The organism is Mesorhizobium sp. B3-1-9, from assembly GCF_006439595.1.
In the GTDB taxonomy this organism is placed as follows: Bacteria; Pseudomonadota; Alphaproteobacteria; order Rhizobiales; family Rhizobiaceae; genus Mesorhizobium.
The window spans coordinates 1-56136 of record NZ_VFTJ01000006.1; the positions used below are offsets into that span (position 1 = coordinate 1).

The 56136-nt window shown below is 63.7% G+C and carries 55 protein-coding genes (1 of these 55 only partly in view); 32 read left to right on the top strand and 23 right to left on the bottom strand.

Annotation, left to right across the window (positions count from 1 at the left end):
- The first annotated feature begins 572 nt into the window (after window positions 1–572).
- On the top strand, window positions 573–1256 hold the full coding sequence (locus FJW07_RS12520; protein ID WP_140642978.1) for a Crp/Fnr family transcriptional regulator: 684 nt from the start codon (window positions 573–575) through the stop codon (window positions 1254–1256).
- Window positions 1257–1376: 120 nt separating this feature from the next.
- On the opposite strand, the gene FJW07_RS12525 is transcribed toward FJW07_RS12520, so the two are convergent.
- Together FJW07_RS12525 and FJW07_RS12530 are read right to left on the bottom strand one after the other, a co-directional pair.
- Window positions 1377–5603: a cytochrome P450 gene (locus tag FJW07_RS12525; protein ID WP_140856724.1), complete on the bottom strand. Its 4227-nt coding sequence runs from the start codon at window positions 5601–5603 to the stop codon at window positions 1377–1379.
- A gap of 117 nt (window positions 5604–5720) precedes the next feature.
- The gene (locus FJW07_RS12530; RefSeq protein ID WP_140856725.1) at window positions 5721–7502 is read right to left on the bottom strand and encodes an adenylate/guanylate cyclase domain-containing protein; all 1782 of its coding nucleotides are present in this window, start codon (window positions 7500–7502) and stop codon (window positions 5721–5723) included.
- 416 nt (window positions 7503–7918) lie between these two features.
- Here FJW07_RS12530 and FJW07_RS12535 point away from each other — a divergent pair, with 416 nt between their 5' ends.
- The 3 genes from FJW07_RS12535 (at window position 7919) to FJW07_RS12545 (ending at window position 9580) form a co-directional block, all read left to right on the top strand.
- Window positions 7919–8176, top strand: coding sequence for a PepSY domain-containing protein (locus tag FJW07_RS12535; RefSeq protein WP_140657845.1), 258 nt, complete (start codon window positions 7919–7921; stop codon window positions 8174–8176).
- A gap of 233 nt (window positions 8177–8409) precedes the next feature.
- Window positions 8410–8994, top strand: a complete 585-nt coding sequence (locus FJW07_RS12540) for a hypothetical protein (protein ID WP_246680745.1) — start codon at window positions 8410–8412, stop codon at window positions 8992–8994.
- 100 nt (window positions 8995–9094) lie between these two features.
- Window positions 9095–9580, top strand: a complete 486-nt coding sequence (locus tag FJW07_RS12545; RefSeq protein ID WP_140782768.1) for a hypothetical protein — start codon at window positions 9095–9097, stop codon at window positions 9578–9580.
- 64 nt (window positions 9581–9644) lie between these two features.
- On the opposite strand, the gene FJW07_RS12550 is transcribed toward FJW07_RS12545, so the two are convergent.
- Complete coding sequence (locus FJW07_RS12550) at window positions 9645–11531, bottom strand: murein L,D-transpeptidase (protein WP_140782769.1); 1887 nt, start codon at window positions 11529–11531, stop codon at window positions 9645–9647.
- A gap of 282 nt (window positions 11532–11813) precedes the next feature.
- Here FJW07_RS12550 and FJW07_RS12555 point away from each other — a divergent pair, with 282 nt between their 5' ends.
- Complete coding sequence (locus tag FJW07_RS12555; protein WP_140642578.1) at window positions 11814–12215, top strand: rhodanese-like domain-containing protein; 402 nt, start codon at window positions 11814–11816, stop codon at window positions 12213–12215.
- A 37-nt stretch (window positions 12216–12252) separates the two neighbouring features.
- Window positions 12253–12948 (top strand): glycerol-3-phosphate 1-O-acyltransferase PlsY, encoded by a 696-nt coding sequence (gene plsY / locus FJW07_RS12560; RefSeq protein WP_140856727.1) that lies wholly within the window; start codon window positions 12253–12255, stop codon window positions 12946–12948.
- A 90-nt stretch (window positions 12949–13038) separates the two neighbouring features.
- On the opposite strand, the gene FJW07_RS12565 is transcribed toward plsY, so the two are convergent.
- Window positions 13039–13947, bottom strand: a complete 909-nt coding sequence (locus tag FJW07_RS12565; protein WP_140856729.1) for an alpha/beta hydrolase — start codon at window positions 13945–13947, stop codon at window positions 13039–13041.
- A 47-nt stretch (window positions 13948–13994) separates the two neighbouring features.
- On the opposite strand from FJW07_RS12565, the gene FJW07_RS12570 reads away from it, so the two are divergent.
- Window positions 13995–14447, top strand: coding sequence for a MarR family transcriptional regulator (locus FJW07_RS12570; protein ID WP_140856731.1), 453 nt, complete (start codon window positions 13995–13997; stop codon window positions 14445–14447).
- A 9-nt stretch (window positions 14448–14456) separates the two neighbouring features.
- Here the strand turns inward: FJW07_RS12570 and FJW07_RS12575 are convergent, their stop codons facing one another.
- Together FJW07_RS12575 and FJW07_RS12580 are read right to left on the bottom strand one after the other, a co-directional pair.
- The gene (locus FJW07_RS12575; RefSeq protein WP_140856733.1) at window positions 14457–15068 is read right to left on the bottom strand and encodes a pyridoxamine 5'-phosphate oxidase family protein; all 612 of its coding nucleotides are present in this window, start codon (window positions 15066–15068) and stop codon (window positions 14457–14459) included.
- Window positions 15069–15160: 92 nt separating this feature from the next.
- Complete coding sequence (locus FJW07_RS12580) at window positions 15161–15514, bottom strand: DUF971 domain-containing protein (protein ID WP_140856734.1); 354 nt, start codon at window positions 15512–15514, stop codon at window positions 15161–15163.
- 196 nt (window positions 15515–15710) lie between these two features.
- On the opposite strand from FJW07_RS12580, the gene moaA reads away from it, so the two are divergent.
- From moaA to FJW07_RS12645, 13 genes are all read left to right on the top strand, one after another.
- Window positions 15711–16706, top strand: a complete 996-nt coding sequence (moaA, locus tag FJW07_RS12585; RefSeq protein ID WP_140856736.1) for a GTP 3',8-cyclase MoaA — start codon at window positions 15711–15713, stop codon at window positions 16704–16706.
- A gap of 55 nt (window positions 16707–16761) precedes the next feature.
- The gene (locus FJW07_RS12590; RefSeq protein WP_181182620.1) at window positions 16762–17256 is read left to right on the top strand and encodes a hypothetical protein; all 495 of its coding nucleotides are present in this window, start codon (window positions 16762–16764) and stop codon (window positions 17254–17256) included.
- A gap of 115 nt (window positions 17257–17371) precedes the next feature.
- The gene (locus FJW07_RS12595; protein ID WP_140642592.1) at window positions 17372–17728 is read left to right on the top strand and encodes a hypothetical protein; all 357 of its coding nucleotides are present in this window, start codon (window positions 17372–17374) and stop codon (window positions 17726–17728) included.
- Window positions 17729–17852: 124 nt separating this feature from the next.
- Entirely contained in the window at window positions 17853–18773 is a 921-nt protein-coding gene (locus FJW07_RS12600; protein WP_140856738.1) for a DMT family transporter, read from the top strand.
- Window positions 18774–18777: 4 nt separating this feature from the next.
- Window positions 18778–19410 carry a molybdenum cofactor guanylyltransferase MobA gene (gene mobA / locus FJW07_RS12605; protein WP_140856739.1) on the top strand — a complete coding sequence of 211 codons (633 nt, stop codon included), beginning with the start codon at window positions 18778–18780 and terminating at the stop codon, window positions 19408–19410.
- Complete coding sequence (mobB, locus tag FJW07_RS12610; RefSeq protein ID WP_140856741.1) at window positions 19407–19922, top strand: molybdopterin-guanine dinucleotide biosynthesis protein B; 516 nt, start codon at window positions 19407–19409, stop codon at window positions 19920–19922. Before mobA ends, mobB begins: the two co-directional genes overlap by 4 nt.
- A 151-nt stretch (window positions 19923–20073) precedes the next feature.
- Entirely contained in the window at window positions 20074–20859 is a 786-nt protein-coding gene (locus FJW07_RS12615) for an ABC transporter substrate-binding protein (RefSeq protein ID WP_140657866.1), read from the top strand.
- A gap of 78 nt (window positions 20860–20937) precedes the next feature.
- A complete protein-coding gene (locus FJW07_RS12620; RefSeq protein WP_140642603.1) occupies window positions 20938–21654 on the top strand; it encodes an ABC transporter permease in 717 nt (238 codons plus the stop codon).
- Complete coding sequence (locus tag FJW07_RS12625) at window positions 21651–22475, top strand: ABC transporter permease (protein ID WP_140856742.1); 825 nt, start codon at window positions 21651–21653, stop codon at window positions 22473–22475. Before FJW07_RS12620 ends, FJW07_RS12625 begins: the two co-directional genes overlap by 4 nt.
- 115 nt (window positions 22476–22590) lie before the next feature.
- The gene (locus tag FJW07_RS12630; RefSeq protein ID WP_140856744.1) at window positions 22591–23460 is read left to right on the top strand and encodes an NAD(P)-dependent oxidoreductase; all 870 of its coding nucleotides are present in this window, start codon (window positions 22591–22593) and stop codon (window positions 23458–23460) included.
- Between the two features lie 8 nt (window positions 23461–23468).
- Window positions 23469–24173, top strand: a complete 705-nt coding sequence (locus tag FJW07_RS12635; protein WP_140856745.1) for a DNA alkylation repair protein — start codon at window positions 23469–23471, stop codon at window positions 24171–24173.
- The gene (locus FJW07_RS12640) at window positions 24133–24711 is read left to right on the top strand and encodes a GNAT family N-acetyltransferase (protein WP_140856747.1); all 579 of its coding nucleotides are present in this window, start codon (window positions 24133–24135) and stop codon (window positions 24709–24711) included. Before FJW07_RS12635 ends, FJW07_RS12640 begins: the two co-directional genes overlap by 41 nt.
- A gap of 62 nt (window positions 24712–24773) precedes the next feature.
- On the top strand, window positions 24774–25346 hold the full coding sequence (locus FJW07_RS12645; protein ID WP_140856749.1) for a DUF3299 domain-containing protein: 573 nt from the start codon (window positions 24774–24776) through the stop codon (window positions 25344–25346).
- 43 nt (window positions 25347–25389) lie between these two features.
- Here FJW07_RS12645 and FJW07_RS12650 read toward each other — a convergent pair whose 3' ends face one another.
- The 4 genes from FJW07_RS12650 to FJW07_RS12665 form a co-directional block, all read right to left on the bottom strand.
- Window positions 25390–25881, bottom strand: a complete 492-nt coding sequence (locus FJW07_RS12650; protein ID WP_140642616.1) for an Lrp/AsnC family transcriptional regulator — start codon at window positions 25879–25881, stop codon at window positions 25390–25392.
- Window positions 25882–25988: 107 nt separating this feature from the next.
- Window positions 25989–26624, bottom strand: coding sequence for a uracil-DNA glycosylase family protein (locus FJW07_RS12655; protein WP_246680746.1), 636 nt, complete (start codon window positions 26622–26624; stop codon window positions 25989–25991).
- A 10-nt stretch (window positions 26625–26634) separates the two neighbouring features.
- The gene (locus FJW07_RS12660) at window positions 26635–27246 is read right to left on the bottom strand and encodes a glutathione S-transferase (protein WP_140856752.1); all 612 of its coding nucleotides are present in this window, start codon (window positions 27244–27246) and stop codon (window positions 26635–26637) included.
- 44 nt (window positions 27247–27290) lie between these two features.
- Window positions 27291–27914, bottom strand: a complete 624-nt coding sequence (locus FJW07_RS12665) for a thermonuclease family protein (protein ID WP_140856753.1) — start codon at window positions 27912–27914, stop codon at window positions 27291–27293.
- Between the two features lie 76 nt (window positions 27915–27990).
- Between FJW07_RS12665 and FJW07_RS12670 the strand changes: the two genes are divergently transcribed.
- Window positions 27991–29514, top strand: a complete 1524-nt coding sequence (locus tag FJW07_RS12670; protein WP_140709894.1) for a HAMP domain-containing sensor histidine kinase — start codon at window positions 27991–27993, stop codon at window positions 29512–29514.
- A gap of 17 nt (window positions 29515–29531) precedes the next feature.
- On the opposite strand, the gene FJW07_RS12675 is transcribed toward FJW07_RS12670, so the two are convergent.
- Window positions 29532–30527, bottom strand: coding sequence for a nicotinate-nucleotide--dimethylbenzimidazole phosphoribosyltransferase (locus FJW07_RS12675; RefSeq protein ID WP_140856755.1), 996 nt, complete (start codon window positions 30525–30527; stop codon window positions 29532–29534).
- 165 nt (window positions 30528–30692) lie between these two features.
- Here FJW07_RS12675 and FJW07_RS12680 point away from each other — a divergent pair, with 165 nt between their 5' ends.
- Entirely contained in the window at window positions 30693–30923 is a 231-nt protein-coding gene (locus FJW07_RS12680) for a DUF1289 domain-containing protein (RefSeq protein ID WP_140642628.1), read from the top strand.
- A gap of 10 nt (window positions 30924–30933) precedes the next feature.
- A complete protein-coding gene (locus tag FJW07_RS12685) occupies window positions 30934–31638 on the top strand; it encodes a TIGR02281 family clan AA aspartic protease (protein ID WP_140642630.1) in 705 nt (234 codons plus the stop codon).
- Window positions 31639–31720: 82 nt separating this feature from the next.
- On the opposite strand, the gene dusA is transcribed toward FJW07_RS12685, so the two are convergent.
- Together dusA and FJW07_RS12695 are read right to left on the bottom strand one after the other, a co-directional pair.
- Window positions 31721–32728: a tRNA dihydrouridine(20/20a) synthase DusA gene (gene dusA, locus FJW07_RS12690; protein ID WP_140856757.1), complete on the bottom strand. Its 1008-nt coding sequence runs from the start codon at window positions 32726–32728 to the stop codon at window positions 31721–31723.
- A gap of 204 nt (window positions 32729–32932) precedes the next feature.
- The gene (locus FJW07_RS12695) at window positions 32933–33235 is read right to left on the bottom strand and encodes a DUF982 domain-containing protein (RefSeq protein ID WP_073986813.1); all 303 of its coding nucleotides are present in this window, start codon (window positions 33233–33235) and stop codon (window positions 32933–32935) included.
- A gap of 296 nt (window positions 33236–33531) precedes the next feature.
- Between FJW07_RS12695 and FJW07_RS12700 the strand changes: the two genes are divergently transcribed.
- Window positions 33532–34989 (top strand): NCS1 family nucleobase:cation symporter-1, encoded by a 1458-nt coding sequence (locus FJW07_RS12700; protein ID WP_140856759.1) that lies wholly within the window; start codon window positions 33532–33534, stop codon window positions 34987–34989.
- Between the two features lie 81 nt (window positions 34990–35070).
- On the opposite strand, the gene FJW07_RS12705 is transcribed toward FJW07_RS12700, so the two are convergent.
- The 5 genes from FJW07_RS12705 to tpiA form a co-directional block, all read right to left on the bottom strand.
- On the bottom strand, window positions 35071–35616 hold the full coding sequence (locus FJW07_RS12705) for a DUF1697 domain-containing protein (RefSeq protein ID WP_140856760.1): 546 nt from the start codon (window positions 35614–35616) through the stop codon (window positions 35071–35073).
- A gap of 23 nt (window positions 35617–35639) precedes the next feature.
- Complete coding sequence (locus tag FJW07_RS12710; RefSeq protein WP_140642644.1) at window positions 35640–37277, bottom strand: CTP synthase; 1638 nt, start codon at window positions 37275–37277, stop codon at window positions 35640–35642.
- Window positions 37278–37483: 206 nt separating this feature from the next.
- Window positions 37484–38611, bottom strand: a complete 1128-nt coding sequence (locus tag FJW07_RS12715; RefSeq protein ID WP_140856762.1) for a L,D-transpeptidase — start codon at window positions 38609–38611, stop codon at window positions 37484–37486.
- 212 nt (window positions 38612–38823) lie between these two features.
- A complete protein-coding gene (gene secG / locus FJW07_RS12720) occupies window positions 38824–39336 on the bottom strand; it encodes a preprotein translocase subunit SecG (protein ID WP_140856763.1) in 513 nt (170 codons plus the stop codon).
- A 147-nt stretch (window positions 39337–39483) separates the two neighbouring features.
- The gene (gene tpiA, locus FJW07_RS12725; protein WP_140709754.1) at window positions 39484–40251 is read right to left on the bottom strand and encodes a triose-phosphate isomerase; all 768 of its coding nucleotides are present in this window, start codon (window positions 40249–40251) and stop codon (window positions 39484–39486) included.
- Window positions 40252–40394: 143 nt separating this feature from the next.
- On the opposite strand from tpiA, the gene FJW07_RS12730 reads away from it, so the two are divergent.
- The 5 genes from FJW07_RS12730 to glp are packed head-to-tail and all read left to right on the top strand — an operon-like array spanning window position 40395 to window position 45797.
- Window positions 40395–42290, top strand: coding sequence for a peptidyl-prolyl cis-trans isomerase (locus FJW07_RS12730; RefSeq protein ID WP_140856765.1), 1896 nt, complete (start codon window positions 40395–40397; stop codon window positions 42288–42290).
- Window positions 42287–43297 carry an anthranilate phosphoribosyltransferase gene (gene trpD, locus FJW07_RS12735; RefSeq protein ID WP_140782795.1) on the top strand — a complete coding sequence of 337 codons (1011 nt, stop codon included), beginning with the start codon at window positions 42287–42289 and terminating at the stop codon, window positions 43295–43297. The genes FJW07_RS12730 and trpD overlap by 4 nt, the downstream gene beginning before the upstream one ends.
- A 4-nt stretch (window positions 43298–43301) precedes the next feature.
- Window positions 43302–44114, top strand: a complete 813-nt coding sequence (gene trpC / locus FJW07_RS12740) for an indole-3-glycerol phosphate synthase TrpC (protein WP_140856766.1) — start codon at window positions 43302–43304, stop codon at window positions 44112–44114.
- Window position 44115: 1 nt separating this feature from the next.
- Window positions 44116–44592 (top strand): cyclic pyranopterin monophosphate synthase MoaC, encoded by a 477-nt coding sequence (gene moaC / locus FJW07_RS12745; protein ID WP_140856768.1) that lies wholly within the window; start codon window positions 44116–44118, stop codon window positions 44590–44592.
- On the top strand, window positions 44592–45797 hold the full coding sequence (gene glp / locus FJW07_RS12750; protein WP_140856770.1) for a gephyrin-like molybdotransferase Glp: 1206 nt from the start codon (window positions 44592–44594) through the stop codon (window positions 45795–45797). The genes moaC and glp overlap by 1 nt, the downstream gene beginning before the upstream one ends.
- Window positions 45798–45860: 63 nt before the next feature.
- Here the strand turns inward: glp and FJW07_RS12755 are convergent, their stop codons facing one another.
- Both FJW07_RS12755 and kynU read right to left on the bottom strand, forming a co-directional pair.
- Window positions 45861–46691 (bottom strand): alpha/beta hydrolase, encoded by an 831-nt coding sequence (locus tag FJW07_RS12755; RefSeq protein WP_140856773.1) that lies wholly within the window; start codon window positions 46689–46691, stop codon window positions 45861–45863.
- Between the two features lie 54 nt (window positions 46692–46745).
- Window positions 46746–47993: a kynureninase gene (kynU, locus tag FJW07_RS12760; RefSeq protein ID WP_140857153.1), complete on the bottom strand. Its 1248-nt coding sequence runs from the start codon at window positions 47991–47993 to the stop codon at window positions 46746–46748.
- 449 nt (window positions 47994–48442) lie between these two features.
- Here kynU and lexA point away from each other — a divergent pair, with 449 nt between their 5' ends.
- Entirely contained in the window at window positions 48443–49177 is a 735-nt protein-coding gene (lexA, locus tag FJW07_RS12765; RefSeq protein WP_140642666.1) for a transcriptional repressor LexA, read from the top strand.
- A gap of 40 nt (window positions 49178–49217) precedes the next feature.
- On the opposite strand, the gene FJW07_RS12770 is transcribed toward lexA, so the two are convergent.
- On the bottom strand, window positions 49218–51659 hold the full coding sequence (locus FJW07_RS12770) for a ComEC/Rec2 family competence protein (RefSeq protein ID WP_140856775.1): 2442 nt from the start codon (window positions 51657–51659) through the stop codon (window positions 49218–49220).
- Between the two features lie 103 nt (window positions 51660–51762).
- Between FJW07_RS12770 and gltX the strand changes: the two genes are divergently transcribed.
- Window positions 51763–53187: a glutamate--tRNA ligase gene (gene gltX, locus FJW07_RS12775; RefSeq protein WP_140856777.1), complete on the top strand. Its 1425-nt coding sequence runs from the start codon at window positions 51763–51765 to the stop codon at window positions 53185–53187.
- A 179-nt stretch (window positions 53188–53366) separates the two neighbouring features.
- Window positions 53367–54695 carry a citrate synthase gene (gltA, locus tag FJW07_RS12780; protein ID WP_140653109.1) on the top strand — a complete coding sequence of 443 codons (1329 nt, stop codon included), beginning with the start codon at window positions 53367–53369 and terminating at the stop codon, window positions 54693–54695.
- 46 nt (window positions 54696–54741) lie between these two features.
- On the opposite strand, the gene lpxB is transcribed toward gltA, so the two are convergent.
- Window positions 54742–55908, bottom strand: a complete 1167-nt coding sequence (lpxB, locus tag FJW07_RS12785) for a lipid-A-disaccharide synthase (protein WP_140856779.1) — start codon at window positions 55906–55908, stop codon at window positions 54742–54744.
- Window positions 55898–56136, bottom strand: the final stretch of a protein-coding gene (lpxI, locus tag FJW07_RS12790; RefSeq protein ID WP_140642675.1) for a UDP-2,3-diacylglucosamine diphosphatase LpxI. It continues 679 nt past the right edge of the window; only the last 239 of its 918 coding nucleotides appear in the window; its start codon lies beyond the right edge, outside the window; the stop codon is at window positions 55898–55900. Before lpxI ends, lpxB begins: the two co-directional genes overlap by 11 nt.

Genomic DNA, 56136 nt, shown 5'->3' on the forward strand with positions numbered 1-56136 from the left:
TCAGCACGAATCGTTCCATCAAAAGCTTGAATCACGACCAAGCCAAGATGGGAATCCTGAATATCAACAAACCTTAGCCAATCATGACGGCCGCATGGCGAAGATCGATCGAGGCGTGAACCATGCATTTCCAAAATAACCATCGGTCCGGCCGGCGCGCATATCTGTGAGCACCTTCACATACTTCGGACAGGGCTTGCGCTCGGATGTTGCAACGGCGGCATCGACGACCCTAGCTGACTGCGGCGTCCGCAGTTGCTGCCGGACTGCGATTTGGATGCGGTTATCGAGGAGAAATTTCGATCACCTAGCCATTTTCAGGTTTGCTGTCTGCGCGCATGGGCACCTCCCACCCAAGCGCGCGGACGGCGTTCCAAGGATCGGCCCGCAACCGCCAGTGCGCCCGGTCTCCTTACGTTTGCCGGCTTATCCGATTTCGGCGTGTCAGGCGTGACTTTGGTCTTCCGTCCGTCACCCCGAGAATTCGGCGAGCCACCACAGAAGGAGACGACGCTTTGATCGAGCACGCACTTATCCTACAATTTCCGTCTAACGAGAGGCGGAATCGTATGATGGCTACAAACGGCGCGGACGACAGGAACCTGCCGCGCCTGGCGCGCATCGACCCGCGCCAGTTCGACCTGCTGTTCGGCGGCTGCAAGCTGGAGCGCTATGCGGCCGGCCAGCATTTGTTCGTCCAGGAGGATGCGTCCGACCGCATCTATGGCGTGATGAGCGGCACCGTCGAGATTTCGATCTATTCGCCCGGCGGGCAAAAGCTGGTGGCCAATATCGAGCTGTCGCGCAGCCTCGTAGGAGAGATCGGGGCGCTGGACGGGCGCCCGCGCACGGCAACCGCCATCTGCCTCACCCCCTGCGAGCTGGTTTCGCTGAGCCGGACGCAACTCTTTGACCGCATTGAGAAAAACCCGCCCCTTGCCCGCGCGATGATCGAATTGCTGTGCACGCGGCTGCGCTGGGTCAGCGGCGAGCTGGGCGACCAGGCCTTTTTCGGCATCGAGGCCAGGCTGGCAAAGCGGCTGGTGTTCCTGAGCGGCGTCATGGCGGACAGCGCCGGCTGGATTCCGATTTCGCAGTCGGAGCTCGGCGAATTCCTCGGCGCGACGCGCGAATCCGTCAACAAGACGCTGAACGACTGGCGCAGCCGGCAGATGATCGCCATCAAGCGCGGTGGCTTGCGCATCACCAACGCCGCCGCGCTGAACCACATCGCCGATTCCCAGGACGACGACTGAGCAATCAGGCTCGGCGGTTTCGCCGTAGCTGGCTCGGCCACTTCGCCGTAGCCCGCTCGCCGACTCCGCCATGGCCTGCTCGGCGACTTCGCCACAGCTCCGTCGATTCGCCGCACCCGGTCAGAGCCGCGAGATCAGATAGCGCATTGCCGAGCGGCTTGGCATGAAGAAATAGCCGCCGCCCTTGGTGGTGACGAACTGCGGCACATCCTTCAAGACGGTGACCTTTTCCCAGGAAGGGATCGAAAACCGGCCGCCGCCGCCCCGTGCGCCGATCGTCGGATCCGTCTCGCCGACAAGGCCCTGGAACGAGTTCGACGAGACCCAGGTCTGCTGGATGAACTCGTATTGACGTTCGATATCCGCGTTGAGGCACATGAAGAGCAGACCCTTCTCGGTCTTTCCGCCCCTGTCCTTCTTCTCGTAGGTGCGGCCGACGCGCAGGATGCGGTGGCGCTTGCCGATCCTGATCTGCGTCTCGCGGTCCTCGCCGAGCGAATCGCGCGGGTTGGACCGACGTATGTGCGAGCCGAGCGGACAGGCATGTCCTTGCGGGTCCTCGGCGCCGAGCGCGAAATCATTGTCGATGCCGCGGCCCGGGCGCCCGTTCGGATTGCGCACCAGCGAGCTGCCGTCCTGCCAGCGGCCGAGCATCTTTGCCGCCACCCAGCGCTGATCGATGGCGGGGTCGCCGGTCTCATCGGCAGCCTGCGTCGCGGCTTTCCTGCAATAATCGTCGAACAATTCGACATGCTGCTCGAATTGGCGCACGACGAGGAAGGTGCCGTTGCGGCCGAAATCGCGCGGTGGAGGCGGTTGCCCCGGTATCTGACGGTTGCGCCGCACCTGCGACAGGATGCCGGTGCGATCCAGCGCCGCCTCCACCGACGGCGAAGCCGGATAGAAGCCATGCTCGTCGCGATAGCCGAACAGGAACTCGCCGGGCGCCAGCAGATGCATGGGCGCCGCTCCTTTGGCGGCGCGCTGCGTGCCCCGGACGATCGGTTGCGAGACGCCGTCGACGAAGCCGAAATGCTCGACCGCCCGCTTGCCGTCGCGCCGCACCATCAGCGGCAGTTCGGCGGCCACGGACATCCCTGCGCCTGTCGTCTGTCGCTTCATGGCCGCGATTTCTGCCTTCAACGCCGCCGGCGTCCCGGCATAGCAGACGATGACGACGTCGACGGGCTTGGCGGACGACCCCCACTGCCATTTGTCGGGTGCGTCGGGACCGGTGTCGTTGAGAATGCGGCTGCGCTCGGGCGTTCCCATGCCTTGCCGGAAGGCGACAGGAAACGTGTCCAGCGGCTCGTCGTCGACGCCACCTTCCAGTCCGAGCCGGCGCAGCCCGTTGGGGCCGAACGCCACGGTCATGGCGCGGCCGGCCGGCACGCCGTCGCCGAAACTGGTTCTGTCGATGACGGAATCGAGCCACGCCTTGCGCTTGGTTGCCGGCAACCCTTCCGGCACCTGGATCGCAAGCATATGCGCGTGGCCGAGCGCGCCGAAGGGTCCAAAGAAGATGGATTGGATTTCCCCGGATTCCAGCTCTTCGAGCGGCGCGGACGGCGGTTCAGGCAGGCTGGTCGCGTCCGCCGGCCGTGCTTGCGGGCGCGGCAGCGAACCGAACAGGCTCAGCCAGTCGCGCGCCTCGTTGCCGGTGGCCGATGCGATGCCGCGCCTGATCCTGGAGTTGATGCGGATGCGCGGTGTGTTGAGGTGCGGATAGGCGCTGTACCAGAACAGCGTCGGCACCTGCTGGCGCCGCGCCCAGCGCTTGAAACGATCGCCGTCGCGCGCGCCGTCCAGGAACAGCCAGCGCGTGCGCGGATAGCCTTCGGTGTTGCTCCAAACGCCGGTCAGACCGGCTGAGGCCTTGGCAATGAAATCCTCCAGATAACTTTCCCAGCTGCCACCGTAATTGGAGAAGAACATCAGCCTGTCGGTGCCGGGCAAAAGCACCCAGCGGGCGAAATGAATGGTGTTGATGGTGGCGAGGAAGCCCGGCCTGAACACTTTCTGCGCCGATATCGAGATCAGATAGAAGGAGAGCCGCAGCGCCAGCCGCCGCAGGATGCCCGGCTTCATCGTCGAGATCGCCGTCAGGTTGTTCTGCGCGCAGTGGTCCTCATTGGCGAGGATCTTTTCCAGCGCGCCGATGTCGACGGGCGTGTTCGCCGGCCGGTCCTTGTCCTCCAGCCGCCGCAACGCCAGGAAGCAAAGGACCATGAACAGAGCCAGAATAGCCAGCAGACCGAGCACCGTAAGCAGAAGCGCGGCGCCGGCGATCGCGATGTTGGCAAAGGTGACGCCATGCGGGTTTCCGAACACCAGCACATAGGTCATGCGCCAAAAGGCTAGAACGACGATCGCGACAGTGACGAACATCGCCGGCGTCAGCAGCGTCGTCGTCAGCGCGCGCGCCCAGTGACCCGGCGGTCTTTCCAGCAGGCTTTCGGCGGGCTCGAACGCCCAGCCGAATTGCCCGAGGCAGCGGACATGCCGGCGCGCCTCGGCGAGCACATCCATCGCATTGCCGGCGCCCGCGCGTGGCTTTTCGGCGATCTCGCGCACGCTGTCGGCGAGCCGTGCCTCGGCAAGAATGCGGCGTACGGAATGGCCGGGCGTGCCGGAGAAGACGAGCCCCGCGGCGCTGCCGAAGGACGGCGATATCTCTATGTGGTTCCTCTTCAGGAAATCCTCCAGCGAGCCGCCGTCCGGCAAGCCGCAGACATCCCTGAAGATCGGCCGCAGCCGGTGCCCGATCGATTGCGCGATGGCGGTTATGACATCGTCGGTGCTGCCGTCGCCGGAGATTTCGAACACCAGCGCGCCGGCCTCCATCCCCGTCTTTTCATCCTTGCCGGTGGGAGCGACCGCCAGGCTGGTGAAATGTATGGTGCCGACCTTGTCGAGCGCGTCGCTAAGCTCGCCGATCGCGGGATTGCCGAGGTCGGCGACCTTGTCGCGCACCGCATCGAGCGGCATGGAGCGGGTGATCGGGCAAACAACCGTCACCATCGACTGGTCGGCGGTACGGCAAAGCGGCGAGCGCTCGAAGTCGACCTTGAGGCTTGCCGGATAGGCGCCGACATTGGCCATCTTTCCGGCCCTGCCCCGCGCGCGGGCGAGCTTCGGTTTGCTGAACAGGGCGCGGATGCATTCGCCGATCTGGATGCGGGCGATTTCGGCGCCGATGCACAAATGGATGCCGTAGCCGAAAACCATGTAATCGCGATGCGGGCGCGACGTATCGAACTCGTTCGGCCGCTGCACGATCTCCGGATCGAACATCGCCGAAAGCGTCGCCGGCATGACCACCGTTCCGGCCTTGACCAGCCGCTCGCGGCGCGTGCCCTTGCCGATGATTGCGTCACGTCTGGTATAGCGCCATGGCCCGATCCAGATCGGTTTGAACCGCATGGCTTCCATGATCGCCCGGTCGAGTTTGCCGGTATCGCCGGCCGCGATGGCCTCATCCACGGCCCGCCGCGCATCGGATCGCGACAGGATCACATCCAGGCAATTGCTGCCGGCAAGCACATTGGTCGGCACAAAGCCTGCGACCATGCCGAGCATGATGGAATGGATGTCGGGCAACGACAGGCGCCCTTGGTCCATCAGCGCGACGAGGCGGGCAAGCGGCCGGTCGTCCTTGCCCGCTCTTTCCCTGACCGCGGCAATCGAGCGGTCTATGATTTTGATCAGCCGATCGCCGCCGACCACGGCAAGCTGGCGCGTGGCGGGATTTGCCGTCGGGTCGGAAAAGAACAGCGCGCTGAGCGCGATCGACCAGTCGGCGAACTCGGTTTCGTCGTCGATCTCAAGGCCGAAATAATCGCGGCAGATACGCACCGGCAAGATCTTCATCAATCCGGCGATGGCATCGAAGCCGGGACTGGCGCGGGTCATGATGTCGCGCGAATGGCGCTCGGCGATCGGCCTGACGGCGGCTTCGACCTCCGCCGGCGGGAAAGCGCTCAGCACCGCCGATTTCATCTGCCGGTACGCGGCGCCGTCCTGCATGCCTAGAATGAAATTCGAGCCGCGGGCGAGTTCGGCCATTTCCGGGCCGTAAGGCGTTTCGAACTCGTCGCCCCGCTCCAATATGTCGCGAACATCCGCGCCCTTGGTAACGAGCAGGAAATTGCCGAAGCCGAGATTCGGCCAGAAACGGCGCAGCAGCGCCAGCAGCCAGCGCGGATCGCCAAGAAGAAAACCGACGATGCGGGAAGCAAAGCCGCTCTTGGAACGCAGCCGATTGATGTCGAACGGTGGCATTTCGGCGAGCGGACGCTGGCTCTTCTGAGCGGCGCGGACGGCGGCGAAGTACTTCAAAGTGATCATCGCGTTCAAGCCCCCCGGCCATCCACGTCAATGCGATGCCGGCATTGTCTGGCCTAGGTTTGCATCGGTCCGGCGTATGTGAATTCGATCACAGTCATTTGTTGTCGGCCCCGGCGATCATGCGGCGGACTTGGCCCGATCGAAATTGCCGATCAGGAAATTGTTCTTGGCCGGATCCACGAACGGTATCCAGCGTATCCTCTGCTCGGAAAAATCGGGATGCCTGGTCATGAAAATCGCAAGCTCATGCGCCGCCTCGTCGCGCCGCCCGCTTCTCATCAGGGCGCCTGTCTTCAGGAACCTCGCGTAGAAGTAACTTGGCGACAGGTTGAGCGAGCGCTCGGCGTTGGCGATCGCGGCCTCCCAGTCCTCGACGAAGCAATAGGCCGCGGCCAGTTCCCCCAGATTGTGGAAGCGATAGAGGTCGAACGGGCTCAACCGCTCGGTATCGAGGAAGAACGGTATCGCGCCGGTCGCATCGCCAAGCAGAAGATACGCGCTGCCCATGGCCGAGCGGGCGAAGGCGAAGCTCGGATTGATGTGGATCGCTTCGGCAAGATGCTCGGCCGCCAACGCCGGAAGGCCGCGCATGATGTCGGCCGCGCCGAGATAGGCATGCGGGCGCGCATCGAGGCTGTCCATCAGAAGCGCCTTGCGCGCAAGCGTCTCGACTTTCTCCAGATCGTCGCTGTCGCCGAAACGCAGCCAGGCCCGCCAGAAATACCACCATGCGAGCTCATTGAGCACGGCGCTCGAGTTCGGATCTTCCTGGTAGGCCTTGTCGAAGAAGTCGAGCGCGATTTCGGTATCGCGACGTGTCCGCCTGTTCATGTGCCAACGGCCGCGCCTGACCAGTTGCCAGGTTTCGAGGCTTTCCCACGGCACCTGGAACGTGCGAGCCTGCTCGGCGCGGTCGACCTCCTTGTCGAGGATGGAAACGATCTCGCTGCCGATCTGGTCGCGCAGGCTGAAGATATCGACGAGGTCGCGGTCGAAGCGTTGCGACCAGACCAGGCGCCCGTTCGAGGTGTCGGTGAGCGACGCGTTGAGACGAATCTGCCTGTCGGAGCGCGCCAGCGTACCGCTGACGATGTAGCGAGCGCCCAGCGCGTTGCCGATGAGCCTCGTGCCGAGGCTGTCGTCGCGAAACTGGAAGCTCGAGCCCTTGGCGATGACAGAGAGCCAGCGCGTGTTGGAGAGACCGTAGATGATGTCCTCGGCGATACCGTCGGCCATATAGCCGACATCGGGTTCGCTTCCGTTGCCCTGCAACGGCAGCACGGCGATTGCCGGGGGCCCCTTGGCGATCGGCCTGGAACGACTGGGCGTGGTGGGAATGGAAGCGAAGGACGCCGTCGCGACAGGGCCGTTGCCGCCGCGACCGGCGATCAGGACCTGCACCGGCAGGGCGATGTTCTTCAGGCTGAACTCGCCGAGATCGGTGAAGACCGCCGCCGTCTTGTCCTTCACGTGATGCCACGTCGTCGCCGAGATGGCGACGCCGTCATGCGGCGCGAATTCCTGAAGGCGGGCTGCGATATTGACGTCGTCGCCGTAAAGACGGCCCTCCCGGACGATGACGTCGCCGGTGTTGATCCCGGCGCGAAACGGCATGCGCATGTCCTCGGCGACTGCCGTATTCAGCGCCACGATCCGGGCCTGGAAATCGAAGGCCGCGCGCAAGGCTTCGATCGGGTTGCCGAATTCGGCCATGATGCTGTCGCCGGCATCGCCGAACGTGCGCCCGCCAAATGCGCCGCAACTGCCAGCGATGATGTCGCGCCTTTCCTCGAAGGCGGCGACAGCCGACTCGTCGTCGATGCCCATAAGCCTCGAGAATCCCACGGCGTCGATCGAAATGATTGTCGCAAGCTGACGGGTATAATTCCGTTCAGCCATGATCGAGCCCCCAGTCCCCGTTTCAGTCCAGAACAGGTGACCTGCGCTCAAAAAAACGCGTCGCCGTCTGCCGACGGAAATCCTCGGCAGGCCCGGCGCACTGTTGCCACCCTGTTATGACCGGAATTCTATCAGGGTCTTGCCGAAAGCTCTACCACGAACGGCTAATATGACGAATTCATCGTCCGGGGCATGGTTAGTCGTTCGTTACGTCAGGAGACACATCCGAACCGCGACTTTACCATTTGAAATTATTATATTTTCTCCGCCGAACAATACTGACCCTGTTTCCGCCGGCAAGGATCGGTCACATCGAGGCATGCGCTGCAAAAACCCGCTATTGCGGCGCTGCGGAACCAACCCGCCTGCGTGCGAGTTTCTGACGGCACTTACGCCGACGAGATTTGAGGGCTCTCATGCGCACTGTTGTTTTAGCAACCTGTATCGCTTTCCTGCTTGTCAGTGGACAAGCCTTCGCAGCAGACGACCAGCCGCTGCCGCCGCAAAATGCAAAGAAATTGTCCGAGATTGTCGCCAAGGTCGAGCACCGCACCGACTTCCGCTATGTGAAGGAGGTCGATTGGGATAGCGACGGCTACACCGTCACCTACTACACCACGGACAAGGCCAAGGTCCAAATCACCTACGATCCCGTGACCGGCGAACCCAAATAGGCCTCGTTCGGTTGCCTGCCTCCGCCATTCCGCAAGGCCTGCGTTCGGCATAGATTGCTTGTCGAAACAGGCCGGACCAGAGGACAGACATGCGGCTTCACATCTGCGCTCACGTCCTGCTGGTAGCCGCATCGATGCTTGGGACATCGGGCCAGGCGCTCGCGGATGGCCCCTCTTTCGACTGCCGAAAGGCGCAGTTGCCAGCCGAGATAGCGATCTGCGCCGACCCACAAATGTCGGCCATCGATGCTTTGGTCACCAAGGCCTATGCCGGTTTCGAACCCGCCTTCGGCGGCGACAAACGCGGGATCGCCAGGAAACTGGTCGCCGATCGGAATGCCTGCAAGACGGACGCAGCCTGCATCGTCAGCGCGCAGAACAATGCGCTGCAGACTTACGGCAATGCACCGCAATGGGTGCAGGACTACAATATCGCGCTCATCGGCAAGAAGGCGCTCGACCTTGCGGTAAGAACGCGGCAGCCGACCGATCAGCCCCTGGCCGTATCGATCGGAAAATGCGGCTTCACCCATATATCGGTGCTGACGACGAGGCTGGGTGACGACCCGCTGGAAACCGCCAGCCCGGAAGCCGGCAGCGCGGCGAGATTTACCAACGGCGGCACGGCGGTCTCCTATGACCGCGAACCGGGACTGGCGAGTTCCAAGGTCGGCGATCCGGTCGTCATATGCCTGATCGCTATCCCGCGCGACTGTCCGAAAGACGATCTGCGCGGCAGGGTCTACTACGCCGTCGACCTCGCCGCCAAAGGCGCATGGGCCCTGCCCGACTCCCAGCATCTGTGCGGCGGCGCCTGAGAACCCTGACGCCGCGTTGCGGAACCAGCGCTATGGACGCCCTTGCATCGTCACAACTTTGGTGGCTGACTGCCCGCCATGATTGCGGGCACGGGGGTGCATGGCAATGATCGGCTACGTCCTGAAGCGCATCCTGATGGTGCTTGTCGGCTATCTGGTCGCGGTGCTTGTCGGGTTGATCGCAGTGGTGGTGATCTACGCGATACTGAGTTCGCTGCCCAACGCGCCGGGCTACTTCGAGCTTATGGAGTTCACGCCAGTCGCCGTGTTGGTGGTGCCGCCTCTCGGCATGTTCGTCTACTTCCTGGCGATCATCCTGACCGGAATGCAGACGCTGGTCTTCGCCCTGATCGCCGAGTTCCTTTCGTTGCGAAGCCTTTGGCTGCACATGCTGTTCGGCGCTGCCGCAGCGGCGGCCGGTTTCATGTTGATCTGGCCGGACGCCGCCGATGATCCGGAACGCTGGGCCGACATGGGTATCATCGCCGCCGCCGGCGTCGTGGCCGGGCTGGTCTACTGGCTTATCGCGGGGCGCGACGCCGGCTTCCGCCGGCCGCTCATCAAGGCACTTCCAAGAAACGTGTGAAGCAGTCGGGTTCGGCGGCTTCGCCGTGGCCTTCCGTCCGGAATTGCTTGAAAGTAGACAGCGCTCAGCTTGACGGCGTGCGCACCGCTTCGGTCGCGTCGAGCGCCTGCATCAGCTTGGAATCGCGGTCATAGACGTCGTCGAAATACTCGACCTTGCCGGACATGTCTGGCCATGCGGTGAAATAGGCGACATAGACCGGGATGACACGCGTGACATTCTCGGTCGAATGCCCATGCTTCAGCTTCTCGGCGATATCGTCGACGGAGGTGCCGAGCACGGCGGCGGCCATGCCGCGCGGATCCTGCAACCGCACGCAGCCATGGCTGAGCGCGCGCATGTCGCGTGCGAAGAACGACTTCTGCGGCGTGTCGTGCATGTAGATGGCATGCTTGTTGGGGAACAGGATCTTCAATTCGCCCAAGGCATTCGCTTCGCTCGGCTGCTGCCGCACGTTGAAGGGGATGTTGGCGCCATAGGCACCCCAATTGACCGCCGAGGACGGGATGCGCTTGCCGCGCGAATCCGTCACCTCATAACCGGCGCGGTCGAGATAGCCCGGGTCGCTGCGCAGCCTCGGCAGCATCTCGTTGACGATGATCGACTGCGGCACACCCCAATAGGGGTGGAAGTCGACCTGCTTGATCTGGTTGTAAAAGAAGGCGGTCTGGTTGGTGACCCGGCCGATGACCGCGCGGGTCTTCAGCTTCTCCTCGCCATTGTCGATATAGCTGGCGGTAAAGGCCGGCTGGTTGATGAAGACGCGCGGGCTGCCGAGATCCGACGGCATCCAGCGCAGTTCCTCGAGCGCCACCTTGACCTTCTCGATCTTGTCGGCCTTCGAGGCGCCGGCCAGTGAGGCCACGGTGCGCGGGCCGATGACGCCGTCGCCCTTCATGCCGGCGCGCTGCTGCACGGCCTTGATCACCGGCACCAGTTCGGGATCGTAGAGCTCGCTCTTGCCCAGCCTGGCGAGCACCTCGCCATAGTTGCCACCCATCTCATCATCGAGATTGCGGGAAATAAGCGTCAGCAACTTCGGCAGTTCCGGGCTGCTCTCGCCGGGCTTGAGCAACAGCTTCGGATCGACGACGATCTCGTTTTCCTCGCTCGCCTCGAGCGCTTCCAATTCGACGCGCAGCGCCTGGTACTCGGCATTCTGCGGGTGGCGCGATTCGAGATAGGTGCGGACTTCCTGGGTATGCGCCAGCGTCTTCAGCGCGCCTTCGAGATCGAACGGCTTGGCCGGAAAATCGTAGTAACCGGTCATCCGGTTGGGGTAGATGCGGCCACTCTGGGCATCTTGCGCATAGCGCAGCACGCGCGCCGACAGCGCCATCTCGAAGCGGACCAGTTCCTTGGTCCGCTCTTCAGGCGTAGCGGAAGTCGCGGCAGCCGGAACATCGACGGAATAGTCGGCCGGCGTCAGGCCGTAACTTGCCGCCTCGCCCAGGACGCGCACCGCATCCTGCGCTCGGCTGTTGGGGACGTTGTCGCTCACCCAGATGAAATCCGGATTGGCCGAATAATAGGCGATCAGTGCCTTGGCGATATCCGGCTCGGCGAACAGCTCGTACTCGCTCAAGCCAGCCGCGGCGTCGCGGAAGCTGTTGCCCGTCACGGACGGCACATAGGCGGCATCCTGCGCGGTCGCCGGCTGCGGCGTCGGCAGCAGCGACTTGAAATCGACGCGAACGAGCTTGTCGGCCCTGTAGGTGTTATAGGTCGGGCTGCTGATCCTGACACTGCCACCACCGCCTCCGTCGGGCTCTGCCGGCCGTATCTTGCGTGGCTTCGGCGGCGGCGGAAATTCACCTTGCGGGTTATGCCGGATACCGCCGCCGAACAGCATGTCGAACAGCCCTTGCGCGCTTGCCGGCTGTTGTCCGAAGGCCAGCGTTGCCGCGATCGCGATCGGCAGGAGGGTTTTCTTGTTCCCGAGGACTTTCATGCTTCACCCGCACCGGTTGCAACCGGTTCCCGTTCCGCGCCGCTGGACGGTCCCGCCCTCCGCATGGCGGATGTATGACGTGACTATACCGATTCATACCGATTTCGTTAAGCTTTCATAAATTTTCGCAGCCGTGTTGCAGAACAGTTTCACATCATTGTGAGACGGTGTGACCTGCCTCGGTTCGCGCCATGCTTGCGGCGTTGCGCCAGACATCGGCGGAAACTGGCCCGGACGTGATAAGCTCCGGCCGTTATGCTGGAAATCCGGGGAGGATTTGCCGTGAAGAAAGGTTATCGCCAGCTGCTCGACGAGGCGAATGCCGAGATCGAGGTTGTGTCGCCCGAGGAAGCGGCCGGATTGCTGGAGGACGAAGACACCATCTTCGTCGATCTGCGCGATCCGCGCGAGGTCGAGCGCGATGGCAAGATCCCCGGCGCCAAGCACGTGACGCGCGGCATGCTGGAATTCTGGATCGATCCCGAAAGCCCCTATCACAAGCCGTTCTTCGCCAGCGGAAAGACCTTCGTCTTCTTCTGCGCCGGCGGCTGGCGCTCGGCTTTGGCCACCAAGACGGCGCAGGACATGGGCCTGACACCGGTCAAGCACATCCTCGGCGGCTACACCGCCTGGAAAGCGGCCGGCCTGCCGATCGAGCCCGGCCAGAAGAAAAAAGCCGACTGATCACAGTTTTCCGCAACGTCTGGGATCAATCGACCCAATGGTTTTCTGGATAGCAAGCGCGGTTGGATTGGCGGTCGCCTATCTCCTCGGTTCCACGCCCACCGGCTACCTGGCCGGCAAACTTCTCAAGGGCATCGATATACGCGAGCACGGCTCCAGATCCACCGGCGCGACCAACGTGCTCAGAACCTTGGGCAAATGGCCGGCATTGGCGGTTCTGCTTGTCGATGTGCTGAAAGGCGTGGCGGCGATCGTCTTTGTTCGCTGGTTTTATCCCTGGTACTACGCGATATCGTCCGCCACGCCACCGACGGCGCTAGAACTGCAGACCTTGGCTCCCTGGCTCGTTTGCCTGGCCGGACTTGCCGTGCTGCTGGGACACGGCCGGTCGATCTGGCTGAATTTCACCGGCGGAAAATCCGCCGCGACGGGACTTGGCGTGCTGCTGGCGATGTCATGGCCTGTAGGATTGGGTGCCGCCACGGCATTTGCGGCCACACTCGCTCTTTTCCGGTTCGTTTCCCTGAGCTCGATGCTGGCGGCGCTGACGGCGGTCGCGCTTGTCTGCGGCTTGGAGCAACCATTGCCCTATCGGTTGCTGGTGATCGCGGGCAGCCTCTACGTGATCCTGCGCCACCGCGCCAACATTCAGCGGCTGCTGGCGGGAACGGAGCCACGCCTTGGCCGCGGTGGCCGGGACCGAACGCAGGCCCGCAAATCTCCTAGAGCATGACCCCGAAAAGTGGGAACCGGTTTTCGGAGAAAGATATGCTCCAACAAAGAGTTAGATCGTGACGGCGATTCAACGAAACGCCATCACGATCTAGTGCAGGGTCGTTTCGCGTTGCCCGGTCACGAAACCGACCGCGCGCGCAACGACATCCCTGTCGGCGAGGATGCGGCGATGGCCAAGCCCATTGGCCCAATGCAGGTGGACATGCTCGCCGGCGCCCGCATAACGCTTCGCATGGTCGGCATGGACTTCGCGGTCGTCCGGCGCGTGGACGATCAGCGTCGGTACCGGCGCCTCCGCAAGTTGGCGGTCGCCGGTGAATTCGCTGAGCGGCCGGCCCGACAGATGTTTTACCCGATCCGCCATGGCGAGGCGGGAGCGCGGCCCGACATTCATCATGTCGCTGAAATCGTCGAAGATTGCCGGCAGCGAGCTCGGCGCGGCAATCAGCACCAGTTTCTGCGCCTTGAGCGGCGGCATGCCCCTGACCGATGCCGCAACGGCATTGGCGGCAATGGCGCCGCCGAAGGAATGGCCGACGACGACGGCAAAGGGGCCGAACCATTCGCCGGCGACCCGCGCCGCGTCCACGGCGGTCACCATGTTGAGATGGCGGCCGAGCGAATGGCCATGCCCGGGCAGGTCGAGCGAGACGACCTTGTAGCCGGCGCCGCGAAACCCTTCGATCAGGGCGCGCATATATTCGGTGCGCGAACGCCAGCCATGGATGACGAGCACCGTTCCGCGAGACTCCCTGCCCGGCTCCGGGCGGAATTCATGCACCGCCACGCAGTCCGTTCTGGTCTTCAGCCGGTGGTGGCGCGCCTCGGCCATGAAGTCCGAGGCGCGATCGACAGCGCGACGCTCACCGTCGCTCAAGGATCTGGCATTGGGTGTGCGGCAAAACAATTCGAATGCGGCGCGGCCGCCGAGACGTGGCATGACATGCTCGGCCGCGCCAAAGACGCCGCGGATGACCTTCAATCCAAATGATGCCATATTGGCGATCCATCCATTCGTTCAAGCATGAACATAATAGTTCAAACATGAACATTAAACAAGAGCTGCCCTGGGACAATCCTCGCTTTCACAACTGGGTTGCGGTGGCGCGCGCCTGCCATGTGCTGGAGCGCACGCTGGCGGTGAAGCTCGCCCCGCTCGACCTCAAGCCGGCGCAGCTCGACGTGCTGATGAACCTCTATCGCCACCCGGGCATGTCGCAGCACGATCTTGCCCGCAAGCTGCTGGTCGGCCGCTCCAACATCACCATGCTGTTGCCGCAACTCGAGGCGCGCGGCCTGCTTCGCCGCGAGGGCGACGAAAAGGACAAGCGGGTGCTGCGGCTGAACCTGACCGAGGCGGGCGAAGCCCTGCTGATGAAGGCTCTGAAGGTTCACATGGCGCTGATCGAGAAGGCGATGAGCCAATCGACGCCGGAGCAGTGCGACATGATCGGCGAGCAGATGCGCAAGATCGCCGACGTGCTGAAGGAAGCCTGAGCCGCCCAACTACCACATGGTTTTCTTCGCCCGCTCCGGCCATTCCCTGTCATAGGCCTCGGCATCGATGTTCTTGCGGCTGGTGACCTCGAGGATCTGGCCGGGCGTCGGCAGCGACTTCGGGTCGACATGCCTGGCCGGGTTCCACAGTTCGGAGCGCACGATGGCGCGGGCGCATTGGAAATAGACCGTGTCGACATCGATGACGGTGACCGAGCGAGCCGGCTTGCCGTCGACCATGAAGGACGCGCAAAGCCCGGCATCGGTTGTGATATGAGCGCGGCCGTTGACGCGCAGCGTGGTGCCCGAGCCCGGCACCAGAAAGAGCAGCCCGACGCGCGGATCGCGAATGATGTTCTTCAGCGAATCGGCGCGGTTGTTGCCGCGCCTGTCCGGCATCATCAGCGTCTTGTCGTCGACGATGCGTACGAAGCCCCCGAGATCGCCGCGTGGCGAGCAGTCGAGCCCCTCCGGTCCGCTGGTCGCCAGCGCCACGAAGGGCGACGCCTCGATGAAGGCGGCATATTCGGGAATCACATGGTCGAGCTCCTTGACGACCGAAGCCTCGCCCGGCAACCCGTAAAGGGCCTCGAGCTGTTCGACGGATGTGATGAGCGACATCTTTTTCGTCTCCTGACCTTTTGCCGGCGCTACTCCATTCCCATGACGCCTTGACGACAGCCGGCTGCCGACATTGGATGCCATGCGCCAGGCTAGCGATCTCGGCTCAGTCCCTTCTCGGCCAGCTCGGCAAGGTAAACGTTCCAGCGCTCGTCCTTTTCGTGGCCGAGCGTATGCAGATAGTTCCAGGTGAAGATGCCGGTGTCGTGGAAATCGTCGAAGGTGATGCGCACAGCATAATTGCCGACCGGGTCGATCTTGAGGATCGCGACATTGCGCTTGCCGGGCACCGTCACCCGCTGCTCCGGCGAATGGCCCTGCACCTCCGCCGATGGCGAGGCCACCCGCAGGAATTCCGCCGGCAATTCGAACGGTTGGTGGCCGGGGAAGGTCACGGTCAAGAGCTTGCGGTCCTTCGAGACCCTGAGTTCCTTTGGCGCGGTCATGGCTGTCCTGTCTGGGTTGCGCCCTTCCCTACGCCGCTTCGCACGATCCGAAAAGGATCATTAGGAAGCAGCCGACACGCGATGTCGGTCGGGGAATGTTACCAAAGATCGAGACATTCTATCTTGAATGCGGCATTGGATCGTATCACATAGCCATATATAACGACGCCGCTCAGGCCATGGGAAACGCTTGCAAATGGACATGATCGACCCCTTCGGTCGCACGATCAGCTATCTGCGCGTGTCGGTCACCGACCGCTGCGATTTCCGCTGCACCTATTGCATGGCCGAGGACATGACCTTCCTACCGAAGAAGGATCTGCTGTCGTTGGAAGAGCTTGACCGGCTCTGCACCGTTTTCATCGAAAAGGGCGTGAAGAAGCTGCGGCTGACCGGCGGCGAGCCGCTGGTGCGCAAGAACATCATGCATCTGGTGCGCCAGCTGTCGCGGCATCTCGCGAGCGGCGCCCTGGAAGAGCTGACGCTGACCACCAATGGCTCGCAGCTTTCGCGCTTCGCCGCAGAGCTCGCCGATTGCGGCGTCAAGCGCATCAACGTCTCGCTCGATACGCTCGATGCCGGGAAATTCCACCAGATCACGCGCTGGGGCAATCTCGGCAAGGTGATGGAAGGCATCGACGCCGCGCAGAAGGCCGGGCTGAAGATCAAGCTCAACGCGGTTGCGCTGCGCGACTTCAACGACGCCGAGGTCCCCGAGCTGATGCGCTGGGCGCATGGCCGCGGCATGGACCTCACCCTCATCGAGACGATGCCGATGGGCGAGATCGAGGCCGACCGCACCGATCAGTATCTGCCGCTTTCGATGCTGCGCGCGTCGCTGGAACGCCAGTTCACGCTCTCCGATATTCCTTACAAGACCGGCGGCCCCGCCCGCTATGTCCATGTCGCCGAGACCGGCGGCCGGCTCGGCTTCATCACGCCGATGACGCACAATTTCTGCGAAAGCTGCAACCGCGTGCGGCTGACCTGCACCGGCACGCTCTATATGTGCCTCGGCCAGGAGGACGCCGCCGATCTCAGGGCGCCGCTGCGCGCCTCCGAAGGCAACGAACTGCTCGGCGAGGCCATCGACGAGGCCATCGGCCGCAAGCCCAAGGGCCATGATTTCATCATCGACCGCCGCACCAGCCGCCCTTCGGTGTCGCGGCATATGAGCGTCACCGGCGGCTGATTTTTTCCACTGATTGATGCATGATCTCTTCTGGTCATCGACCGAAGGGGGGATCATGCAACGTCCGCAGCGCTTCGGCTTGTCGTCACTGGCGGCTGTCGTATCCCTATCGATAATCACGACGACCGAGGCGACGGCCAAGCCGTTCACTTACGTGAATGCGCGGTTCGGCCAGTCATGCACATTCCCCGACGAAATCTTCGACAAGCCGATGCCCGAGCCGGAAAATGGCGACGGGCAGCAATGGCTTAGCGCCGACGGCGCCAGCCTGACCTGTTCCGGCATCTACAATGTCGACAACGACACGCCGCAAGGTTTTGTCGCCCAGGAGAAAGCCAGCACCGAACCGGGTTACAAGGTCACCTACAGCAAGACCGGCAAGGATTGGGCGGTGCTTTCCGGCACCAGGGATGGCAAGATCTTCTACGAGCGGCGCCTCTTCGGGAAGGACGACGTCATACGTACCGTCTGGATCGAGTATCCCGCCGCGCTCAAGGCCAAATACGACCCGCTGGTCGGCGCCATCGCCAACAGCCTGCGCGGCCCCTGAGGCCAGCCGGCTCCCCTGAAAATAAAGCGCCCGCGTTACCTTCCCCGCCGATTTACCGCCAAGCTTTTCCGGCCTAGCCTTCGAGGCGCGGTTTTCGCGCTAGGGGGGAGTGCACATGCGCACATTCATGCTTTCACTTGCAATGCTTGGGGTTGCTTCCGTATCGGCTGCGGCTCAGTCGATCGGCGGCACCTACAACGTCGCCGGCACCAATTTCGACGGCTCGAAATATGGCGGCGAGGCAACCATCACGCTGACCAGCGACACGACCTGCACGATCCACTGGGAAACCGGCGGCTCGACCTCGGACGGCATCTGCATGCGCAACGACAATGCATTTTCCGCCGGCTATGCGATGGGCAAGGAGATCGGTCTCGTCGTTTACAAGATCGAGAAGGACGGCTCCCTGCACGGGCTGTGGACCATTGCCGGCCAGAACGGCAACGGCACCGAAGTTCTGACGCCGAAGTAAGCCTTCCAAAGCTCGGCAGATCGACCTCATGGGCCACGCAGAAATTCGTGGCCCATTTCTTTGCCGTTGCTGTTTTCCGGCTGCCTGCTAGACGGCTGAATTAAAATAGAATCCGGAAACGCCTTTGCCTCTCTCGCCAAACCTGCGCGGCGCGCTGTTCATGATCGTGGCCATGGTCGGCTTCACCTTGAACGACGCGATCACCAAATTCTCTTCCGAATCGATGAACATGGCGCAGGTCATGCTGGTGCGCGGCGCCTTCGCATCCTTCTTCGTCGGTCTGCTGGCCTGGCGGCGCGGCGCGCTTGCCAATCCGGTGGCCATGCTGCAGCCGATGGTGGCCATGCGCGTCGCCGGCGAAGCGGGCGCCACCGTGTCGTTCCTCATCGCGCTTGCGCATCTGCCGATCGGCAATGTCTCGGCCGTCATGCAGGCCTTGCCGCTGGCGGTCACGATGGGCGCGGCATTGGTCTTCGGCGAAAGGGTCGGCTGGCGACGTTGGACCGCCATTGCCGCCGGTTTCGTCGGCGTGCTCATCATCGTGCGGCCGGGTTTCGAAGGGTTCAGTGTCTATTCGCTGGTGGCATTGGCCAGCGTCGCCTGCTGCGCTGTGCGCGACCTCTCCACCAAGCGCATCCCCGAGGCGATCCCGACCATGCTGGTGTCGACGGCGACCGCGCTTGCCATGACGGTCCTTGGTGCGCTGCTTTTGTCACCGATGGGCGGCTGGACGCCGATGAGCGGCAAGGCGACAGCTCTGTTGGCATTGGCGGCGGTGCTGGTGCTCATCGGCTATCAGTTCATCATAATGGCGATGCGCTCGGGCGACATCTCCTTCATCGCATCCTACCGCTATACCGCCCTGCTCTGGTCGATCCTGCTCGGCCTCGTCATCTTCGGCGACGTCCCAGACCTGCCCATGATCGTCGGCGCAGTCATCATCATCGGCTCCGGCCTCTATGCGCTCTACCGCGAGCGCGTCGTCGGCAAGCAGCAACCCGCCGCTGAAAGCGCTGGACCCGACATGGCGCCGGACGGCATATAGGCCGATGGACCGACATGTCGCAGGGATCATTCTGGCGGGAGGCCAGGCGCGCCGGATGGGCGGCGGCGACAAGCCGTTGCTTTCGCTTGGTGATGACAGACTGATCGATCATGTCGCCCGCCGATTGAAGTCGCAGGTCGCGACCCTGGGGCTCAACACGAACGGCGATCCGGCGCGGTTTGCCGCCCTGGACCTGCCGGTGCTGGAGGATACGGTGCCGGGCCATGCCGGACCGCTGGCTGGCATTCTCACCGGCCTCGAATGGGCGACGACGCAAACGAGCTGCCGGTGGCTGATGAGCGCCGCCGGCGACACGCCGTTCTTCCCCGGCGACCTCGTCGAGCGCCTAGTCGCGGCAGTTCACGACCGGCCTGGCGCGATCGCCGTCGCCAGCTCGGGCGGCAGATGGCATCCGACCTTCGCGCTTTGGCCGCTCGGCCTGCGCGACGCCTTGCGTCATTACATGGTCGACGAGGACAACCGGCGGGTTTCGGACTTCATGCAGCGCCAAGGCTATGTCGAGGTCGAATTCCCCATGATCGAGGCCGGCAACCAGAAGATCGATCCGTTCTTCAACGTCAATACGCCGGACGACCTTGCGGCGGCGGAGCGTCTGTTGCAAAGCCTCGGGCCATGAGACGCGTATTCGGCATCACCGGCTGGAAGAACTCCGGCAAGACGACCCTGACGGAAAAGCTGGTCACCGAACTGGTGGCGCGCGGCTGGACGGTTTCGACCGTGAAGCACGCCCACCATGACTTTGACATCGACAAGCCGGGCGCCGACAGCTTCCGCCATCGGCAGGCGGGCGCCACCGAGGTCGCGATCGTCTCCGGCCGGCGCTGGGCGCTGATGCACGAATTGCGCGGAGAGAACGAACCGACGCTGGACGACATCCTGGCGCGCCTGGCGCCTTCGGATATCGTGCTGGTCGAAGGCTATAAGCGCCAAGCGCATAAGAAGATCGAGGCAAGGCGGCTCGAGGCCAAGGACCGGACGCCGCTTTCGGCCAACGATCCCAACATTGTCGCCATTGCCGCCGACTTTACAGTCGAAGGCGAAACGTCGCCGGTTTTCGATCTCAATGACACGAAATCGATAGCCGACTTTGTCGAGCGCAGCACAGGTCTCGTGGCTCAAACCAAGTAACGCAGCGGCACATCCTGATTGTCGTTTGGCGTTGATTTGCAGTTGCTTTTTTCTTGGAAAGAGTGGGAGTATCCGCCTCAGCGGGCGGTAAAGAAGCTCCGCCCACAAGAGCCGCACGGGACAGCGGCCATGACAATATGAGAGGATTACCATGCGTATTGCACTGCGTATCGCGCTTGCCGCTTCGGCCGCGCTGCTGACACTTGGCGTCGCCCAGGCTCAGGAAAAGACCCTGAGGATCGGCACCGAAGGCGCGTATCCGCCCTTCAACAACCTGACCTCGGACGGCCAGTTGGTCGGCTTCGACATCGATATCGCCAAGGCGCTCTGCGACGAGATGAAGGTGAAGTGCACCTTCGTCGCGCAGGATTGGGACGGCATCATCCCGGCGCTCCAGGCCGGCAAGTTCGACGCCATCGTCGCCTCGATGTCGATCACGCCCGAGCGCGCCGAGAAGGTCGACTTCACCCACAAATACTACAATACCCCGTCGGCCATCGCCGTGCCGAAGGATTCGCCGCTCAAGGGCGTGACCAAGGAAGACCTCGCCGGCAAGAACATCGGCGTCGCCACCACGACCACGCATTACAACTATGCTTCGAAGACCTACACCGACAGCACCATCAAGGGCTATCCGAGCAGCCCCGAGGAACAGGCCGACCTCGCCAATGGCCGTCTCGACGCCATCGAGGACGACATCGTCGTGTTGCAGCAGTGGCTGGATTCGCCGGACGGCGCCTGCTGCAAGATCCTCGGTCAGCCTTCGCCGCAGCCGGTCGATATCTTCGGACCGGGCGCCGGCATCGCCGTGCGCAAGGGCGAGACCGATCTGGTCAACAAGCTGAATGCCGCGATCGACGCCATCCGCAAGAACGGAAAGTACAAGGAAATCAACGACAAATACTTCAAGTTCGACGTCTACGGCGCCGAATCCTGATCGACAAGCCAAGGGCGGTGAGGCATCCCTTGCCGCCCTTAAATTCTTCCGGGATCGCCACGGAGACACGACCCGTCAATGCCGGCCCAAAGCATTTGGACACTTCTCAGCTGGGGACCGGATGGCTGGAGTGACGACATTGCGTCTGGCGTTCTGGTCACCATTGCGCTGGCGCTTGCCACACTGCCGATTGGCCTGGTGATCGGCTTTTTCGTCGCCTTCGCCAAGCAGCATGAAGAGCCGTCGCTGCGCCTGGCCGGCAATATCTACACCACCGTCTTTCGCGGTCTGCCCGAACTGGTGACACTGTTCCTGTTCTTCTTTGGCATGCCGCTTCTCCTGCAACATGTCGTGCGGCTGTTCAATCCCGACGCGACGATCGACGTCAACAGCTTCATCGCCGGCATGATCGTGCTGTCGCTGATCTTCTCCTCCTACGCCAGCGAGGTCTTTCTCTCCGCGTTTCGTGCCATTCCGAAAGGCCAGTATGAGGGTGGTTACGCCATTGGCCTGTCGAAATGGCAGACGATGCGGCTCATCGTCCTGCCGCAGCTGATACGCATCGCTTTTCCGGGCCTGGAGAATTGCTGGCTGAGCCTGCTCAAGGACACCTCGCTGGTCTCGGTGGTCAATCTGGCCGAAACCTTGCGCCAATCCGGCGTCGCGGCGCGCGTCACCAAACATTCCTTCCTGTTCTACAGCGTTGCGGCGCTGATCTTCCTGGCGCTGGCCGTCCTGTCGTCGATCGCCACGAGCTACATCCTGCGCCACCTCGGACGGAGGGAGGCGCGATGAGCGTCAGCCAGGCTATCGCCATCGACAAGCCGCCGCCGCAAGCGCGCGGCTGGCCGCGAGCCCGCATCGTTGGCTCCGCGCTGGTCGGCATCTGGATTCTGTTCGGCGTCGGCATTGTTGCCTATCTGGTCTACGCATGGAACGCCGCGTTCTTCGCCAGATACGCGCCAGCCTATCTGCAGGGCCTGGGCACCACGCTGTCGCTGGTCGCCATCTCGATGGTCCTTGGCGCAATCCTGTCGCTTCCCGTCGCCTACGGCCGCATGTCGAAGAACAGGATCCTGTCCGGGCTTGCCTATTGCTATGTCTACTTCTTCCGCGGCACGCCGCTGCTCGTGCAGACCTATCTGGTCTATTACGGCGTCGGCTCGTTCCGGCCGGAGCTTGAGACGGTCGGGCTGTGGTGGTTCTTCCGCGAAGCTTTCTATTGCGGTGTCTTTGCCTTCTCGCTCAACACCGCCGCCTACCAGGCCGAAATCCTGCGTGGCGCCATCGAAAGCGTGCCGCGCGGCCAATGGGAAGGTGCAGCCTCGCTCGGCCTGCACAAATTGCAGACGCTGCGCAAAGTCGTCCTGCCCCAGGCGATCATCGTCGCGCTGAGACCCTACGGCAACGAACTCATCCTGATGATCAAGGCTTCGGCAATCGTCGCCATCATCACGGTCTACGACCTGATGGGCAACGCCAAGCTTGCCTACGCAAAATCCTTCGACATCCAAGCCTATATCTGGGTGGCGATGGTCTATCTGGTGATGGTCGAGATCCTGCGCCACGGCGTCGAATGGATCGAGCGCCGCATCACTGTCCACCTGCACCGCTAGGCCGAAATAGCGTGGGCCTGGGCCAGTCGATGCGGCTCCCCGCGCCTTGACGAATCCGCTGCAGGGCATAGAGCTTCCGCAGCAAGATTTCTCTGTTTCTTCGGAAGGTCGACCTATGGCATCGGTGGCATTTCTCGGTCTTGGCGTCATGGGCTATCCGATGGCCGGGCACCTCAGGAACAAGGGCGGCCATGACGTCACCGTCTACAACCGCACCAAGGCAAAGGCCGAGCAGTGGGTGGCCCAGCATGGCGGCAAACTGGCGCTGACGCCGGCCGAAGCGGCCGAAGACAAGGACTTCGTCTTCTCCTGCGTCGGCAATGACGATGATCTGCGTTCGGTCACCACAGGTGCGAACGGCGCCTTCGCCGCGATGAAGAAAGGCGCCATCTTCATCGACAACACCACTGCCTCGGCCGAGGTCGCGCGCGAGCTTGACGAAGCCGCGCGCAAGGCGGGTTTCTCCTTCCTCGACGCGCCGGTGTCCGGCGGCCAGGCCGGCGCCGAGAACGGCGTGCTGACCGTCATGGTCGGCGGCGATGAGGCCGCCTTCGACAAGGCGCGGCCCGTCATCGACGCCTACGCCCGCATGGTCGGCCTGATGGGATCGGCGGGTGCCGGCCAGCTGACGAAAATGATCAACCAGATCGCCATCGCCGGCCTCGTCCAGGGGCTGGCCGAAGGCATCCATTTCGGCAAGAAGGCGGGGCTCGACATCGAGAAGGTGATCGAGGTGATCTCCAAAGGCGCGGCCGGCTCCTGGCAGATGGAAAACCGCCACAAGACGATGAATGCCGGCAAATATGATTTCGGCTTCGCCGTCGACTGGATGCGCAAGGATCTCGGCATCTGCCTGGCGGAGGCCAACCGCAACGGCTCCAAGCTGCCGGTGACGGCGCTTGTCGACCAGTTCTACAAGGATGTGCAGGACATGGGCGGCAAGCGCTGGGACACGTCCTCGCTGCTTGCACGCCTCGAAAAATAGGCAACGCAATGCCCCTGCCCGATCCGAGCTGGAGCGCCGACGACATCGTCGCTCATTTGCGCGCGATCGGCACCGAGGCGAACCGGGCAGGCATGGCGCGCTTCGGCATCAACACCGCGAGCGCGCTCGGCGTCGGCAATTCCGAATTGCGGCCGCTGGCGCGCAAGTTGAAGAAGAACCACGAGCGATCGCTTCTGCTGTGGGACAGCGGTGTCCGCGAAGCGCGGCTGATGGCGGCCTTCACCGGCGAGCCGAAGAAGGTCGGCATCGATCAATGCCGGCGCTGGGCGGCGGATTTCGACAGCTGGGAAATCGTCGACACCGTCGCGGACCTGTTCGCCGAAACGCCATTCTGGCGCGAACTGATCGACGAGTTCGCCGAAGACGAGCGCGAATTCGTCCGCCGCACCGCCTTCGCCATGCTGGCCTGGAGCGCGGTGCATCTCAAGAAAGAGCCGGACGCGACTTTTCTTGCCTATCTGCCGCTGATCGAGAAACATGCCGGCGACCCGCGCAATTTCGTCCGCAAGGCAGTCAATTGGGCGTTGCGGCAGATCGGCAAGCGGTCGATGAGCCTGCACGCCCCTGCCCTTGCGCTGGCGAAAAAACTGGCGGCATCGCCCGACAAGACGGCACGCTGGATCGGCAAGGATGCAGTGAAGGAACTGACCGATGCCAGACAGATCGAAAGGCTTGCAGCCGCAAAGACCTGACCTTGCCGGGATTCGCTTCGTCGAGGTGACGCCGGAGACGCGCGCCGGCTTCGAGAACCTGTTCGAGCAGCCGGGCGCGCCGAAATATTGCTGGTGCATGGCCTGGCGCCATTCCAGCCGCGAGCACGGTGAGAACGATGAGAAGAAGCGCATGATGATGGCGCTCATCGATGCCGGCACCCCGGTCGGCATCATCGCCGAGTTGGACGGCAGACCAGTCGGCTGGTGCTCGGTCGCGCCGCGCGAGACCTACCGGAAACTTTCGAAGCAGCAGGACGACACCGAAACAGGCATATGGTCGATCGTCTGCTTCTATGTGCCGAGGGCCTTGCGCGGCGACGGGCTGGCTTCCGCCCTGCTCGATGCGGCTATCGACCATGCCTTCCGCAAAGGCGCACGTATCATCGAGGCCTATCCCGTCGACAAGGCAGCGCCCAGCTATCGCTTCATGGGCTTTCGCGACATGTTCGTCGCGCGAGGCTTCCATGAAATCGGCACCGCCGGCACGCGCCGGCATGTGATGCAACTGAGCCGTTGAGCCCGACCGGTCACGACGCTTTTACTCGATTCCGCCAATGGACGGGCGGAGGATGGAGCACCATGAACAAGCGTTTCAGATCGTGCGCGATGTTGGCGGCCGTGCTGCTCTTCGCTGCCTCGGGAGCCGATGCCGCGGCCGATGTCGCGCATATCCTGTGGAAGGATCTGCGCCCGGCCACGCAAGCCGTTGCCGAGGACGCGAACCTGCCGATGATCGCCGCAAAACTGCCAGACCACGGTGAGACCTTGTCGCTGAATCTGCAGGACAAGACGATACAATTAGCCGGCTATGCATTGCCGGTCGATCGCGATGGCGACCTCGTCTACCAGCTCCTGCTGGTGCCGTGGACCGGCGCCTGCAGCCACATGCCGACGCCGCCGCCGAACCAGATCGTGCTGGTGACGCCGGCGCATCCCTATAAGATGAAAGAGACCTACGAGCCGGTCGCCGTCACCGGCGTGCTGAAACCCGGCATGGAGAAGAGCCAGCTCTTCATCCTCGACGGCGTCTCGATCGTCCAGTCGGGCTACACGGTGCGCAGGGCCGAGGTAGAAAGCGTCGACAGCGTGCCGGACACGGTCACGCTGCCGGTCAACTCGCCGTGGAATTTCCTCAACAAAAAGAAGAACTAAGCTCGCCGCGCCACTCGAGTGCGGGAATCGGCGAGCAACCCTATCACGCGGCGTTCGCGCCCGATTCCTTGTCCAGAACCATGTAGTCGAGCGGGATTTCGGTCGTGTATTTGATCTGCTCCATGGCGAAGGACGAGGAGACGTCGCGGATCTCGATCTTGGCAATCAACCGCTTGTAGAAAGCGTCATAGGCGGCAATATCCGGAACCACCACGCGCAGCAGGTAATCGACATCGCCGCTCATGCGATAGAACTCGACCACTTCCGGGAATTCCTGGATGACCTCGGAGAAGCGCCGCAGCCATTCATGGCTGTGCGAATTGGTGCGGATCGACACGAAGACGGTGACGCGCACATTGACCTTCACATGGTCGAGAATGGCAACGCGCCGCTGGATGACGCCCTCCTCCTCGAGCTTCTGGATGCGCCGCCAGCATGGCGTGGTCGACAGGCCGACTTTCTTGGCGACATCGGCGACCGCGAGCGTCGCGTCCTCCTGCAGGAGGCGGAGAATTTTTCTGTCGAGACGATCCATAGGAAGCTCCAGGGGAATAGTTTGGCTATAATCCCTTTTATCCAAGCCTTTCACAAGAAAGAAATTCTGCCGATGGCGGCAAAAGCGAGTGATTTCTTGCAAGATGCCTAATCGATGCGATAGCGGATTTCCGACCTCAGGAAGGGCAGCAAATCCATTTCAAACCAGGGATTCTTCTTCAGCCAGCCGGTGTTTCGCCAGGATGGATGCGGCAGCGGCAGCACTTTCGGGACGGCCGGTCCATCCCATATGGCGCGCCAGTTCCTGACTGTCTCGGTCAGCGACGGCAGGCGTGTCGTGTGCATATGCCAGGCCTGCGCATAGCCGCCGATGGTCAGAACCAGGTCGATCTGCGGCATCAGCGCCATCAATTGAGCGCGCCAGGCTGGCGCGCATTCGCGGCGCGGCGGCAGGTCGCCACCCTTGGCGTCCTGTCCGGGAAAACAAAAGCCCATCGGAACGATGGCGAATTTTTCGGTGTCGTAGAACTCATCGCTGCTCACACCGAGCCAGCTTCTCAGCCGGTCTCCGGAGGCGTCGGTGAACGGCACGCCCGACAAATGCACTTTTGTGCCCGGCGCCTGGCCGGCAAGCAGGACCCGCGCGGTTGAGGACGGCTGCAGCACCGGCCGCGGCTCATGCGGTAAAGGCCGCCCAAGCGGCTCCTCGACGCAGATGCGGCAGGTCCGCACCCTGGCGGTGAGGCGCTCCAGCGCTTCTCTCCTATCAGGCTGACTATCCAATTGTTGTCGCTCAGGCCGCTGCGCTCGGCCGGCTTGTAAGCGCCGCGTACCAGCGCAGCACATTCGTACACTCCTCCGGCACCCTGATGCGTGCCGGCTTCATGAAATCGATAGCGATCATGCCGGTGATGTCGGCGACCGAGTAGCTATCGCCGGCGGCGAATTCGCGTTCCGCCAATTCGTGGTCGAGGAGATGCAGGAATTCGATCGCCTTCGGTTTGTTGGCCTCGCCCCATTCCGGGATTTGCGGCACTTCCCATTCCTTCATCGCAGGATGGATGTGCCGGAACGCGGCGGCGACACTGGCCATCAGATTCAGTTCCATGCGTCGCTGCCACATCTCCACCATCGCCTTGCCGAGCGCGCCCGTGCCGAACAGCGCGGGCTTGGGATGCAACTCCTCGAAATAGCGGCAAATGGCGATCGATTCGGTGATGATGGTGCCGTCGTCGAGCTCGAGCACAGGCAGGCGCCGCAGCGGATTGCGCTGCGCCACCTGCTCGCCGCGATGCTCCATCGCGCCCATGTCGACGGGCACCAGCGGCACCGTCAGTCCCTTCTCGGCAAGGAAGACGCGCACGCGCCGGGGGTTGGGCGCTCGGCCGCCATCGAACAACTTCATTCCATCCTCCAGCTTCTCCATCGGATCATAGGCGGCTCCGCCCATCACCAGAAGCGAACAAATTCGCGCAGCACGTCGCCGAACGAGGCCAGCAGGCCGTGCTTTCTCTCGACCGGCGCACTGTGATGGCTGTCACGCCATCGCTGCGGCTCCTCGAAGGCGCCTGCCCAGATGCCGGCCTTGGCCGCTCTCGCCACCGCTTCCTCGGTCTCGAAGTCGCCGAAGGCAACCGCCCATCCGGCCTGCACCTGGGTCCGGTTCAGGTCGGCGTCACCTGCCCTGCAGTCGCCGAGCAGGCGGCCGTAGCGGTCGCGCTGCCAGCCGCTGCAGGAAACAGGCCTGCCGGCGATCAGGCGTACCAGCGCCTGCCGCGCCAGCTTGCCGCAGGGATAGTCGGCGCCGGCCTTCTGGCAGGTCTGCTGATACTCCGGAGCGTCGATGCCGCGCATGCGAATGCGCTCGGTCCCGAGCGTGATCGAATCGCCGTCATTGACGATCGCCGTGCCTTGCTCCCTGCGTGTTTCGAAGCGGTCGAGGCGGGCCGCCACCAGGATAAGCAATCCGAGCAAGAGGAAGGCCAGCCCATAGTCCAGCAGCTTGCGCCAGAGGCTTCGCGGCGAGCTTGCCGCGTAGCGTCGGCGCGGTCCTCGCGGCCCGAAACGGCTCATATGGCAAACAGTCTCTTAATCATTCGAACGTAGCTTAACGAACTGACAGTCGCTGCGCGCAGAAATTGAAGTCTGTATGCCTTTGCAACGCTCGAACACAGCGGATAAATTTATTGTGGACCGCCGTAAACCGCACCGCAACAGCGATGTGGCGCGCGCGGTGCGCAAGACGCGCGACCGCCTCTCGCAGCAGGCGGGCAGCCTCGACTTCGACCGTGAACTGCTGAAACTGCATGCGCGCGCCATGGTGGTCGGCGCGGTCGCGATCCCGCTGCTCGTGCTCGCCGTGGCGGCCGTTGGTCGGCTGGCGGGCCTGGACAGCCAGGTCACCATCTGGGCCTTGTCGATGCTGCTTTGCTACGCGATCGTCGCTTTCATGGCGCGTCGCGTGGAGCGAACCGAGGCAGCCGAACTCGACCCGGCGCAGACGCGCCGCGACTTCTTGATCGGCCACTTCCTGTGCGGCCTTGGCTGGGCGTGGTTCGCCTGGATCGGCTGCGACACCTGCCAGATCGACCAGTTCCATGTGGCCAAGGCCATGGTGCTGCTGGTCGCCATGGCGACGACCGCCGTGATGGCCTCCTCGCTTGGCGGTGCGCTGTTGGCCACCTTTACAATTCCCGTTGCCGTTTACGTCTACACCATCCTGCGCTTGTGGACGCCGATCGAAGCCACGATGGCGGCGTTGCTTATCGCCGCGCTTCCCTTTTTCGGCTACGTCGCGCGTCATCTCAACCGGGCGTCGTTGATGCTGCTCTCCTTCCGCTCGGAGAAGGACGCGCTGATCGCCGAGGTGGAGACGGCCAAATCGATGTCGGACGAGGCAAGGCGGCGCGCCGAGGACGCCAATCTGGCGAAATCGCGTTTTCTCGCCTCCATGAGCCACGAACTCAGGACGCCGCTCAACGCCATCCTTGGCTTCTCCGAAGTGATGGCCAATGAAGTGCTGGGGCCGATGAACAATCCGACCTACCGCGACTATGCCCATGACGTGCACGAGTCCGGACAGCACCTGCTCGACCTGATCAACGAGATCCTCGATTTGTCGCGCATCGAGGCCGGCCGCTACCAGCTCAACGAGGAGCCGGTCGTGCTGGTGACCATAGTCGAGGATTGCTGCCACATGATGGAGCTGCGTGCCCGCAACAAGGACATCCGCGTCATCCAGGAATTCGAGGAGACCTTGCCGCGGCTCTTCGCCGATGAGCGCGCAGTCAGGCAGATCACGCTCAACCTCCTGTCCAATTCGATCAAGTTCACTCCGTCCGGCGGCGAAGTGCGCGTACGCGTCGGCTGGACCGCCGGCGGCGGCCAGTACATCTCGGTCAAGGACAACGGACCGGGCATACCGGAGGAGGAAATCCCGGTGGTGCTTTCCGCTTTCGGCCAGGGCTCCATCGCCATCAAAAGCGCCGAACAGGGAACCGGCCTCGGCCTGCCGATCGTGCAGGGCCTGCTCGCCATGCATGGCGGCGAGTTCGAGCTGCATTCCAAGCTGCGTGAGGGCACCGAGGCGATCGCCATTTTCCCGTTGAGCCGGGTGATGGAAGAACTGCCGGCTTTGCCGACCAAGACCGTTGCGGCGCGGGGGCGCCGCTGAGGCAATCCCTGTCGGCTCTAAAGCCGGATAGCCATCGCCATGCCGGAACTGGTCAACGCCGCGGCCTCGACGATTCCGGCGGCGAGAGCGGCCCCTACCCCTTCGCCATGGCTGATGCCGAAATCGAGCAGTGGCCGCAGTCCGAGCCGTTCGGCCGCCTTGGCGTGGCCGGGCTCCGGCGACAGGCTGGCAAGCAGGCAGTGATCGAGCGCGCCAGGATTGGCCGCGTAAAGGGCAGCGGCCGCCGCGATCGCCGCGAACCCGTCGAGCAGGACAGGAATCTTCTCCATGCGCGCCGCCAGAATGGCGCCGCAGATCGCCGCGAACTCGCGCCCGCCGACCCTGCGCAAGGCCTCGAGCGGATCGTCCAGGCCGGAACCGTGGAATGCCAGCGCCCGATCGACGACCTCGGCCTTGCGCGCGGTCATCGCAGCGTCGGCGCCCGACCCCGGCCCGACCCAATCGGCCCCGCTGCCGCCGAACAGCGCGGCGCAAAGCGCGGCGGCGATCGTCGAATTGCCGACTCCGAGATCGCCAAGGCACAGAAGATCGGCGCCGCCCGCCACCGCCTCCATGCCGAAGGCCATGGTCGCGGCGCAGCCGCGTTCGTCGAGCGCGGCTTCCTCGGTAACGTCGCCCGTGGGAATGTCCAAGGCGAGGTCGAAGACTTTCAGGCCGAGATCGTTGGCGACGCAGACCTGGTTGATCGCGGCGCCGCCTGCGGCGCAGAGTTCGACCTCGTTGGCGGTCGCCGCCACCGGACGCGGCGAAATGCCGTGCCTGACGGCGCCGTGATTGCCGGCGAAGATCGCCATCAGCGGCCGGTTGATCGCCGGTGGCGCGCGTCCGCTCCAGGCGGCAATCCAGGCCGCGATGTCCTCGATGCGGCCGAGCGATTCCTTCGGTTTGTCCGCTTTGGCGAACAGCGCGCGGACACGGGCCGCCGCCGCGTCATCGGCAGGCGGCAACGCCGCCAGGAGGCTTCGGAAATCGTCGAAAGGCGTTGCGGTCATTTATGTCGGTCGCGGTTCGTTGCGGAAATCGCAAGCGGCATAGCCGCCTTCTCCAGCCGGCACAACCGCCTGACGATGCCGCGAACGCGTTGCCTTGTGGCGCATTGCGGAGGGCTTGCATTGCTCCGGCGGTTGCACCATGTGGAATAAAGGCAAGAGAACAGCATGTCCGCCATCGAATCCCCCTGCATCCTGGTCTGTTCGATCGATATGAAAACCGGCTTCTGCTTCGGTTGCGGCCGCACGCGCGACGAGATTTCCGGCTGGCTGACGATGACCCCCGAAACGCGCCGGGCGGTGATGTCCGAATTGCCGGCGCGGCTCGAAACGGTCGAGCGGCGGCCGCGTCGTGAAACCCGGCGCAGCCGCATGGCGCGCGAGCGCGGCGTCTTGTGAGAAGAAACCGATGAACCGGCTGTTCTGGATCGTCATGGCGGTGATCGGCGTCGGGCTGGTGCTGCTGATGCTCAACAATTCAGCCGGCCACACCTTCGGCATGGCCAACAACGATTTCGGCCGGCTGATCTGGGTCGGCGTGCTGGTCATGGTGATCGGCGCGAGCCTGCTCCGCTCCGGCCGGCCGATGGGCGACATGGCGCGCAATCTCGGCGTCTGGGCCGCGTTCGTGCTCGTGCTGATCGCCGGCTACCAGTATCGCTACGAATTGCAGGACGTCGCGAGCCGCGTGACCGCCGGCCTCGTCCCGGGCAGCCCGCTGGCGCTCGGCGTGGAGAACGGCCGCCCGACCGTCACGCTCGACAAGGCCGACAACGGTCATTTCGAGGCCCGCATCCTGGTCAACGGCACGCCGGTGCGCGCCGTGGTCGACACGGGTGCGACGAGCACGGTGCTGACGTCCGAAGATGCGCAAGCCGCGGGGTTCAACCCGGCGGCGCTCAGCTACAGCGTGGACGTCTCCACCGCCAACGGCATGGCGCGCGCAGCGACGGTCAAGACCGACGAGGTGGCGATCGGCGGCATCGTGCGCAAGGACATGTCGGTGATGGTCGCTGCGCCCGGCATGTTGGACCAAAGCCTGCTCGGCATGAACTTCATCGGTTCATTGTCGGGCTTCGACGTGCGCGGCGACCGCATGATCCTGCGGGACTAATGCATGTCGCCCAGAAGGGCGTAGCGGTTCTGGGACCACGACATGCATAAGAAAATGACTTAAAACGCGACGCAACCGAAGGTCAGGCTGCCTCGGCTTCCGCCGCCGCGAAATCGATTGCGGAAAACGCGGTCTTCAACACCTCCGCCCCGGCGCCAGGCCTGTTCGCATCCGTCGACAGGATTTGCCGGAAGCGGCGCGCGCCAGGCAAGCCGTGGAACAGTCCGACCATGTGGCGCGTAATGTGGCCGAGCCGCCCGCCCCGCTCGATATGGCGCGCCGCGTAGCCGGCCATGGCGTCGATCAGCGCCGCGTGGTCGAAGGTGGTCGCCGCCTCGCCGTAGAAGGCGGCATCGACGCCGGCAAGGATGCCGGGCGTGTGATAGGCCGCGCGGCCGAGCATCGCGCCGTCGACATGCCCGAGATGAGCCGACGCCTCGGCGAGCGATTGAATGCCGCCATTGATACCGATGAATTCGTTCGGCTTTCTGGCCTTCAGCCGGTAGACGCGCGGATAGTCGAGCGGTGGAATTTCCCGGTTCTCCTTGGGGCTCAGCCCCTCCAGCCAGGCCTTGCGGGCATGCACCCAGAGCGCGTCGGCGCCCGCGGCGAGAACGCTGTCGGCAAGCATATCGAGAGCAGGCTCCGGGTCCTGGTCGTCGACGCCGATGCGGCATTTGACCGTGACGGGGATTTTCACCGAAGCCTTCATCGCGGCGACGCATTCGGCGACCAGAACCGGCGTCTTCATCAGGCAGGCGCCGAACGTCCCCGACTGAACGCGGTCGGACGGGCAGCCGACATTGAGGTTGACCTCGTCATAGCCGAAGGCCTCGCCGATCCGCGCCGCCTCGGCGAGTTTTGCCGGATCCGATCCGCCAAGCTGCAGGGCAACCGGATGCTCGACAGCGTCGAACCCGAGCAATCGTTCGCGAGCGCCATGGATGACGGCATCGGCTACAACCATCTCGGTGTAGAGCAGAGCCCGGCGCGTCAACTGGCGGTGGAAGAACCGGCAATGCCGATCCGTCCAGTCCATCATTGGGGCTATGGCAAGCCGCACCTTTTTGTAATCGCTGCTCTTTTCCATCACGTCCGGCGGATTCTCTGATCCTCGATCAACGAGGCATCGCGCTCACATAAGCGATTTCGCGACGATTTCCTACCGGGTGCCCCAGAACTGCGCGGAACGGACAAAGGGGAAGACATCTCGGCCGTGTCGGGACCGATGCAAAACGACAAACTGGCCGCCGCGCCGAGTAAGCGCGGCGTTCTCTATTTGCCAAATTCCGGCTTAGCGCCTCAGGGCGTAGACATTGTCCATCGACGCACCGCCCAGCGGCAGCGCCATGTCGTCGTCTAGCAACCGGGTGATGCGGGCAAAGCCGACAAAGGCTTTGCGCGCTTCCTCGGCCGACATCTTGCCCGACACAGCCGCCGCGCAGCAATTCAGGGCGCATTGATAAACCGGGCCGCGTCTGCCCGTTGGCCACTTCCGCAGGAACACCATCGCCTCGGAGACGCTATCGACTTCCTCCACAGGGTATCCCTGCCCACGCGCAATTCGCACTGGGGTAAAGAAATGCAAGCGATCCATAGTTATCCTCCCGGTCGGCCGCAGAGCAGCCGAACTTTATTAAACGCACGTCTTATGGATCGGTTCCAAACAAATTTGGTTGCTGTCGGAAAAAATTCGGAACCGGCCAGCCTGCGCGAAAACCGCTTGGCGACTCAGCTCGGTTCAAGTCCGAAGCCGTCGGATAACGGCGATTCTCATTGAATATCTTTAAGGCGAAAGCCGGCAAATGGATTGCTTGCCGGTTCCCCAGCGTCAGGCTTAACCTCTACGGTCAAACGCGTGACGGCGCGTTTGCAACAAGGGGAACACTTGCAATGACCATTCAAGGCGCATCGCCTGACCTCTACAACGAGGATCTGGCTCCGGCAACGGTCAGGAACTGGGGACCGTTTTCGATCTTCAACGTCTGGACCTCGGACGTCCACAGCCTCTGGGGCTACTACCTGGCGGCCAGCCTGTTTCTGTTCTGCGGCGGCTTCGTCAACTTCATCATCGCCATCGGCATCGGCTCGCTGATCATCTACGCGCTGATGAACATGGTCGGCTATGCCGGCGTGAAGACCGGCGTGCCCTACCCCGTGCTTGCCCGCGCCTCCTTCGGCATCTGGGGCGCCAACATCCCGGCTCTGGTGCGCGCGATCGTCGCCTGCTTCTGGTACGGCGCCCAGACGGCCGCGGCTTCGGGCGCCATCGTGGCGCTGCTGACGCGCCTGCAATGGTTCGACGAGTTCAACAAGAGCTCGCACTTTCTGGGACATTCGACCCTGGAGGTGATCTGCTTCGTCATCATCTGGGCGCTGCAGCTGCTGATCATCCAGAAGGGCATGGAAACCGTCCGCCGCTTCCAGGACTGGGCCGGCCCGGCCGTGTGGATCATGATGCTGATCCTGGCCATCTATCTTTGCGTCAAGTCGGGCACTTTCGCCTTCACCAGCGACATCCCGATGGATGTGCTGCTGGACAAGACCAAGGACGCCGGCGTTCCGGGCGAGCCCGGTTCCTGGACCGCGCTGTTCGCGGTGGCGGCGATCTGGGTGACCTATTTCTCGGCGCTCTACCTCAACTTCTGCGATTTCGCCCGCTATGCACCGGACAAGGCGGCGCTGCGCAAGGGCAACATCTGGGGCCTGCCTGTCAACCTCATCCTGTTCTCGCTGGTGGCCGGCGTCACCACGATCGCCGCTTATGACGTCTACCATGAGGTGCTGCTCCATCCCGACCAGATCTCGGCCAAGTTCGACAGTTGGTTCCTGGCCGCTCTCGCCGCGTTGACCTTCGCGGTGGCGACGCTGGGCATCAACGTCGTGGCGAATTTCGTCTCACCGGCATTCGACTTCTCCAACGTCTTCCCGCGCCAGATCGACTTCAAGAAGGGCGGATACATCGCGGCGCTGATCGCCCTGGTGCTCTATCCCTTCGCGCCATGGGAAGGCAGTGCCGCTTCCTTCGTCAACGTCATCGGCGCGACGATGGGACCGATCTTCGGCGTGATGATGGTCGACTACTACCTGATCCGCAAAAGCGAGGTCGACGTCGAGGCGCTCTATCGCGAGGACGGCGAGTTCCGTTTCCAGAGCGGCTGGCATGTCAACGCCTTCATCGCCGCCGGCATCGGCGCCATCTTCTCCTCGATCCTGCCCAACTTCACCAACTGGCTGCCGTCCTGGTGGGGCGTCTATGGCTGGTTCTTCGGCGTGGCGATCGCGGGCGCCGTCTACTACGTGCTGCGCACCATGGCGCTCGGAGCAGGTGCGAAGGTGGCGAAGGCTTGAAAATGAGGCAGTAGGCAGTAGGGCTTAGGCAATAGAGAACACTCTCCTACTGCCTACTGCCTACTGCCTACTGCCTACTGCCTACTGCCTACTGCCTACCATCTCCGCCAAGCGCCGCACCGTGTTCCAGTTGCGCGACGTGCCGATGCCCATGCGCTTGTGGCTTGCTGCCGCGAGCAGGCGCGAGCTCGGTCTTTCGCGGGAAAAGACCACCCAGATATCGCCGTCGACCAAAAGCACCTTCTCGTCCTCGGCAGCGTAGGCCTGGAGCGCTGCGGCGGCCTCGACGGGCGCCGGTCTGCGCATGACGCGCACCGCCACCTGGTCGGCGGCGTCCGCGGAATCGTCCGGGAATGGATTGCCAGCCGCGAGCTTCAACCAATCCTCCGCGCCGCGCACGATAATATCGACATGGCGGCCGAAAGTCTCTTCGAAGGCCTTTTCCAGCCGATGCTCGAGATCGGTAATTTTGGCCGTCCGCGCCTCGAAGACCAGATTGCCCGTCGCCACCAGCGTTCGGACGTTCTTCAGGCCGATCCTTTCGGCCATCGCCTTGAGGTCCGACATGACGACCCGCCGTCCCTCGCTGAGGATGATGCTGTAGAGCAGCGCGACGTAAGTCTGCATGGCACGGTGCGCCAGCCGATCGCTCAGACCAGCCGCGACTGATCCACCGCGGCCGAGATGAAGCTCGCGAACAGCGGATGCGGGTCGAGCGGGCGGCTCTTCAGCTCGGGGTGATACTGCACGCCGATGAACCACGGATGGTCGGGATATTCGACCGTCTCCGGCAGCACGCCGTCGGGCGACATGCCGGCAAACACCAGGCCGCAATCCTCGAGCCGCTGTTTGTAGTCGATGTTGACTTCGTAGCGGTGCCGGTGACGCTCGGAAATCTGCGTGTCGCCGTAGATATCCGCTATTTTCGAGCCCTTGGCGAGTTCGGCCTGATAAGCGCCAAGCCGCATCGTGCCACCGAGATCGCCTGTGACCCTGCGCTTCTCAAGCATATTGCCCTTCAGCCACTCGGTCATGAGGCCGACCACGGGCTCGTCGGTCGGGCCGAACTCGGTCGACGATGCATGGTCGACACCCGCCAGCGAGCGGGCCGCCTCGATGCAAGCCATCTGCATGCCGAAGCAGATGCCGAAGTAAGGCACCTTGCGTTCGCGCGCGAACTTTGCCGCCAGGATCTTGCCTTCCGAACCGCGCTCGCCGAAGCCGCCGGGAACAAGGATGCCGTGCACCTTCTCCAGCCACGGCGCCGGATCTTCCTTCTCGAAGATCTCGCTTTCGATCCAGTCGAGCTTGACCTTGACGCGATTGGCGAGGCCGCCATGCGACAGCGCCTCGATCAGCGATTTGTAGGCGTCCTTGAGGCCGGTATATTTGCCGACGATGGCGATCGTCACCTCACCTTCCGGATTGTGGATGTGGTTGGAAAGCTTTTGCCACGGCTCCATGCGCGGCTTCGGCGCCGGGTCGATGCCGAAGGCCGCCAGCACTTCCGAATCGAGGCCTTCCTGGTGATAGGCCAGAGGCACGTCGTAGATATGCGGCACGTCCAGCGCCTGGATGACGGCGCTTTCGCGCACGTTGCAGAACAGCGAAAGTTTCCGGCGCTCTTCCTTCGGGATCGGCCGGTCGGCGCGCACCAGAAGGATGTCCGGCGCGATACCGATGCCGCGCAGTTCCTTGACCGAATGCTGTGTTGGCTTGGTCTTCAATTCGCCGGCGGTCGGGATGTAGGGCATCAGCGTCAGATGCACGTAGACCGCATTGTTGCGCGGCAGGTCGTTGCCGAGCTGGCGAATCGCTTCCAGGAACGGCATCGCCTCGATATCGCCGACCGTGCCGCCGATCTCGCACAGCACGAAGTCGTAGTCGTCATTGCCGTCCAGCACGAAATGCTTGATCTCGTCGGTGACGTGCGGGATCACCTGCACGGTGGCGCCGAGATAATCGCCGCGCCGCTCGCGCTCGATGATGTTCTTGTAGATGCGGCCGGTGGTGATGTTGTCTTGCTGGTTTGCCGAGCGCCCGGTGAAGCGCTCGTAATGGCCGAGATCGAGGTCGGTCTCGGCGCCGTCATCGGTCACGAACACTTCGCCGTGCTGGTACGGCGACATCGTCCCGGGGTCGACATTGAGGTAGGGATCGAGCTTTTTGATCCGCGCGCGATAGCCTCGCGCCTGCAGAAGAGCCCCAAGAGCTGCTGCGGCGATGCCTTTTCCGAGTGAGGAAACCACGCCGCCTGTGATGAATACATATCGCGCCATGGGAGTCATCGCTTAACGCGGCCTGATTGATTCCGCCAGAGAAAAAACCGCCGCGAAGGCTTTTTCCCTAATGGCGCGGGTGCTCGCAAAGAGCCTTTCCCGAAGCATGTCGCCCAAAAGCATTGAGCGGTTTAGGGGAACGACCTGCTTCAAGGCAAAGATTCAAAACAAAAGGGCCGGCGTCGCCGGCCCTTTGGGCAGTTTGATGGAGATCGTTAGATGATAACGACCTTGGTGCCGATCCTGACCCGGCTGTAGAGGTCCATGACGTGCTCGTTGATCATGCGGAAGCAGCCGTTCGAGGCGCTGGTTCCGATCGACTGCGGCGCGATCGTGCCATGGATGCGCAGATGCGTGTCCTTCTTGCCGTCATAGAGGTAGATGGCGCGCGCGCCGAGCGGGTTCTGGCCGCCGCCGTTCATGCCGTCCTTGTACTGGCCGTAATGCTTCGGCTCGCGCTTCTGCATGTCGAGCGTTGGGATCCAGCGCGGCCATTCCTGCTTGTCGCCGACAGCCACGGTGCCCTTGAACTGCAGGCCTTCGCGACCGACCGCGATGGCATAGCGCCGCGCCGTCGAAAAGCTCTCGACGAGGTAAAGGCGACGAGCAGTGGTATCGATGACGATGGTGCCCGGCTCATAACCCGAGAACGCAACGTCCTGCGGCACGAATTCCGGCTTCACCTTGAAGGGTCGCTTGGCGTCCTTCTTGGCCAGCGCCGAATCGAGCGCACGGGTCTCGGGCAGGTAGCTGATCGAAGTCGATTGTACGCCGCCGCCGAAGAGGCCGTCGAACAGACCGCCGCTGCTCGCCTGTTTCTGGCCGGGCTGCTCACTGCGCAGTTCACCGTTGTTGCCAGTGGCGGCGATGTTCATGGCCTCAGCCGGGATAGGCTCCTCGGCCTTGGCCGGGATGACCGGCGCGACCGGCTCCAGCGGCGCGATGATCTTGGTGGTCTTCTTGGCCGGCTTGGCGTCGGCGACTTCAGCCGGCACGGCCGTACCCTTCTTGGCAAGCCATTCTTGGCGCGCCGCGTCAGCCTTGGCCTTGGCGGCCTCGCGCATTGCCATCTTGCGAGCCTCGAGCGCCTTATCCTTTGCCGCCTGCTTGTCGGCGGCGATCTTGGCCTCGAGCTTGCCGATCTGCGCAAGATCGTCAGAGGTCGGATTTTTCTTCTTCTTGAGAAGCTTCAACTGCGATGCGTCGCTCTTGGCGGCGACAGGAATTGCGTCGGTCTTCTCTACCGACGGTGAAGAGACCATGTTTGCCGGTCCGGCGATGGCCGCGGAACCCATGCCGAGGACGGCACAGACTCCCAAAATGATGAAGCTGCGAAGCTGCATGGCGAAGATCCGATCGTTCAAATGCAAGTTGCCCACGGCGTCGCCCGGCGCCCCCCAAGGACGCCGAAAAGTGCCGCGCGCAATCTATAATCGATTAGCCGTCATCGCCTCAAGCTGAGGCAGGCGCTACGCCCGATTGAATCTTCGTGATCGGGCGCGCATTTGCCGCGACTGTGTTCAAAGAACAACAGATCGCGGCCGAGCTTGTCCGGCTACTGGTTCGGAACCTGAGGGGTGACCGGCAAGGTGACGCCGTTGGCCGCCGGCGCGGTGGTCGGATTCGCGGGCGCCGGAGCAGGCGTTGTGGCCGGAGCCGGCGCGGTGGTGCCATTGGCAAGCGGCGTGGTGGTCGTCGCACCGCCAGCCGGAGCCGCGGGAGCAGAGCCGCCGGCCGGGGCCGCGGGTTGCGAGCTGCCCACCGGTCCATTCGATCCCGGCAGCTGGTTGAGCACGCCGTTGCCCGAGGTCGACGTTGCCGGACGGTCGAGGATGTCGATCGGCTTTTCGCCGTAGCGGGCAATGATCGACAGCGCCAGCGACGTCACGAAGAAGGCCGCCGCCAGGATCGCGGTGGCGCGGGTCAGCGCGTTGGCGGCGCCCCGCGCGGTCATGAAACCGGAACCGCCGCCGATGCCCAGGCCGCCGCCTTCGGAGCGCTGCAGCAGCACCACGCCGACAAGGGCAAGCACGACCATGAGGTGGACGACGATCAGTACGGTTTCCATAATTTATCCTGGCGAGGCCTTGCGCGACCGCGCATACGACCGATGATTTGGAGGCGGCTCCTTACAATGCTTTGGCGGCATTTCCAAGCCCGTGGCCGGGAATATGGGAAGCAATGCGGCCATTGCAACGATTTATGCTGCATGAGCCTAAGCCATGTTCATGTATGCTTCCGCGATAGCCAGGAAGTCGGCCGCCTTCAGGCTGGCGCCGCCGACCAGCGCGCCATCGACATTCTCGACGCCGAGCAGTTCCACCGCGTTGGAAGGCTTGACCGAGCCGCCATAAAGAATGCGCATCCTGGCCGCGGCATCGCCGAGCAGCGCCGTCAGCTTGCCCCGGATATGCGCATGCGCGTCGGCGACGTCGGCGGCGGTCGGCGTCAGGCCGGTGCCGATGGCCCAGACCGGCTCGTAGGCGATGATGGTGTTGGCGGCGGTGGCGCTCGCCGGCACGGAACCGTCAAGCTGGCGCGACAGGACATCGAGCGTGGCGCCCGCCTCCCGCTCGGCGCGCGTCTCGCCGATGCAGATGATGGCCACCAGTCCTGCCCGCCAGGCCGCCGATGCCTTGGCATGGACCATTGCATCGTCGTCGCCGAACAGTTCGCGGCGCTCGGAATGGCCGACGATGACGTGGCTCGCGCCGGCATCCTTGAGCATCTCGGCCGAAATCTCGCCCGTAAAGGCGCCGCTCTCCTTGGGATGGCAATCCTCTCCACCGGCCCGCACCGGCGTGCGCGACAGGATCTCGGCGGCGCGCTGGAGCAAGGTCGCCGGCACGCACACCAGCGCTTCGGTCTCCGCGTCGAGCCCGCTCATGAACCCGTTGCCGATCGACCGCAGCTCGTTGAGCGAGGCGCTGGTGCCGTTCATTTTCCAGTTGCCGGCGACAAGCGGGCGGATTCCAGGGGTCATGGGGCGGGTTCTCCGAGCGACATCAAGCAGCGCCCTCACTACCAAAATCAGGTCACAAAGCAATCGACAGTGGACCGGAAGGGCGCTATTGCGCTTGTTTCAGACTCGGCGCACGCGAAAATGCGCAAAAATCGGAAGTATGCATGCTTGGTATATTGAGAAGCGCGGCAGGCACCTGGGTCGCGAAGGCGTTGCTGTCCTTGCTGGTGATCAGTTTCGCAGCCTGGGGCATCACCACCCGCATGGTGGGCGGTGTGCTGGGCGGTCATCACGCGGTCATCACGGCCGGTGGCACGGAGGTCTCGATCAACGAGTACCGCCTCGCTTACGACCGCCAGCTCAGCCTACTGTCGCAGCAATATGGCCAGCGCATCACCCACGACCAGGCCAAGCTGCTCGGTGTCGACAACCAGGTGCTGGCGCAGCTCGTTTCGGGCGCCGTGCTCGACGAACAGGCGCGCAAGCTGGGGCTCGGCCTCTCCAAGGATCGGCTGGCCGAACTGACGCGCGAGGATCCGGCTTTCAAAGGCCCCGGCGGCCAGTTCGATCGTCGGACCTTCGAGTATCTGCTGCGCGAGCTTGGCATGCGGCCTGAGGACTACCTCAGGAACCGCTCGCAGGTGGCCGTGCGCCAGCAGATCGTCGAGGCGATCTCCGACGGCCTCAAGGTTCCGCAGACCTTCCTGAAAGCGGTCTCTCTCTATCGCGGCGAGGATCGCACGATCGACTATCTCGTGCTGCCGAAGACGCTGGTGCAGCCGATCGAGACGCCGTCGGACAGCGCCCTCAACACCTATTTCGGCGCCAACAAGAAGAATTACGCCGCGCCGGAATATCGCAAATTCTCCTATGTCCGGTTGGAGCCGCAGGACATAGCCGATCCGTCCGCGGTGACCGACCAGCAGGTCAGCGAGGACTACAACAAGAATATCGCGCGCTACACGACGCCCGAGATGCGCACCATCGAGCAGCTGGTGTTCAAGACGCCGGATGCGGCCAAGGCCGCTTTGGATTCGCTGAAAGCTGGCGCTACCTTCGACAAGCTCGTCACCGCCGAAGGCAAGACGCAGGCCGACACGCTGCTCGGCACGCTGGCCAAGGACAAGATCGCCGACAAGGCGGTGGCCGATGCGGCTTTCTCGCTCAATGCCAACGAGGTCAGCCAGGTCATCCAGGGCGCCTTCGGTCCCGTGCTCTTGCGCGTGACCGAGATCAAGCCACAGGTGGTGAAGCCGCTTTCGGAAGTGTCCGACCAGATCCGCAAGGACCTGGCGCTCGGCGAAGCGAACCGCATCCTGCTCGACGTGCATGACAGCTACGAGGACACCCGCGCCTCGGGCGCCTCGCTTGCCCAGGCCGCCGACAAACTGAAGCTCAAGGTCGTCACCATCGACGCCATCGACCGTACCGGCCAGCGGCCGGACGGCACGATCGTCAACGACCTGCCGCAATCGGCCGAGCTGATCAAATCGGTGTTCGCGGCGGAGCCCAATACCGAGAACGAGGGCCTGACGACTGCCGACAACGGTTTCGTCTTCTACGAAGTGCAGTCGATCACGCCGGCGCGCGACCGCACGCTGGATGAAGTCCGCAAGAAGGTCGTCGCCGACTGGACGGAGGCCGAGACCGACAAGCGGCTCGACGCTAGGGCTCAGGAGCTGGAAAAACGCCTCAAGGCAGGCACCACGCTCGACGTCATCGCCGGCGAGCTCAAGCTCGACAAGCAGACCAAGCGCGGCCTGAAGCGCGAAGCCGACGATGCCGATTTCGGCAAGGAAGGCGCCGCGGCCATGTTCGGCGTCGGCGAAGGCGGTACCGGTTTGATCGCCTCGCCCACCGGCGACGGCCAGATCCTGTTCAAGGTCGCCGAGGTCTTCGAGCCGGCAGGCGCCGATGGCAGCGCGGTGCCGGACGACGCGCAGAAATCGTTCGGCGCCGGCATGTCCGACGATCTGCTCGACCAGTTGGTGGCGCAGTTGCAGTCGCAATATGACGTTCGCATCGATCCGAACGCCGTTTCGCAAGCACAAACACGATGAGCGCTCTGAAGACACACATAGCCAAGGTCGCCACGGGCACCGCGCTTTCCTTCGAGGAAGCGCGCGAGGCGTTCGACATCATCATGTCGGGCGACGCGACGCCCGGCCAGATCGGCGGCTTCCTGATGGCGCTGCGCGTGCGCGGCGAGACGGTAGGCGAGATTTCCGGCGCGGTCGCCACGATGCGCGCCAAGATGCTGCGCGTCGAGGCGCCGCAAGGCGCCATCGACATCGTCGGCACCGGCGGCGACAATTCGCATTCGGTCAACATCTCGACCGCTTCGGCCTTCGTCATTGCCGCCGCCGGGGTGCCGGTCGCCAAGCATGGCAATCGCGGCCTGTCCTCGCTGACCGGCTCCGCCGATGTGCTGACGGCGCTGGGCGTCAGAATAGACATCCCGCCGGAGATGATCGGCCGCTGCATCCATGAGACCGGCGTCGGCTTCATGTTCGCGCCGGCGCATCATCCGGCGATGAAGCATGTCGGGCCGACCCGCGTCGAGCTCGGGACGCGCACCATCTTCAACCTGCTCGGGCCTTTGTCGAATCCCGCCGGCGTCAGCCGCCAGATGGTCGGCGTCTTCCTGCCGGAGTGGATCATGCCGGTGGCCGAGACGTTGAAGGCGCTGGGCGCCGACCATGCCTGGGTCGTCCATGGCGACGGCTATGACGAGATCACCACGACGGGTGAAACCCAGGTGGCGGAGCTTGTCGGCGGCGAGATCCGCAGCTTCACCCTGACGCCGGAAGCTGTCGGACTGAAGCGGCACACCAAGGAAGAGCTGCGCGGCGGCGACGCCGCCTACAACGCCAAGGAACTGCGCGATATGCTGGGCGGCGCCGCCGGCGCCTATCGCGACACGGTGCTGATGAATGCCGGCGCCGGGCTGGTCGTGGCCGGCAAGGCGACGACGCTTGCCGACGGCATCGCGGCGGCGGCGCAAGCGATCGACAGCGGTCGCGCGCTTGGCGTGCTGGACAAGCTCGTCGAGATTTCGAACGGATAAGGCCTTGTCGGACATCCTGCGCAAGATCGAAGCCTACAAGCGCGACGAGATCGCGGCAGCCAAGCTCGCCATGCCGCTCGCCGAGATCAAGGCGAAGGCCAGGGACGCCGAGCCGCCGCGCGGCTTCCTTGCTGCGCTCGAGGCCAAGCGCCGGGGCGGCTGCTTCGCGTTGATTGCCGAAATCAAGAAGGCCAGCCCCTCCAAGGGGCTGATCCGCGCCGATTTCGACCCGCCAGCCTTGGCCAAGGCCTATCAGAAAGGTGGCGCGGCCTGCCTTTCGGTGCTGACCGACGCGCCATCCTTCCAGGGCGCGCCGGAATTTCTCACCAAGGCGCGCAAGGCGGTGTCCCTGCCCGCATTGCGTAAGGATTTCCTATTCGACCCTTACCAGGTCTACGAAGCACGAGCCTGGGGCGCAGACGCCATCCTGATCATCATGGCAAGCGTGGACGATGCTCTGGCAAGCGAATTGGAAGCTATCGCCTTCGAACTCGGGATGGACGCGCTAATCGAGGTCCATGACGAGGCCGAAACGGAGCGCGCGCTAAAATTGTCGTCGCGACTGATCGGTATCAACAACCGCAATCTGCGGACCTTCGAGACCAGCCTTGAGACTTCCGAGCGGCTGGCGAGAATGGTGCCCGGCGGCTACCTGCTGGTCAGCGAGAGCGGCATCTTCACCCACGACGACTGCCTCAGGATGCAGAAGACCGGCATCAGCACCTTCCTGGTCGGCGAGAGCCTGATGCGGCAAGCGAACGTGGCCGCGGCGACCGAGCTTCTGCTGACAGGCAAGGCAGCGGCCGAGGCCATCTGAGATGGCCCTCACCCATCTTGGCGCCAAGGGCGAAGCCAATATGGTCGATGTCGGCGACAAGACCGAGACGACCCGCACGGCGATCGCCGAAGGTTTTGTCTCGATGCGGCCGGAAACGCTGGAGATGATTCTCGCCGGCGATGCCAAGAAGGGCGATGTGCTGGGCACAGCCCGTATCGCCGGTATCATGGCCGCAAAGAAAACGCATGAGCTGATCCCGCTCTGCCATCCGCTGCTTCTGACAAAAATTGCCGTCGAGATCGAGCCGGACCGCACGCTGCCTGGCCTCAGAGTCACCGCGCTTGCCCGCGTGACCGGCAAGACCGGCGTGGAGATGGAGGCGCTGACCGCGGCGTCGGTCGCCTGCCTCACCATCTACGACATGGCCAAGGCGGCGGACCGCGGCATGGTGATTTCCGGCATCCGGCTGGTCGAGAAGACAGGCGGCAAGTCCGGCGACTACAAGGTGGATGCCTGATGGCCTTGGTTCCGGTCGCCGAAGCGCTCGAACGCCTGCTCGACGGTGCTGCGCCATTACCCGGCGAAAGCATTCCGCTCGCCGAAGCGGCTGGGCGAGTCCTGGCGGAGCCGGTCGTGGCGCTACGCACGCAGCCGCCGTTCAACGCCTCGGCCATGGACGGCTATGCTGCAAGATCTGCCGATGTCGCTTCAGCGCCGGCTGAACTCGAGGTCATAGGCATGGCGCCCGCCGGGCGCGGTTTCTCCGGGACCGTCGGCAAAGGCCAGGCCGTGCGCATCTTTACCGGTGCGCCGCTGCCTGAAGGCGCCGACACCATCGTCATCCAGGAAAACGTCCGCGACCTTGGCAACCGCCAGATCGAAGTGACGGAGCCGACCGCCGAAGGACGCAATGTCCGTCGCCGCGGGCTCGACTTCGGCCAAGGCGACCTGCTGCTCGAAAAAGGCCGCGCGCTCGACGCGGCGGCCCTTTCGCTGGCGGCGTCGGCCAATCACCCCGCCTTGAACGTCGTGCGGCGGCCGCTGGTTGCGATCATCGCCACCGGCGACGAATTGCTGCCGCCAGGCAGCGCGCTCGGTCCCGACCAGATCATTTCGTCCAACGCCTATGGCGTCGTTGCCGCCGCCCAGTCGGTCGGCGCGCGCGCGCTCGATCTCGGCATCGCCGCCGACCGCCAGGAGGCGATCGCCGCGCTGGTCAGGAAAGCGGTCGAGGCGAACGCCGATGTTATCGTCACGCTCGGCGGCGCCTCGGTCGGCGACCACGACCTGATCCATGACGTGCTGACCGGCGAAGGCATGAAGCTCGACTTCTGGAAGATCGCCATGCGCCCCGGCAAACCGCTGATGTTTGGCCGGCTTGGCAATGTCCGTTGCATCGGCCTGCCCGGCAATCCGGTGGCAAGCATCGTCTGCTCGCAACTCTTCTTGAAGCCGCTGCTTGCCAGGCTCGGCGGCCGCGATCACCGGCAGGACGTGCGAACGGCCAAGCTGGGCGCCGCGATGCAGGCCAACGATTTCAGGCAGGACTACGTGCGCGCCATCGTGCGCGAGGACGCCGGCACCCTGGTCGCGACGCCTTTCGGCATCCAGGACTCCTCGATGCTGCGCATGCTTGCCGACGCCAACGGCCTGATCGTGCGCCAGCCCTTCGCGCCCGCCGCGCAGGTCGGCGCCGAGTGCAGCGTGCTGATGCTGCGCTGAGCCGGTCTATCCCGCCGTTTTAACGCAATTCTCGACCGAAACCGTCCACACTGCCGAATTGCTCTATTCGGCGATCAGTGCGCGAGTGAGGGGATGATCCGGGTCGGCGAGACCATCGACGACATTGAAATGATGCCGGTCCGGCTCGACCACTGAATGGGTTACAGCGCCGAGCCCGGTCCAGATGTTGGCAAGCAATGTACTCTGGCGCAGGAATTCCGAACGCTCGCCGCCGCCGACCCAACAGGTGATGCGGGCTCCCCGCCGAGGCCGCAGCAAAGCCGGGCTTTCGCTCAACGCTTCCTTCTCGTCGATGTTCAGGGTCTCGTTCAGTGCGGTGAACATCAGCGGCCGAAGGTCGTGCAGGCCTGAAATCGAAACGACCTGGCGTATGCGCCGCGTCACATCGGACGACAGCGGCGAGGCCGCGGTCACCATCCGGCTGGCGAGATGCCCGCCGGCCGAGTGCCCGGTCAGCACCAGCGGACCATCGACCATCGCCGCCGCCTTCTCGATCGCTGCCGCAACCTCGTTGACGATGCCGCTGATCCTGGTCTGCGGGCAAAGCGTGTAAGAGGGCATGGCGACGGCAAAACCGTGGCCGACCGCACCTCCAGCCAGATGCGACCAGGACGACTTGTCTGATTCCATCCAGTAACCGCCATGGATGAACACGACGAGCCCCTTTGGCACAGCAGGTGGGAGAAACAGATCGAACCGGTTGCGCGGCGCTTCGCCATACACGATATCGAACCGCGCCCTGCCTTGCGCCAACAGCTTTTCCCTAAAGGCCCGCGCCGGTTGATCCCAAGCCGCGGGCCAGCGGTCGCCGCCGGCGATGTTCGCGCCGTTGGCATAGGCGTTGTCCCAGTCGGCAATACGGTGTCCGAGCAACGGCCCCTCCACGATCAGCTCAATGTCGAGTGGTTTTGATTGGCATCGCCGCGGTCAGGTAACGGTTGTCTTGACCGCGAAGCGGGCTTCTCGCCAGACGCCGGTCCGCAAGATGTCTTCGAGCACTTCGACGGCATTCCACACATCCCTGTAGCCGACATAGAGCGGGGTAAAACCGAAGCGCATGGTCGACGGCGCCCGAAAATCACCGATCACGCCGCGTTCGATCAGGGCCCGCATGATCTGGTAGCCATGCTGGTGAATGAAGGAAATCTGGCTGCCGCGTTTGGCGCCGTCGCGGGTGCTTTCCAGCGTAAGATCGTAACCGCCGCACCGTGCTTCGACGAGTTCGATGAACAGATCGGCCAGCGCAATGCTCTTCCTCCGCACCGTCGCCAGGTCCACGCCGTTCCAGATGTCGAGCGCGCCTTTCAGCGTCCGCATCGACAGGACCGGCTGCGTGCCGCACAGAAATCGGCGGATGCCGGTGCCTGGCGCATAGGCTTGCTCGAAGGCGAACGGCCGTGCATGGCTCCACCACCCGCTGAGCGGCTGCCGCACATCGGCAAGATGCCGCTCGGCCGCATAGATGAAGGCAGGAGAACCTGGCCCGCCATTGAGATATTTATAGGTGCAGCCGACGGCGAAATCGGCGCTTGCCCTGTCAAGTTCAACCGGCATGGCGCCCGCGCTGTGGCAGAGATCCCATACGATCAGCGCACCCGCGTCATGCGCCATGCGCGTAAGCGCCGCCATGTCGCGCAACTCGCCGGATTTGTAATTGACGTGGTTGACCAACACCACCGCCACGCGTCCGTCGATCAGTTCCTCGATGCTCGGCGCGTCCACGCCAGCCAGGCGCAGGACAGTGTTCTTTCCGGTCGAGGCCACGCCTTCGGCCATATAGATATCGGTCGGAAAACTGTCGCCCTCGGCAACGATCACGGTTCGGTCCGGCCGCATCGCCATCGCCGCGTGCAGCACTTTGTAGATGTTGATCGACGTGGTGTCGCAGACCACGGTCTGGCCCGGCGCCGCGCCGATCAGGCGCCCGAGCTGGTCGCCCAGCTCGACCGGCATGTCGAACCATCCGTCCTTGTTCCAGGCACGAATGAGGTCATGCGCCCACTCCTCGGCAGCTGCCTTGCGCAACTCGTCGAATGCGGCGTGCGAGGCCGCTCCCAACGAATTCCCGTCGAGGTAGATCACCCCCTCCGGCAGGACGAAGCGATCGCGCAGGGCGCGCAGCGGATCCGCTGCATCCATCGCCTCGATCTCGGCGAGATCAGGAATTCCCCCCATCATGCTGCCGCCTCCATTTCGGCATGGCGCCTCTCACGGTTGGCCAAGGGCGGTTGTCTCACCACCGTCCGTGCCACGGCAAGAACCTTCTGCGCTATGTTAGCTGGTCCATAGACGGCGAAGACCATGGATCGGATTCATTGCCGAAGTTGGCATTTTGGGTCCGTTTCGTTCACGGTGAAGCACGTTCGCGCAAGAGCCGAAGCGATCCCGCCCGCGCCTTTGTGATGGTGTTCGACCGCGCTTCAGCTTAAGGAGGGCCGCATAATCGAGCGGAATCAATGATACCGCTGACCTGACTCGGCCAGGTATCCCTTGGATGCAACATTGTTTCCGAAGCCTCAACAAATTCACTAAACTTTAAACGGTTGCGGAACACAACTGGAACAGATAGTGTTTGTTCTGGGTTTGTTTTTCTGATTCCGGTTTCAGAACCCAAGGGGGCCGCCATGCTGACGCGCAAACAACATGAACTGCTGATGTTCATCCATGAACGCCTCAAGGAGAGCGGGATTCCGCCGTCTTTCGACGAGATGAAGGAAGCGCTCGACCTCGCCTCCAAATCGGGCATCCATCGGCTGATCACGGCGCTGGAAGAGCGCGGCTTCATTCGCCGGCTGCCGAACCGGGCGCGCGCGCTTGAAGTGCTGCGGCTGCCCGACTCGATCGCGCCTGGCCTGAATGCCGCGAGAAAGTTTTCGCCGAGCGTCATCCAGGGCGGCCAGGGCAATCTCGGACGCCAGGTCAAGCCGGCGGCGCCGTCGCGCACGCCGACACCCAGCAATGACGACGACGCTGTTTCGGCCGTGTCCATTCCGGTGATGGGCCGCATCGCCGCTGGCGTGCCGATAGACGCCATCCAGCACCAGACGCATTCGATCTCGGTGCCGCCGGACATGATCATGGGCGGCGAGCATTATGCGCTGGAGGTCAAGGGCGACTCGATGATCGAGGCCGGTATCTTCGACGGCGATACGGTCATAATCCGCAACGCCAATACGGCAAGTCCGGGCGAGATCGTGGTGGCGCTGGTCGACGACGAGGAAGCGACCCTGAAGCGGTTTCGTCGCAAGGGTGCCTCGATCGCGCTCGAGGCCGCCAACCCGGCGTACGAGACCCGTATCTTCGGACCGGACCGGGTCAAGGTTCAGGGTAAGCTCGTCGGACTCATCCGCCGTTACTGAGCAGAACCGCGCGGCGGTCTTCGCCGGAACTGTGTGCCATCTATTCTGTAGGCTGCGGCGCGACCGCCGGCTTTTCCGGTCGTTGATAGGGCGGCAGCCCCCTCGCCTCACGCGCGTATTTCCGCTGCTCGTGCCAGGGTCGGTACGGTTCTTCGACCGCGTAGCGAACGGTTGGCCGCGCGGTTGCCGATTGCGGATCAAAGAAGATGGCGGCGCTGCCGTCGCGTGCCAGCTGCCGCTTGGTGACGACGAGCACGCGCGGATCGCGGCATGGATTGTAGGCCGTGGCGTCGTCGATGACGATGAGGTCGGCGAAACCGCAAGCAGGCCGGGCGCTGGCGCGGTTCTCGGCGAGCGCGACGATGGCACCGGAAGGATGCCGGCCGATGCAGAGGTCGCCGATGCAGTAGAAGGGCGAGCCGGGCGGCAGGTCGACGGGATCGGCGATGTCGAGGGCGTCTTTAGCGAACGTCTCCGGCGGTACGATTTCCTCGGCTTTCAGCGCCCGTTTCCAGTTGTCCGTGGTGAAGTCGTTGGAGCGCGTGCGGTTGATGGCAAGCTCGCCGCCGCCGATCGGCATCGCCACCAGATGCGCATCCTCCGAGACAAGCACATCCGGGGCGCGGACATGCGGAATGGCCAGCAGCGCGGCGAGCGCGAAGGGTACGGCGGCAAGCCTCAGCCAGGTGGTGGCCATCGTCGCGATGACCAGCGCGACCGTCGCCAGCAGCACCGACTGGATCGAGATCAGCCCGACGGCGTCGACTGGTGAGCGCTCGGAGATCCACGCCGAAATGGCGATCATCGCCGTCAGGCCTTTGCCCATGACAAAGAGGAAGGGGCCGTCGAAGCCGAAGGGCATGGCCAGCGCGCTCAACACGGCGAACGGCATGACGATCAGTGAGACGATCGGCATGACCGACAGATTGGCCAGCAGGCTGAGCGGCGATACGCGCTGGAAGTGCCAGATCGCAAACAACAATGTCGCGCTGCCCGCGATGAGCGACGTCACGGCGGCACCACCTACTCCAATCGCCAGTTTTCGCGATACGAAGCCGAGGAACGAACGCTTTGCCGGCGGCGCGGTCGTTTTGCCGGCGCGATAGTCGGCAAAACCGGCATAGGCGCCGACCAGCGCAGCGGTGGCGGCGAAGGACATCTGGAAGCTCGGGCCGACCACTTCGTGCGGCGAGACAAGGATAACGGCGATGGCCGAGATCGCCAGGTTGCGCATGGTGAGCGCCGCGCGGTCGAAGAGCACGGCGGCGAGCATCACGGCCAGCATGATGAAACTCCGCTCGGCCGCCACCACGATGCCGGAGATCACGAGGTAGGCGGCGATCGAGAGCAGCGCGATTGCAGCGGCATATTTCTTCACCGGCCGCCGCGACGAGAAATCCGGAAACAGCGCGAAGGCGCCGCGCAAAAGGACCATGATCGTGCCGGCGACCAGCGCCATATGCAGGCCTGAGATCGAGATGATGTGGTAGATGCCGGTTCGCCGCATCGACTCGTTGATGGCTTCCGGAATGCCGGCACGAACGCCGACGATCAGCGCCGCTGCGATCTCGCCTTCGGACCCGCCGATGGCGCTCCTGATGTGATCGGCGATTCCTTCGCGCGCGTTTTCCACTGCCGATGCGATGCGCGCGCCAAACGGCGCCTCCACCGGCGCAATCAGCTTTGGATCACCCAGGAAAAAGCCGCTGCCGCCAATGCCGGCAAAATAGCTGTCGAAGGAAAAGTCGTAGCTGTCCGGCCGAACCGGACCTGTCGGCGGCAGCAGCTTGGCATAGCCGGTCAGCATCGACCCGGCTGTCATGCCGGGCGGGATCCTGCGGGCCGACAGCCGGACGCGGTCCGGCGCATAGCGCAGCTTCGGATCCTCCGTGGATATGAGATCTATGGTGAGCCGGACACGGCCATTGGCCATCGCCTCGGCGGTGACGAGGCGACCCATCAGCCGTGTCTGGATTTCCGAACCCAGCATCGGGGTTGCCATCCGCCAGGTCTCGACCTTGGCCGCGAGAAAGCCCAAGGCGCAGAAAAACGCCGCCATGAAGACAAGGTGCGTTCTGTGCCGGGAATGTGAGACCGCCGCGCAGACTGCCATCAGGGCCACTGCCGCAAGCGGCCTGTAGAGATCCGGCTCGACGCTCAGCGAGAAGTAATAGATGACGCCGGCGGCCAAAAACACCGGCACCAGCAGGAAGCCGATGCCGCGGTCGAGCTCGGTGGCGGCAGCGGTGCCGATGCTTCGGCGCAATGCGGGAAGCGAGGCGCGGCCAAGCTGTTTGCGGATTCGGCCGACGCTCGCCGTTATTGCACCGTCACCGGGGGGCATAAACTCGGTAGGTGCCCGCGGCTCCGGAAGCGAAACCGGCGCTCCCTCTTCGGGCGCGGCATGGGCAAACATCAGGCGTTCGCTGACGCCAGCTGTCGTTCCCCCGCCCTCCTCCGCGCCCCGGCCACGTCCAGCCATCGGGTCTGCCCCTTGCGCCCCAGACCGCCTATGCTACATGAACGCCGGTCGCGTGGAAGTCCGCGCGAAACATGCATTTTTTCAGTGCTTCCTCGAGAGTTCCATGTCCGACAAGGTCGTCACCCGTTTTGCCCCCTCGCCCACAGGCTACCTGCATATTGGCGGGGCGCGTACGGCGCTGTTCAACTGGCTCTATGCCAGGCACACCGCCGGCACGATGCTGTTGCGCATCGAGGATACCGATCGCGAACGCTCCACCGAAGCTGCCACCGCCGCCATTCTCGACGGGCTGACCTGGCTTGGCCTCTCCTGGGACGGCGAGGCCGTCTCGCAGTTCGAGCGCGCGCCGCGTCATCGCGAGGTCGCCGAGGAGCTCGTGCGCATGGGCAAGGCCTATTACGCCTATGAGACGCCGGCCGAGCTGGAGGCGATGCGCGAGGCGGCCCGCGCCAAGGGCCTGCCGCCGCGCTACAACGGCCAGTGGCGCGACCGCGGCCCCTCCGAGGCGCCGGCAGGCGTCAAGGGTGCGATCCGCATCAAGGCGCCGACCGAAGGCGTGACGATCGTCAACGACCGCGTGCAGGGCGAGGTGCGCTTCCCGAACAAGGATCTCGACGACTTCATCATCCTGCGTTCCGACGGCGTCCCGACCTACATGCATGCCGTCGTCGTCGACGATCACGACATGGGCGTCACCCACATCATCCGCGGCGACGATCACCTGACCAATGCCGCGCGCCAGACGGTGATCTACGACGCCATGGGCTGGGATGTGCCGTCGATGTCGCACATCCCGCTGATCCACGGCGCCGACGGCGCCAAGCTGTCGAAGCGGCACGGCGCGCTCGGCGTCGAGGCCTATCGCGCCATGGGTTATCTGCCCGAGGCTCTGCTCAACTATCTGGCCAGGCTCGGCTGGAGCCATGGCGACGACGAGGTGATGTCGGTCAAGGATATGGTCGCGTGGTTCGACATCGGCGACGTCAACAAGGGCGCGGCGCGCTTCGACTTCGCCAAGCTCGAGGCGCTGAACGGCGTCCATATGCGCAAGATGGATGACCATGCGTTGTTCGACATCTTCGTCGCCACCTTGCCCTATCTCGAAGGCGGCCCGACGCTCGCGGCAAAGCTCGACGACAGGCGCAAGGCGCAACTGCTTGCCGCCATGCCCGGTCTCAAGGAGCGGGCCAAGACCCTGGTCGAGCTGGTCGACGGAGCGGCGTTTCTGTTCGCCGAGCGGCCGTTGCCGCTGGATGAGAAGGCGGCCGGATTGCTCAACGCGGATGCGCGCGCGATTCTGCGCGGCGCGCATGGCGCATTGTCTGCCGTCGAGGGCGACTGGAGCGCCGCCTCGGCCGAGGCTTCGATCCGCGACTTTGCGCAGGCCGGTGGGCACAAGCTCGGCGCCGTGGCACAGCCGCTTCGGGCCGCGCTGACCGGCCGCAGCACCTCGCCCGGCGTGTTCGACGTGCTTGCCGTGTTGGGTCGCCAGGAAAGCCTGGCGAGGATTGGAGATCAAATCGATTAGCAGCGAACTGGCCCAAGAAGATTGGCATTGAAAGGTGTGTTTCGCAGTGCAACATTAGGCTTGGCCCAATCTGGCACGCACCTCCTAAAATGCGATGGCAAGTTCGCGCATCCCGGTGATTTCGACGTGTCGTTTGCAGGAATTGCCTTGCCGGCATGAGGAACATAAAGGAGTTTGCAATGAGCGAAGCTGCGACAAAACTGGAACCGAGCGGCAAGGCGCATGAGTCGACCGCCAGGCTCGAACTCGCCGGCAAGACCCATGAATTCAAGGTGCGAAGCGGGTCGACCGGGCCTGACGTGATCGATATCGGCGCGCTCTACAGCACGACCGGCGTCTTCACCTACGACCCCGGCTTCACCTCCACGGCAAGCTGCGAGTCGGCAATCACCTTCATCGACGGCGATGCCGGCATCCTGCTGCATCGCGGCTATCCGATCGACCAGCTTGCCGAACATGGCGACTTCCTCGAGGTCTGCTACCTCCTGCTCTACGGTGAACTCCCGACCAAGGCGCAGAAGGAGGACTTCGACTATCGCGTGACGCGCCACACGATGGTGCACGAGCAGATGTCGCGCTTCTTCACCGGCTTCCGCCGCGATGCGCATCCGATGGCCGTCATGTGCGGCGTGGTCGGCGCGCTATCGGCCTTCTATCACGACTCCACCGACATCTCGGATCCTTACCAGCGCATGGTCGCCTCGATGCGCCTGATCGCCAAGATGCCGACGATCGCGGCAATGGCCTACAAATACCACATCGGCCAGCCGTTCATTTACCCGAAGAACGAGCTGAACTTCGCCGCCAACTTCCTGCACATGTGCTTTGCCGTGCCGTGCGAGGAATACAAGATCAATCCGGTGCTGGCGCGCGCCATGGAGCGCATCTTCATCCTGCACGCCGACCACGAGCAGAACGCCTCGACCTCGACCGTCCGCCTCGCCGGTTCCTCGGGCGCCAACCCGTTCGCCTGCATCGCCGCCGGCATTGCCTGCCTGTGGGGTCCGGCGCATGGCGGGGCCAACGAAGCAGCGCTCAACATGCTGGGCGAGATCGGCCATGTCGACCACATCCCGGAATTCATCGCCCGCGCCAAGGACAAGAACGATCCGTTCCGGCTGATGGGCTTTGGCCACCGCGTCTACAAGAACTACGATCCGCGCGCCAAGATCATGCAGAAGACGGCGCATGAGGTGCTGGGCGAACTCGGCATCAAGGACGATCCGTTGCTCGACATCGCCATGGAGCTGGAAAAGATCGCGCTAACCGACGCCTACTTCATCGAAAAGAAGCTCTACCCGAATGTCGACTTCTACTCCGGCATCACGCTAAAGGCGTTGGGCTTCCCCACCACCATGTTCACTGTGCTGTTCGCCGTTGCCCGCACCGTCGGCTGGATCGCGCAGTGGAAGGAAATGATCGAGGATCCGCACCAGAAGATCGGCCGCCCGCGCCAGCTCTACACCGGCGCCACGGAACGCGATTACGTGCCGATTGCCAAGAGATAGGGAATAGTGAATAGGCAGTAGAAAGAGAGCCCCTACTGCCTACTGCCTACCTGATGCACCCCATCACCACCTCGGCGGCGATCTCGCCCGAGGGCCGCTCGGTCGCCATGCGGCGGGCGATCTCTGCAAAGCCCGCCTTTTGCCAGGCGCGCGTGCCGGTGTCGGCAAACAGGGCTTCCAGCTGCCGGGCTAGGTTTTCCGGCCGGACATATTGATCGTAGAATTCCGGCACCAGCGCGCGGTCGGATATCAAATTGGGCAGCAGTGCCGACCACGTCGTCACCATATGCTGCAGAATCTGGCGCGCGATCGGGTCGAGCTTGTAGCAGGAAACCATCGGAACGCCTGCGAGCGCCAGTTCCAGCGAAACCGTTCCAGAGGCGATCAACGCCGCATCGGCCTTGCCGAAGGCCTGCCATTTGCGCTCCGGCTCGGTGATGATTTCCAGCTTGTCGTCCCAGCTGGCGACCGAGGCCTTCACCAACTCGGCGACATGCGGCACCGTCGGCAACAGCAAGCGCAGGCGGTGGCCGCGTTGGCGCAGCGCCGACATCGTCTTGCCGAACGGCTCGATCAGCCGCCTCACCTCGCCCCGGCGCGAACCGGGCAGCACCAGCAGCGTCTTGACGCGATCGCCGGACAGGTCGCGCGGTTGGCTCTGCGCCTTGGCGGCGCCGAGGATGCCCGGATCCTGCGTCAGCCGGTGTCCGACGTAGGTACCGGGCGGCCCGCCAAGACGGGCAAGCGCCTTCACCTCGAAGGGCAGGATGCATAGGATGTGATCGACATAGGGCTTCATCGCCACCGCCCTGCCCGGCCGCCAGGCCCATACGCTCGGGCAGACATAGTGGACAATCGGAATGGCCGGCGCCGTTGCGCGGACCTTCTTCGCGACGCGCAGCGAAAAGTCCGGACTGTCGATGGTGACCAGGCAATCGGGCCGCTCGGCCGCGATCATCGCCGCCGTCTGGCTGATACGGCGCATCAGCCGCGGCAGGTCGCGCAGCACCGCGCTAAAACCCATCAGCGCGATCTCGCCGCCGTCGAAGAGCGGGTTCAGTCCCAGCTGCTGCAAGTGCCTGCCGCCAATGCCCGCGAGCTGAACCTTGCGTCCGGTCGTGCGTTCGAGTGCCCGCACGATGTCGGCGCCAAGCAGATCGCCGGATTCCTCGCCGGCGACGATCGCGATCTTGAGCGGCTTGTCAGCGACCATTAGCCGGCTCCCCATTGGCCATTTGCGTCGCGGGCAGGCCGACAATGAACAGGCCAAGCGCATTGGCGCGAGCAAGCGTGGTCGGACCTTCAAGGATAAGCGAACGGCCGGCTTCGACGGCTATGCCGGCAAGGCCTGCCGCATGCGCGGCCTCGATGGTCTGCGGGCCGATAGTGGGCAAGTCGGCGCGCAATTCCTGGCCCGGCTTGGCGCATTTGACCAGCACGC

Coding starts and splice junctions, on each gene's coding strand:
- FJW07_RS12520 (WP_140642978.1), top strand. CDS start 573: ATGGCTACAAACGGCGCGGACGACAGGAACCTGCCGCGCCTGGCGCGC.
- FJW07_RS12525 (WP_140856724.1), bottom strand. CDS start 5,603: ATGATCACTTTGAAGTACTTCGCCGCCGTCCGCGCCGCTCAGAAGAGC.
- FJW07_RS12530 (WP_140856725.1), bottom strand. CDS start 7,502: ATGGCTGAACGGAATTATACCCGTCAGCTTGCGACAATCATTTCGATC.
- FJW07_RS12535 (WP_140657845.1), top strand. CDS start 7,919: ATGCGCACTGTTGTTTTAGCAACCTGTATCGCTTTCCTGCTTGTCAGT.
- FJW07_RS12540 (WP_246680745.1), top strand. CDS start 8,410: ATGTCGGCCATCGATGCTTTGGTCACCAAGGCCTATGCCGGTTTCGAA.
- FJW07_RS12545 (WP_140782768.1), top strand. CDS start 9,095: ATGGCAATGATCGGCTACGTCCTGAAGCGCATCCTGATGGTGCTTGTC.
- FJW07_RS12550 (WP_140782769.1), bottom strand. CDS start 11,531: ATGAAAGTCCTCGGGAACAAGAAAACCCTCCTGCCGATCGCGATCGCG.
- plsY (WP_140856727.1), top strand. CDS start 12,253: ATGGTTTTCTGGATAGCAAGCGCGGTTGGATTGGCGGTCGCCTATCTC.
- FJW07_RS12565 (WP_140856729.1), bottom strand. CDS start 13,947: ATGGCATCATTTGGATTGAAGGTCATCCGCGGCGTCTTTGGCGCGGCC.
- FJW07_RS12570 (WP_140856731.1), top strand. CDS start 13,995: ATGAACATTAAACAAGAGCTGCCCTGGGACAATCCTCGCTTTCACAAC.
- FJW07_RS12575 (WP_140856733.1), bottom strand. CDS start 15,068: ATGTCGCTCATCACATCCGTCGAACAGCTCGAGGCCCTTTACGGGTTG.
- FJW07_RS12580 (WP_140856734.1), bottom strand. CDS start 15,514: ATGACCGCGCCAAAGGAACTCAGGGTCTCGAAGGACCGCAAGCTCTTG.
- moaA (WP_140856736.1), top strand. CDS start 15,711: ATGGACATGATCGACCCCTTCGGTCGCACGATCAGCTATCTGCGCGTG.
- FJW07_RS12590 (WP_181182620.1), top strand. CDS start 16,762: ATGCAACGTCCGCAGCGCTTCGGCTTGTCGTCACTGGCGGCTGTCGTA.
- FJW07_RS12595 (WP_140642592.1), top strand. CDS start 17,372: ATGCGCACATTCATGCTTTCACTTGCAATGCTTGGGGTTGCTTCCGTA.
- mobA (WP_140856739.1), top strand. CDS start 18,778: ATGGACCGACATGTCGCAGGGATCATTCTGGCGGGAGGCCAGGCGCGC.
- mobB (WP_140856741.1), top strand. CDS start 19,407: ATGAGACGCGTATTCGGCATCACCGGCTGGAAGAACTCCGGCAAGACG.
- FJW07_RS12615 (WP_140657866.1), top strand. CDS start 20,074: ATGCGTATTGCACTGCGTATCGCGCTTGCCGCTTCGGCCGCGCTGCTG.
- FJW07_RS12620 (WP_140642603.1), top strand. CDS start 20,938: ATGCCGGCCCAAAGCATTTGGACACTTCTCAGCTGGGGACCGGATGGC.
- FJW07_RS12625 (WP_140856742.1), top strand. CDS start 21,651: ATGAGCGTCAGCCAGGCTATCGCCATCGACAAGCCGCCGCCGCAAGCG.
- FJW07_RS12630 (WP_140856744.1), top strand. CDS start 22,591: ATGGCATCGGTGGCATTTCTCGGTCTTGGCGTCATGGGCTATCCGATG.
- FJW07_RS12635 (WP_140856745.1), top strand. CDS start 23,469: ATGCCCCTGCCCGATCCGAGCTGGAGCGCCGACGACATCGTCGCTCAT.
- FJW07_RS12640 (WP_140856747.1), top strand. CDS start 24,133: ATGCCAGACAGATCGAAAGGCTTGCAGCCGCAAAGACCTGACCTTGCC.
- FJW07_RS12645 (WP_140856749.1), top strand. CDS start 24,774: ATGAACAAGCGTTTCAGATCGTGCGCGATGTTGGCGGCCGTGCTGCTC.
- FJW07_RS12650 (WP_140642616.1), bottom strand. CDS start 25,881: ATGGATCGTCTCGACAGAAAAATTCTCCGCCTCCTGCAGGAGGACGCG.
- FJW07_RS12660 (WP_140856752.1), bottom strand. CDS start 27,246: ATGAAGTTGTTCGATGGCGGCCGAGCGCCCAACCCCCGGCGCGTGCGC.
- FJW07_RS12665 (WP_140856753.1), bottom strand. CDS start 27,914: ATGAGCCGTTTCGGGCCGCGAGGACCGCGCCGACGCTACGCGGCAAGC.
- FJW07_RS12670 (WP_140709894.1), top strand. CDS start 27,991: ATGCCTTTGCAACGCTCGAACACAGCGGATAAATTTATTGTGGACCGC.
- FJW07_RS12675 (WP_140856755.1), bottom strand. CDS start 30,527: ATGACCGCAACGCCTTTCGACGATTTCCGAAGCCTCCTGGCGGCGTTG.
- FJW07_RS12680 (WP_140642628.1), top strand. CDS start 30,693: ATGTCCGCCATCGAATCCCCCTGCATCCTGGTCTGTTCGATCGATATG.
- FJW07_RS12685 (WP_140642630.1), top strand. CDS start 30,934: ATGAACCGGCTGTTCTGGATCGTCATGGCGGTGATCGGCGTCGGGCTG.
- dusA (WP_140856757.1), bottom strand. CDS start 32,728: ATGGAAAAGAGCAGCGATTACAAAAAGGTGCGGCTTGCCATAGCCCCA.
- FJW07_RS12695 (WP_073986813.1), bottom strand. CDS start 33,235: ATGGATCGCTTGCATTTCTTTACCCCAGTGCGAATTGCGCGTGGGCAG.
- FJW07_RS12700 (WP_140856759.1), top strand. CDS start 33,532: ATGACCATTCAAGGCGCATCGCCTGACCTCTACAACGAGGATCTGGCT.
- FJW07_RS12705 (WP_140856760.1), bottom strand. CDS start 35,616: ATGCAGACTTACGTCGCGCTGCTCTACAGCATCATCCTCAGCGAGGGA.
- FJW07_RS12710 (WP_140642644.1), bottom strand. CDS start 37,277: ATGACTCCCATGGCGCGATATGTATTCATCACAGGCGGCGTGGTTTCC.
- FJW07_RS12715 (WP_140856762.1), bottom strand. CDS start 38,611: ATGCAGCTTCGCAGCTTCATCATTTTGGGAGTCTGTGCCGTCCTCGGC.
- secG (WP_140856763.1), bottom strand. CDS start 39,336: ATGGAAACCGTACTGATCGTCGTCCACCTCATGGTCGTGCTTGCCCTT.
- tpiA (WP_140709754.1), bottom strand. CDS start 40,251: ATGACCCCTGGAATCCGCCCGCTTGTCGCCGGCAACTGGAAAATGAAC.
- FJW07_RS12730 (WP_140856765.1), top strand. CDS start 40,395: ATGCTTGGTATATTGAGAAGCGCGGCAGGCACCTGGGTCGCGAAGGCG.
- trpD (WP_140782795.1), top strand. CDS start 42,287: ATGAGCGCTCTGAAGACACACATAGCCAAGGTCGCCACGGGCACCGCG.
- moaC (WP_140856768.1), top strand. CDS start 44,116: ATGGCCCTCACCCATCTTGGCGCCAAGGGCGAAGCCAATATGGTCGAT.
- glp (WP_140856770.1), top strand. CDS start 44,592: ATGGCCTTGGTTCCGGTCGCCGAAGCGCTCGAACGCCTGCTCGACGGT.
- kynU (WP_140857153.1), bottom strand. CDS start 47,993: ATGGGGGGAATTCCTGATCTCGCCGAGATCGAGGCGATGGATGCAGCG.
- lexA (WP_140642666.1), top strand. CDS start 48,443: ATGCTGACGCGCAAACAACATGAACTGCTGATGTTCATCCATGAACGC.
- FJW07_RS12770 (WP_140856775.1), bottom strand. CDS start 51,659: ATGGCTGGACGTGGCCGGGGCGCGGAGGAGGGCGGGGGAACGACAGCT.
- gltX (WP_140856777.1), top strand. CDS start 51,763: ATGTCCGACAAGGTCGTCACCCGTTTTGCCCCCTCGCCCACAGGCTAC.
- gltA (WP_140653109.1), top strand. CDS start 53,367: ATGAGCGAAGCTGCGACAAAACTGGAACCGAGCGGCAAGGCGCATGAG.
- lpxB (WP_140856779.1), bottom strand. CDS start 55,908: ATGGTCGCTGACAAGCCGCTCAAGATCGCGATCGTCGCCGGCGAGGAA.